The organism is Pseudomonas sp. RA_35y_Pfl2_P32 (genome assembly GCF_963970735.1).
Lineage (GTDB): Bacteria > Pseudomonadota > Gammaproteobacteria > Pseudomonadales > Pseudomonadaceae > Aquipseudomonas.
This window is the reverse complement of the sequence record NZ_CAXAQF010000006.1, coordinates 1-57,671: the sequence shown is the minus strand read 5'-3', so window position 1 is coordinate 57,671 and position 57,671 is coordinate 1. Positions and strand designations below refer to the sequence as shown.

Below are 57,671 nucleotides of genomic sequence, written 5' to 3'. Positions count from 1 at the left end.
TCGACACGGCCGAAACCGATGTGCGCGACAACGCCATCTGGCACACCGACGTGACCTTCCTGCCGACGCCGGCCCTGGGCGCGGTACTCAGTGCCAAGCTGCTGCCGGCCTTTGGTGGCGACACCCTGTGGGCCAGCGGCATCGCGGCCTATGAAGCCCTGTCCGAGCCCCTCAAGGTCCTGTTGCAGGGATTGAGCGCGACCCACGACTTCGTCAAATCATTCCCCCTGGAGCGCTTTGGCAACACCCCGCAAGCGCTGGAACAATGGCAAGCCACGCGCAAGAAAAACCCGCCGCTGTCGCACCCGGTGATCCGCACGCACCCGGTCAGCGGGCGCAAATCGCTGTTCGTCAATGAAGGCTTCACGACTCGGATCAATGAGCTCTCGGACAGTGAAAGCGACGCCATCCTCAAGCTGCTGTTCGCCCACGCCACCCGCCCGGAATTCACCCTCCGCTGGCGCTGGCAGACCAACGACGTAGCCTTCTGGGACAACCGCGTAACCCAGCATTTTGCAGTAGACGACTACCGCCCGGCCCGGCGCGTGATGCACCGGGCAACCGTGCTGGGGGATGTGCCGTTTTAACTGAGTCGTTGCCGGGGCGGCAACGATTGGCTTTTTGCTCAGGCCGGCCCAGCGTTTAAACCGATAACTCACGTAAAGCCGCCGCGGCCAAAAAACCGGAACGCGAGCTGTAGCGCTGATCGCGCCTCACGGTCTGGTCGATGCGCTCAAGCAACTGCTCCGGCAACGTTGCGTTAAACCGCACTGATTTGCCGAAATACGGGGTCACGTCAAATTCCACCACCGCCCAAATCCCCCCAGCGTAATCCGGGTTCTGGAAGTGTTGGTCAATCTCATGCACCTGGGGTAACGGATCGCCATCGGCGACCAACCCTTCGTAATGCAGCGCCAGTGCCTCTTTGACGTTATCCAACGCCTGCGCAACCGTCTCACCCGCGGAGAAACAACCGCCGACATCCGGGATAATCACGCCGTAATCGGAGTCGGGATCCTTGTGTAGCACGACTGGGAATTTCATGGAGATAGCCCCTTCCAATCCGCCCTCATCGGGACTTTTATCGATAGATTGCGGGTTCATTTCAGGCCCGCCTGTTTCAAAATACTGTTAATTGTTCCCTTGGGCAGATCCGCGTCAGGGTGCTTGATCGTCACTCTCCCTGGTTTGCGCGGATGTTTGTATTGATGGTGGCTGCCTTTAGTTGCCACCCAATACCAACCGTCCTCTTCGATCATCCTGATCATTTCTCGACTGCGCATCACCTTCGCCCTTTGTCATCAGCGTCGATGACAACTGTACGCGACAGGCATACGGATCAATACACACGATACACACTAAGATATAGAACAGCCGGGCGCAAACCAGCGATTGTTTTCCAGACCACCGGCTAACGCGCCTGCGCGAACACCTCAGCCAACCAATCGACAAATACCCGAACCCGTGGCGCCATGTGTCGGTTGTGCGGGCACTGGATCAGGCTGGCGACACGCAGGTCTAAACCGCATTTGGGCGAAGCACGCCTATGCTCGATAGGACGCACAGGAGCGCACGACCATGCACAGCACCATCATCATCGCCTTCGGCCTGGCACTGCTGGCTCTGATGCTGTTCATCGGCCAGCAACTGGGCTTCAGTCCAGAGACCCTGACCTACAGTTTCATCCTGCTGTGGCTGGCACTGACAGCGATCAACGGCACCATTGGCGTCATGGTTACCGGACAATCGGTAACCCATGAATTAATGGTGGGGTTCATGGTGTTTGCCGTGCCGGTGGCTGCCCTGGTGTTGTTCATGACCATGACCAACACCTGAGCAGCCCGGCCCTCGCTCAACGCACCAGATGCAGGAACTGCATGTGGCGCTCGTACTGGTCGAGGATGTCGTTGATGATCTGCTCCTTGGTGTAACCCATCAGGTCGTAGTCCTGACTGCCCTCGCTCAAGTGCACTTCGGCGCGGTAGTAGCGGCGGTTGCGCAACTCTTTGGGGCCCATGCCGCCACGGGCGAACGACGGCGTGAAATAGCCACGCATCTGCACCTGGTAGATGAACGGGTGCTGGTCGCCGTGACCGATTTCCAGGCTGACGCTGTCGTTGGCCGGGTCCGGCTGCGCGACCACGTTCACCCCCTTCTCGACGAACACCGCCGTCACTTCCTCGATCGCCGGGCGCACCGTGGTTTCGAGGAAGCGATACACCTCATCGCGGGATGGGAAGTGCACGGCCTGGCTCAAACGCTGACGCCAGCCGCCCTTGCCACGGCGCGAAGTCGAGACCGGTGCCAGGGAGTGCATCTGCGCGATCTTCTTCTGCGACTCGAGATAGAAAGCCTTGTGCAGCCCCCACATCATCAACAGCAGAATCATCGAGAACGGCAGCGAGGTCAGGACCACCGCTGACTTCAACGAGTCGATGCTGCCGGCGAACAACAGCGCACTGGTCACCAGCGCGGTCATCGCGCCCCAGAACACCCGCAGCCATTTCGGCCCGTCTTCATCGGCATTGCCGCCCTTGGCCGACAACGTCGAGAGCACCACGGTGCCGGAGTCGGCCGAGGTGACGAAGAACACGAAGCTGATGAACACCGTCACGGCGATCACCGTCTTGCTCCACGGGTAGGTTTCCAGCAGCAGGTACAAGGTCATCGACGGGTTGTCGATGGCCGACATGCCGAGCGCGCTCATGCCGTGGTTGAGCACCTGGTCGATGGCGCTGTTGCCGAAGATCGACATCCACGCCAGGGTGAAGCCAAGCGGAATCAACAAGACCCCGAAGACAAATTCACGGATGGTCCGGCCACGGGAAATCCGCGCAATGAACAGCCCGACAAAGGGCGACCATGCAATCCACCAGGCCCAATAGAACACCGTCCAGCCGCCCAGCCAGTCGCTGGGCTTGTCGTAGGCGTAGAGGTCAAAACTCTTCATCGGCAAGGCGCCGAGGTAGTCGCCAAGGTTCTGGATCAAGGTATTGAGCAGGTGCTGGGTGGGGCCGGCAAACAGCACGAACAGCAACAGCGCGCAGGCCAGCAGCATGTTGATGTCGGACATCACCCGCACGCCCTTATCGACACCCGCGACCGCGACGATAATCGCCGCGCCCATCATCAAGGTGATCAGCCCGACCTGGACCCACTGGGTGTGCGCCACGCCAAACAGGTAATCGAGGCCGGAGTTGAGGTGCAGCACCCCAAACCCCATGTCCGCACCCAGGCCGAACACCGTGGCGATAATGCCAAAACCGTCCACCGCGTAACCGATCGGGCCGTTGATGCGCTTGCCGATCAGCGGGTACAGCGCCGAACGCAGGGCCAGCGGCAAGTTGTGCCGGTAGGCGAAGTACGCCAGGGCCATGCCGACAAAGGCGAACACCCCCCAGCCGTGCAGGCCCCAGTGCAGGAACAGGATCTGCATCGCCTGGCGCGCCGCATCGGCGGTGCCGGCTTCACCCTGGGGCGGCAGCGACAGGTGCGTCAGGGGTTCGGAGACGCAGAAGAAAAACAGCGTGATGCTGATCCCGGCGGCGAACAGCATGCCGGCCCAGGACAGGTAACTGAATTCGGGTTCGTCGTGGTCGGCACCGAGCTTGATCTTGCCGTAGCCAGACAAGGCGGTGACCACCACGAAGACCAGATACAGGGTCATTGCCAGCATGTAGTACCAGCCGACCGTGTTGGCCGCCCAGTTTTGTGCCGCCAGCAGCCAGGCGCCGGACTGCTGCGGGAAGGCGATGACCACCAGGCCGAACAGCAGGATGAAGCTCGCCGCGAAATAAAACACCGGCGGATTCATGCGCATCTGACCGCTGGGAGGGGTAGCGGATGCACTCATCGACGGTGCACCTTCTGTGGGTAAAACGTGGCTGTCAATGTCGGACTCAGCAAAGGCAAGCCTCCTGTTGTGAGCGGGCAGCGAACTGCCGGTTTAACTTGAATGAACGTTCAAGTTAAACATGGATAGGGCGCTAAGGACTAATTCCAAGGCTCGGCGGTACAGTCGTACGCTAGCTCAAGGAAGGGTATGACGTGAGGTTGAACGGAATCGTTCAACCGATATTTAGCAAATGGCCAACCACGATCTACCGGGTCTCACAACCCCTGTGGAAGCGAGCCTGCTCGCGATAGCGGTGGCTCAGGCACCCGCGATGTTGAATCTACTGGCCCCATCGCGAGCAGGCTCCCACACGGCCTGATAGGCTCCAAAGGGTTACTTCTGCGTCCCATCATCATGCTGCAGATTGGCCTGGGTCAGGTTGCTCCCGGCCGACACGCTGCGGGTCAGCCAGACGTTGCCGCCAATGCTCGAGCCCTTGCCGATGGTGATCCGTCCGAGGATGGTCGCACCGGCGTAGATCACCACATCGTCCTCGACGATCGGGTGGCGCGGATGGCCCTTCTGCAACTGGCCATCTTCGTCCGCCGGAAAGCGCTTGGCGCCCAGGGTCACGGCCTGATAGATGCGCACGCGCTCGCCGATGATCGCGGTCTCGCCGATCACCACGCCCGTGCCGTGGTCGATGAAGAAGCTGCGACCGATCTGCGCGCCGGGGTGGATGTCGATGCCGGTGGCCGAGTGGGCAATTTCCGAGCTGATCCGCGCCAACAACGGCAGGCCGGCCCGGTACAGGTGGTGCGCCAGGCGATGGTGAATCACCGCCAGGATCCCCGGGTAGCAGAGCAATACCTCATCGACGCTGCGGGCCGCCGGGTCACCGTGATAGGCCGCCAGCACGTCGGAGTCCAGCAGGCTGCGCAGCCCCGGCAAGGCCAGGGCGAAATCCTGGATCAGGCTGATGGCCCGCGCCTCGACCTCGGTATCGAGCTGGGCGGTTTTCCGCGCGACGTACCGCAACTCCAGTCGCGCCTGGCCCAGCAGGGCGTTCAGGGCCACGTCCAGGGTGTGCCCGACGTAGAAGTCTTCGCTCTCCTCGCGCAGGTCCACCGGCCCCAGGCGCATCGGGAACAAGGCGCCACAGAGGGCTTCGAGGATCTCCGCCATCGCGGCGCGCGATGGCAGCTCACGCCCTCCCTGTTCACCGCTGCTACGACCATTTTGCGCACGCCACTGGTCGCGGGCTACGCGCAGTTGGCTGACGATGGTCTGTAATTGCCAATGGCTGGAACGCTCACTCACGGTCAAAACTCCTCGCACGCAGCGGCCCCATGCCAGGCCGCCTGAATGGCAGTCACTTTACGGCAGGGTCACAAACCGTTATTAAGAACGAATTGTGCGGGCCTCAGCACTTTTAGGAATAAGCGATTGGCGGTTGCCCGGGTAAAACCGCCTGCCTATAGTCCAGACACCTCCTACTACCCGTGCGGCCCCATGATCAAACAACAGCTTGCTCGCTTCCACCGACTGGATCTTCTCGTCAACGCCACCCCCCTGGAAAAGCTCGAGCGGCTGTCGACCTGGCTGGGACGCGAGGTCTACGTCAAGCGTGACGACCTGACGCCGCTGGCCATGGGTGGCAACAAGCTGCGCAAACTCGAATACCTGGCCGCCGACGCACTGGCCCAAGGCGCCGACACCCTGATCACCGCCGGTGCCATCCAGTCCAACCACGTACGCCAGACCGCGGCGATTGCCGCAAAGCTCGGCCTGGGCTGCGTCGCCCTGCTGGAAAACCCGATCGGTACGGATGACCGCAATTACCTGGGCAACGGCAACCGCCTGCTGCTGGACCTGTTCGATGCCAAGGTCGAGCAGGTGGACAACCTCGACAACGCCGACCAACAGTTGCAAGCCTTGGCCGAGCGCCTGTGCAGCAACGGCAAGCAGCCGTACCTGGTGCCGATTGGCGGTTCCAATGCCCTGGGGGCGCTAGGGTATGTGCGGGCGGGGCTGGAACTGGCTGAACAGATCAAGGACACCGGCCTGCACTTTGCGGCCGTGGTCCTGGCCTCCGGCAGTGCCGGCACCCACAGCGGCCTGGCATTGGCCTTGAGTGAAGTGCTGCCGGAGCTGCCGGTGATCGGGGTCACCGTCTCGCGCACCGATGAAGACCAGCGCCCCAAGGTCCAGGGCCTGGCTGAACGCACGGCCGAACTGCTGGGGGTCGAGCTGCCGGCGAGTTTCAAGGTGCACCTGTGGGACGAGTACTTCGCCCCCCGCTACGGCGAGCCGAGCGCCGGTACCCTGGCGGCGGTGAAGCTGCTGGCCAGCCAGGAAGGCCTGTTGCTCGACCCGGTCTACACTGGCAAGGCCATGGCCGGTCTGCTGGACGGAATCGGCCGGCAGCGTTTCGATGAGGGTCCTATCCTGTTCCTGCACACCGGCGGCGCCCCGGCGTTGTTTGCCTACACCGCATCGTTCGCCTGAAGCCCACCCGCGTGTAGGAGCGAGCTTGCTCGCGATAGCGCCCTACAGCCCTGCACGAGCCAAGCGCATAGCCTAAAAAGGAATAACAAAGTTACTTTATATTATTTTCAAGTCTAAAAATCCCGCCCTATAGTCTCGCCGCAGGCGCAATTGCCGCGAGACGCATACGCTGCTTTTAGGGCAGGATGTGGAATTCCCGATTTTGCCTGCTTCGTAAAAAACGTCTTCATAAAAACACAGGGGCTTGTCATGAATTTTTCCGCATTTCGTCGAAATCTGCTGGTGGGCTCGCTGGGCCTGGTACTCGGTGCCGGTCTGTTGGGGCAAGCGGTAGCCGGAGAGCAACTGCAAAAGATCAAGGACGCAGGCGTGATCAACGTCGGCCTGGAAGGCACCTACCCACCGTTCAGTTTCGTCGATGCCGACGGCAAGCTGGCCGGCTTTGAAGTCGAATTTTCCGAAGCCCTGGCCAAGGAGCTGGGGGTCAAGGTCAAACTGCAACCGACCAAGTGGGACGGCATCCTCGCCGCCCTGGAATCCAAGCGCCTGGACGCGGTAATCAACCAGGTGACCATCTCCGAGGAGCGCAAGAAGAAGTACGACTTCTCCGAGCCCTACACCGTCTCCGGGATTCAGGCCCTGGTACTGACCAAGAACAAGGACAGCATCAAGACCGCCGCCGACCTGGCCGGCAAGAAAGTCGGGGTGGGCCTGGGCACCAACTACGAGCAGTGGGTGAAGGCCAATGTGCCGACCGCTGACATCCGCACCTACGAAGATGACCCGACCAAGTTCCAGGACCTGCGCGTCGGCCGCATCGACGCCATTCTGATCGACCGCCTCGCCGCCCTGGAATACGCCAAGAAAGCCAAGGACACTGCCGCTGCCGGCGCAGCCTTCTCCCGCCAGGAAGCCGGTATCGCCCTGCGCAAAGGCGAGCCTGAACTGCTGGCCGCCGTGAACCAGGCCATCGATAAACTGCGCGCCGACGGCACCCTCGCCAAGCTCTCGCAGAAATACTTCAACGCTGACGTCACTCAGTAATGGGAGAGGCTTTCCAACTCGCGCTGGATTCCGCGCCCTTTCTGCTCAAGGGCGCGTACTACACGGTCATCCTCAGCCTCGGCGGGATGTTCTTTGGCCTGTTGCTGGGTTTCGGCCTGGCCTTGATGCGCCTGTCGCGCTTCAAGCTGGTGAGCTGGATCGCCCGCATCTACGTGTCGTTCTTTCGCGGCACGCCGTTGCTGGTGCAGCTGTTCGTGATCTATTACGGCTTGCCGCAATTGGGCGTCGAGCTTGATCCGCTGCCGGCAGCCTTGATCGGCTTCTCGCTGAACATGGCCGCCTATGCCTGTGAAATCCTGCGTGCCGCCATCAGCTCGATTGAACGGGGCCAATGGGAAGCCGCGGCCAGTATCGGCATGACCCGTGCGCAGACCCTGCGCCGGGCCATCCTGCCGCAAGCCGCGCGCACCGCGCTGCCGCCTCTGGGCAACAGCTTCATCTCGCTGGTCAAGGACACCGCGCTGGCTGCGACCATCCAGGTCCCGGAGCTGTTCCGCCAGGCACAGTTGATTACCGCCCGCACCTTCGAAATTTTCACCATGTATCTTGCCGCCGCGCTGATCTACTGGATTCTGGCCACGGTGCTGTCGCACCTGCAGAACAAGTTGGAAGAGCGGGTCAATCGGCACGACCAGGAGTCCTGACCCAATGATTGTCGTGGAAAAACTGACAAAGCAGTTCAAGGGTCAAGTCGTGCTCAATGGCATCGACCTGGAGGTCAAGGAAGGCGAGGTGGTCGCCATCATCGGCCCCAGTGGCTCGGGCAAGACCACCTTCCTGCGCTGCCTGAACTTTCTCGAAGAGCCGAGCAGTGGCCGAATCAAGGTCGGTGACATCGAGATCGATGGCAGCCGCCCGCTGAACCAGCAGCAGAGCCTGGTGCGCCAATTACGCCAGCACGTGGGCTTCGTGTTCCAGAACTTCAACCTGTTCCCTCACCGCACGGCGCTGGAAAACGTCACCGAAGGGCCTCTGGTGGTCAAGAAGATTCCCAGGGAAGAGGCCCTGGCACTGGGCCGCAAGCTCTTGGCCAAGGTCGGCCTGGCCGGCAAGGAAGATGCCTACCCGCGTCGTCTCTCCGGCGGCCAGCAACAGCGCGTGGCGATCGCCAGGGCGCTGGCCATGGAGCCGGAAGTCATCCTCTTCGACGAACCCACCTCGGCCCTGGACCCGGAGCTGGTGGGTGAAGTGCTGGCGACCATTCGTGGCCTGGCGGAAGAAAAACGCACCATGGTCATCGTCACCCACGAAATGGGCTTTGCCCGCGATGTGGCCAACCGCGTGGTGTTTTTTGACAAGGGGGTGATCGTTGAACAAGGCGAAGCCAAGGCCTTGTTTGCCAACCCCAGGGAAGAGCGTACCCGACAGTTTCTCAGCAAGTTCCTTAACGCCTGAAGTTGCGCACAACACGCAACTTTCCATTTACAACAGTCACTTTCCACGGAAGGAAGTGACCCGCTGGCCATTGTAAGGGCGAGCTTGCTCGCGAAGAACTCAAAGGCGCCGCAGCTGTAATTAATACACGCGTCATCGTTGACGCTTTTTCGCGAGCAAGCTCGCTCCTACAGTGGTCGGCGTCGCTTAACTGATCAGCATTAGCCCCCTTCCCTCCTGTATTTATCCCTGCGCTGACATGGAATAAATAGATACCTCCCGCCACCGCCTCCTACGGCGTACCTTGGCCCCAGCCCTGCGTCTTGCCGACCGTAAATCAGCCGGTTTTTATGGCTCTCGACCTTTGCTTCCCTGAGAAAATCCCCGGCTACCCGTACGCTGGAAACGCCTCTGGAGTAGGAGATTTCTGATTGACCAAGGATCACTACCTTCTCAACTTTCGTCTATTGACACCCTATCAAGCGCGCTCTTATCTAGACGCCCATTGATTGCACAAACGTAGTAACTGATCGGGTATCACTTGAACTCGACACTCTGAATCAATGTGAACTAACGCAACTTCGAAACGGACTTCGCTGCGGTATTTCAAGGAGAAACTCATGACCTGCCTGTCGAACAAAGTAGAACTGATGGCTCCACGCCTGGCGCAATCGTCGGGATCCGCCATTAACGGCGCCTCAGCCGCTCATTTGCTGATCGAGATCGTGCCCTATGCCAGCATGGACGAAGGCGACCTGATCGAGCTGTTCTGGGACACCTGCTACGTCGCCTCCAAGGTCCTGGAGGCCGCGGATATCGGCCAGCCCATCCACCTGCGGGTGCCCGAAAGCTTCATCCGCAACGGCAGGTCCGGCATCCATTATCGCGTCATGCAGGTCGGACAAGACCCGGCGCGCTCGGCGACCAAACGGGTCCAGGTCAAGCTCGATTGCCCCGGCGGGGAACCCCTCAGCCAATGGACCGATGAAAACCAGGGGCTGGCGCCCTTGGTCATTCCAGACATGATCCGCAAGCATGGGGTCAACCTGAACCAGATGAAGCGCGGCGTGCCGCTGACCATCGAGCCTTACCTGAACATGGCCACTGCCGATGCAATCACCCTGCGCTGGGGCGATGTGCGCCTGGACCTGCCCAAGGTCAAGCCGGGCGAGGTCGGCAAGCCGATCAACCTGTGGGTGCCGCCGACCGTGATTCTCGAGGCGGGTGAGGACAGTCGCCTGGAAGTGACCTACTGCATCCTCGATCGGGTGGGCAATAACTCCCGCTGGGCGCCTGTACGCCTGTTGCGAATCGGCGGGAGCCCATCTGGCGCCAAGCAGCCCCCCGGCCAAGCGGCAAGCGCACACGGACCTTCTATGTATATTCCTAAAAGTTAGTTTATTATTTTTTTATACACTATTAGGGTATATACACCGGACCACCGGACATTCTTGATTCTGATTTCGCCGCACGACGCGGCTTATCCATGAGAAGTGAGGTAGGTATGGTCCGGAACACAATCACCCCAGTGCAGATCGCCAGGGCATTGCGTGCAGCCAAGGAGTGGCAGTGATGTCCAGTCTGGCCGAAGCAAACATCCAGAGCGATCTGGACATCGCCCCGCCGCTGCTGCCCGCACAGGTGCTCGACACTGACGCACAAGCGCTCCAGGCTGCCCGCGAACTCGCGGCTGTCGCCCGCCAACACGCCGCGCACCGCGATCAGCAACGCAAATTGCCCTGGGCACAAATCGAGCAGTTCACCCGCAGCGGCCTGGGCAGTATCGCCATTGGCAAAGCCTTTGGTGGCCCTCAGGTTTCCTACGTCACCCTGGCTGAAGTCTTCGCGATCATTTCCGCGGCAGATCCGGCCCTGGGGCAGATCCCGCAGAACCAGTTCGGCATCCTCAACCTGCTGCAACACGTGGCCAGCGAGCCGCAGAAACAGCAGTTGTTCCAGAGCGTGCTCAACGGTTCGCGCATCGGCAATGCCGGCCCGGAACGCGGTAACAAGAACACCCTTGAACTCAAGGCCCGCATCACCGCCCAAGGCGATGGCTGGGTGCTCAATGGCCAGAAGTTCTACTCCACCGGTGCCCTGTTCGCGCACTGGATCGCCGTCAAGGCCCTGAACGACGACGGCAAGCAGGTGATGGCCTTTGTCCGACGTGGCACCCCGGGACTGCGGGTCGTGGACGACTGGTCGGGGTTTGGCCAGCGCACCACCGCCAGCGGCACCGTATTGCTGAACAACGTGCGGGTCGACGCCGACCTGGTGGTGGACAACTGGCGGCTCAACGAGCATCCGAACATCCAGGGTGCCGTGTCCCAACTGATCCAGGCCGCCATCGACGCCGGGATTGCCCGCGGAGCCCTCGACGACGCCATTGAATTTGTGCGCACCCGCGCCCGGCCCTGGATCGATGCCAAGGTCGACCGCGCCAGCGACGATCTGTATGTGATTGCCGACATCGGCAAATTGAAGATCGAACTGCACGCCGCCGAAGCGCTGCTGCACAAGGCCGGCAAGGTGCTGGACCAGGTCAGCGCGGCACCCGTGACCGCCGCCTCCGCCGCCCGCGCCTCGATTGCCGTCGCCGAGGCCAAGGTGCTGACCACCGAGATCTCCTTGCTCGCCAGCGAAAAGCTCTTCGAGCTGGCCGGCAGCCGCGCCACCCTCGCCGAATTCAACCTCGATCGTCACTGGCGCAATGCGCGCGTGCACACCCTGCACGACCCGGTGCGCTGGAAGTACCACGCCGTGGGCAACTACCACCTCAACGGCACCTTGCCGAACCGGCATTCCTGGATCTGACCGACCAGATATCTGGAGATTTACATGACGTTTTCCCAATCCGTCGCGGTCATTACCAGCGATGAACACGCCCTTATTGTCGCCAGCGACCTGGCCGAAGACTTGCGCCGCGACAGCGCCCTGCGCGACCGTGAACGCCGCCTGCCTTATCCGGAGTTGGACGTGTTTTCACGCTCGGGCCTGTGGGGCATCAGCGTCCCCCGGGAGTATGGCGGCGCCGAGGTGTCCAATGTCACCCTGGCCAAAGTCATCGCGCTGATCGCCCAGGCGGACGGCTCCCTGGGGCAGATCCCGCAGAACCATTTTTATGCCCTTGAAGTCCTGCGGGTAAACGGCAGCGAGGCGCAGAAAAAACGCCTGTACGCCGAAGTGCTCGCCGGCCAGCGTTTTGGCAACGCCCTGGCGGAGCTGGGGACCAAGACCGCCCACGACCGGGTCACCCGCCTGACCCAGGATGGCCAGGGCTACCGCATCAACGGCCGCAAGTTCTACGCCACCGGCGCCATCTACGCCCAGCGAATTCCCACCTCGGTGGTCGATGACCACGGCGTCCAGCAACTGGCCTTCGTGCCCCGCGACAGCCAAGGCCTGACGGTGATCGACGACTGGAGCGGCTTCGGCCAGCGCACCACGGGCAGCGGCTCAGTGGTGTTCGAGGACGTCTATGTGTCTGCCGACGACCTGGTGCCGTTTCAAAGCGCCTTCGAGCGTCCGACCCCGGTCGGCCCGCTGGCGCAGATTCTCCACGCCGCCATCGACACCGGCATCGCCCGCGCCGCCTACGAAGACGCGCTGCACTTCGTGCGGACCAAGACCCGGCCGTGGATCGACTCCGGCAACGACAACGCCACCCAGGACCCCCTGACCCTCAAAAGCTTCGGTCACCTGAGCATCCGCCTGCACGCCACCGAAGCCCTACTGGAGCGCGCCGCCGAGATCCTCGACCAGGCGCAGCACACCACCAACGCAGACACCGTGGCAGCCGCCTCGATTGCCGTGGCCGAGGCCCGCGCCATCAGCAGCGAAATCTCCCTGGCGGCCGGCAGCACCCTGTTCGAACTGGCCGGCAGCCAGGCGACGCTGGCTGAGCATGGCCTGGACCGGCACTGGCGCAACGCCCGCGTGCACACCTTGCATGACCCGGTGCGCTGGAAATACCACGCGGTGGGCAACTACTACCTCAACGATGAAAACCCGCCACTGCGAGGGACCATCTGATGAGCAGCCCCGAGCACGGCAAGAAAAAAATCCTCCTCAATGCCTTCAACATGAACTGCATCGGGCACATCAACCACGGCCTGTGGACCCATCCCCGGGACACCTCGACCCAGTACAAGAGCGTCGAGTACTGGACTGAGCTGGCGCAGTTGCTGGAACGCGGGCTGTTCGACGGCTTGTTCATCGCCGACATCGTCGGCGTCTATGACGTGTACCAGGGCTCGGTGGACGTACCGCTCAAGGAGTCGATCCAGCTGCCGGTCAACGACCCGTTGCTGCTGGTTTCGGCCATGGCCGCGGTGACCCGCAACCTCGGCTTCGGCCTCACCGCCAACCTCACCTATGAACCGCCGTACCTGTTCGCCCGGCGCATGTCGACCCTCGACCACCTGAGCCGTGGCCGGGTGGGCTGGAACATTGTCACCGGCTACCTCGACAGCGCTGCCAAGGCCATGGGCCTGAGCGAACAGGTCGAACATGACCGGCGTTACGACCAGGCCGACGAGTACCTGCAGGTGCTGTACAACCTCTGGGAGGGCAGTTGGGAGGCGGACGCGGTCCTCAACGACCCCAGGCAGCGCATCTACGCCCAGCCGGGCAAAGTGCACAAGGTCGAGCACCACGGCGAGTTCTATCAGGTCGAGGGTTATCACCTGTGCGAACCCTCGCCGCAACGCACCCCGGTGCTGTTCCAGGCCGGCAGTTCGAGTCGTGGCCTGCAATTCGCAGGGCAACACGCCGAGTGCGTGTTCATCAGTGGCCAGAACAAAACCTTGACCAAGGCCCAGGTCGACAACGTGCGCGCCAGCGCCGTCAGCGCCGGGCGCAACCCGGACGACATCAAGGTGTTCATGGGCTTGAACGTGATTGTCGGGGCCAGCGAGGACGCCGCCTGGGCCAAGCACGCCGAGTACCTGAGCTACGCCAGCGCTGAAGCCGGCGTGGCGCATTTTTCCGCCTCCACCGGTATCGATTTTTCCGAGTACGCACTGGACGAACCTATCCAGTACGTGAAAAGCAACGCCATCCAGTCCGCCACCCAGCACCTGAAAAACAATGACTGGACCCGGCGCAAACTGCTCGATCAGCACGCGTTGGGCGGTCGCTACATCACCCTGGTCGGCTCGCCCGAACAGGTGGCAGACGAGCTGGAATCCTGGATCGCCGAAACCGGCCTGGACGGCTTCAACCTGACCCGCATCGTCACCCCGGAAAGCTATGTGGATTTCATCGAGCTGGTGATTCCCGAGTTGCAGCGCCGCGGCTCGTACAAGACCGCCTATGACCAGGGCACCTTGCGCGAAAAGCTGTTCCAGGGCACTGCGCAATTACCCGAACAGCACACCGGCTCGACGTTTCGCCGCTGACCGCTTCGCGAGCAGCCCCCCCAAACACCCCACCTCTATGACTGGAAACCCATCATGAAAAACACCTTGTTCGCCTACCCAGTCAAAGCACTGGCCCTGGCCCTCGGCCTCTTCAGTTCCGTGACCTTCGCCGCCGATGCGCCGCTAAAAGTCGGCACCACCGCCGCCTTCGCCATTCCCCTGGAAGCCGCGGTCGAGGAGGCCGGCAAGCAAGGCCTGAACGTCGAGCTGGTGGAATTCAGCGACTGGATCGCACCCAACGTCAGCCTCGCCTCGGGCGACATCGACGTGAACTACTTCCAGCACATCCCCTTCCTGGAAAATGCCAAGGCCGCCGCCGGTTTCGACCTGGTGCCCTTTGCCCCGGGAATCATCAACAACGTCGGCCTGTACTCGAAGCAATACAAAAGCTTCGCCGAGCTGCCCGAAGGCGCCAGCGTGGCCATCGCCAACGACCCGATCAACAGCGGTCGCGGCCTGCAACTGCTGGCCAAGGCCGGCTTGATCACCCTCAAGGACGGGGTGGGCTACAAGGCCACCGAAGACGACATCGTCGCCAACCCGAAGAAGATCAAAATCCTCCAGGTCGAAGCCGTGCAACTGGTGCGCGCCTATGACGACGCCGACCTGGTGCAGGGCTACCCCGCCTACATTCGCCTGGCCAAGACGTTCGACGCCGGCTCCGCACTGCTGTTCGACGGTCTCGACCATAAGGAATACGTGATCCAGTTCGTGATCCAACCCTCCCGCAAGACCGACCCGCGCCTGATCAAATTCGTCGACATCTACCAGCATTCGCCCGCCGTTCGCGCCGCCCTGGATAAAGCCCACGGCAAGCTCTACCAAGCCGGCTGGGAAAGCTGAGCATGAGCGCCGCGAACCCACTGCGACTGGAAACTCCAGAGCCACCCAACGCGGTCCGGACTGAACTGCACCCCGACCTCAATCACGCCCACGTCCGCTTCATTGGCCTGGGCAAGACCTACAACGGCCAGCAAGGCCCGGTCGCCGCGCTGCACGGCATCGACCTGGCGATCCAGCGCGGTGAAGTGTTCGGCATCATCGGCCGCAGCGGCGCCGGCAAGTCGTCGCTGATCCGCACCCTCAATCGCCTCGAACAACCGACTTCGGGCCGGGTGCTGATCGATCAGGTGGACATCGGCGAGTTCGACGAAGAACACCTGGTCCACCTGCGTCGGCGCATCGGCATGATCTTCCAGCACTTCAACCTGATGTCGGCCAAGACCGTGTGGCAGAACGTCGAGCTGCCCCTCAGGGTCGCCGGCGTGGCGAAACCGGCACGCGAGCAAAAGGTCCGCGAACTGCTTGAACTGGTGGGCCTGCAGGATAAGCACAAGGCTTACCCGGCGCAGCTCTCGGGCGGGCAGAAACAGCGCGTCGGCATTGCCCGCGCGCTGGTCCACGACCCGGCGATCCTGCTGTGCGACGAAGCCACTTCGGCACTGGATCCGGAAACCACGCACTCGATCCTCGGCCTGCTGCGCGAGATCAACCGACGCCTGGGCCTGACCATCATTCTGATCACCCATGAAATGGCAGTGATCCGCGATATCTGTGACCGGGTGGTGGTGCTCGAGCACGGCAAGATCGTCGAGCAAGGCCCGGTCTGGCAAGTGTTCGGCCACCCACAGCACGAGATCAGCAAAACCCTGCTGGCGCCGCTGCAACACAGCCTGCCGGAGGACCTGCAAGGCCGCCTGCACGCCCAACCCGCCTCAGCGCAGGACGCCGTGGTATTGCGCTTGCAGTTCACCGGCAGCCGCCAGGACGAACCGGACCTGGCCGCCCTGTTCAGCGCCCTGGGCGGCCGGGTGCGCCTGCTGCAAGGCGGCGTCGAGCGGATCCAGGGGCATGCCTTGGGGCAATTGCTGCTGGCGGTGTCGGGGTCGCCCCTGGGCACCGAACAATTGCGGCAACGCGCCGCTGGATGGGCGCAACAGGTGGAGGTGCTGGGTTATGTGGTTTGAGCGTTTGCTGCAAGGCTTTATCGATACCTTCCTGATGGTCGGCGTGTCGTCGCTGATCGCCTTGCTGGCGGGTATTCCGTTGGCGGTGATCCTGGTCACCAGCGCCAAGGGCGGGATCTACGAAGCCCCGGCGCTGAACCGCGCGCTGGGAGCCTTCGTCAACCTGTTCAGGTCGATCCCGTTCCTGATCCTGATGGTCGCCCTGATTCCCTTTACCCGGCTGATCGTCGGCACCACCTACGGCGTCTGGGCCGCCGTAGTGCCGCTGACCATTGCCGCCACGCCGTTTTTTGCGCGGATTGCCGAAGTCAGCCTGCGCGAGGTCGATCACGGCCTGATCGAAGCGGCCCAGGCCATGGGTTGCCGCCGCTGGCACATCATCTGGCACGTGTTGTTGCCAGAGGCACTGCCGGGGATTGTCGGCGGATTCACCATCACCCTGGTGACCATGATCAACTCCTCGGCCATGGCCGGGGCCATTGGTGCCGGTGGCCTGGGGGATATCGCCTACCGTTACGGTTACCAGCGCTTTGACAGCCAGATCATGCTCACGGTGATCGTGCTGCTGGTGATTCTGGTGGCGGTGATTCAATTGGGCGGGGATCGGTTGGCGCGCGGCTTGAACAAGCGTTGATCGCTCGGCCGCAAAGGGTATATTCGGCTCATTCCCCTTGCCTGCGCAGCCGATCATGAAACACACCCCCGACGACCTCCAACAGATCACCGCCATCACCCTGGATCACTACAACGCGGTCGCCGAAGACTTTCGCGAAGGCACTCGCGATCATGACGTCAGCCAGAACATCGCGGCCCTGCTGCGGCACATCCAGGGTGAGGCGCCGCTGCAGATTCTCGACTTCGGCTGCGGCCCGGGGCGCGATTTGCAGACGTTCAGCCACCTGGGGCACACGGCCGTCGGCCTCGACGGCTCGGAGCAATTTGCCCGGATGGCCCGCGAGGACAGCGGCTGTGAGGTCTGGCAGCAGGACTTTCTCAAGCTCGAGCTGCCGGCCGAACGGTTTGACGGGATTTTCGCCAACGCGGTGCTGTTTCATGTGCCACGCCAGGAGCTGCCGCGGGTGCTGCAACACCTGCACGGGACCTTGAAGCCGGGTGGGGTGCTGTTCAGTTCCAATCCCCGTGGCGACAATCAGGAAGGCTGGAATGGCCCGCGATACGGGGCGTATCACGACCTGCAAGCGTGGCAACAATTGCTCACCGAAGCGGGATTTGTCGAGCTGGAGCACTACTACCGACCTGCCGGGCTGCCACGCGAGCAGCAGCCTTGGTTGGCGAGTGTCTGGCGTAAACCGCTGTAGACCGTCAGATCGCTATCGCGAGCAAGCCCACTCCCACATCAGTGACTCTGCAGTCTCTGTGGGAGCGGGCCAGGTAGCGCCCGCCTTTATGCCACCTCTTTAGTCGGCTCCTGGATCTTGTACCAGGCCACATACAGCGCCGGCAGGAACAGCAGCGTGAGCAAGGTGGCGACGATGATCCCGCCGATCATGGCGTAGGCCATCGGTCCCCAGAACACTTCCCGGGCAATCGGGATCATGCCCAGGCTCGCGGCGGCCGCCGTCAGCAGGATCGGGCGGCGGCGGTGCTCGGTGGCTTGCACCACGGCATCCCAGGGGGAGCAGCCGTCGCGCTCGAAGGACTCGATCTGGGTCACCAGGATCACCGAGTTGCGAATGATGATGCCGATCAGCGCCAGGATCCCCAGAATCGCCACAAAGCCCATCGGCGTGCCCGTCGGGATCAGCGCCAGCACCACCCCAATCAGGCCCAGTGGCGCGACGCTGGCCACCAGGAACAGCTTCTGCACACTGTGCAGCTGGATCATCAGGAATGTCGCCATCAGGAACAGCATCAGCGGCACGACCTTGGCAATCGGCCCCTGGGCCTTGCCGCTCTCCTCCACCGTACCGCCTGTGGCAACCTTGTAGCCCACCGGCAATGCCGCGGCGAACTTCTCGACGTCCGGCTTCAGCAGCCTGACCAGGTCCGTTGGCTGGATCTCGTCACGCACCGCCGCCTTGATGGTGATGGTCGGCTTGCGATCGCGGCGCCACACCAGCGGTTGTTCCAGTTCGTAGCGCACGGTGGCAAAAGCCAGCAGCGGGATCGAGGTCCCGCTCGGGGTCAGGATCTGCAGGTTCTGCAGGGTATTGGGTGAGCCGCGCTCGGCATCCACCGCCCGACCGACGACGTTGATCAGGTAGATATCATCGTCCACCTGGGTCACCGTCGAGCCACTGACAATGCTGTTCATCAGGCTCGCCACGTCCTCGGACGACAGCCCGAGTTGACGCGCCTTGTCCTGGGCAATGTCGATACGTAGCACTTTGCCCGGCTCGTTCCAGTCGAAAATGATCTCGCCGATGTGCGGGCTCTTGTCCAGCTCGCTGGCCAGGTCGATCGCGTGTTTACGTACCTGATCGATGTCCTTGCCGCTGACCCGGTACTGGATCGGCCTCCCCACCGGCGGGCCCATCTCCAGCGCCTGCACATAACTACCAACGCCCACGAAGTCCTGGCGCAGGCGTTCGCGCAGACGCTGGCTGAGGGCCGTGCGCGCTTCGAAATCCTTGCTGACGATCACCAACTGGGCGTAGTACGGGTTCTGCAGTTGCTGGTCCAGTGGCAGGTAGAAACGAATCGCGCCCTGGCCGATGTAGGTGCTCCAGCGCACGATGTCCGGGTCGCCCTTGAGGGTGGCTTCGAGACGGTCGACCACCTTGCGGGTTTCATCCAGCGAGGCGTTTTGTGGCAGGTTGAGGTCGACCAGGATCTCCGGGCGATCCGACGACGGGAAGAACTGGTTCTGCACAAAACGCATGGAAAACACCGCCAGCACGAAGCACAGCACCGTGATGCCGATGGCCCACCAGCGATTGCGCATGCACCACAGCAGGCCACCGTTGAAGGCCCGGCCAACACGCCCGGGCTCCTCGGAGTGCGGCTTCACGTTGCTGCTGAGGATATGCACGCCAATCACCGGGGCAAACAGCACCGCGACAATCCACGAAACGAGCATCGCCACCGCAATCACCGCGAACAGGGTGAAGGTGTATTCCCCGGCGGAGCTGCCGTTCAGGCCGATCGGCACAAAACCGGCGACGGTCACCAAGGTCCCGGTGAGCATCGGGAATGCGGTCGAGGTATAGGCGAACGTGGCCGCCTGCTCCTTGGTCTCGCCCATTTCCAGGCGCGTGACCATCATCTCCACCGTGATCATCGCGTCATCCACCAGCAGGCCCAGGGCGATGATCAGCGCACCCAGGGAAATCCGTTGCATGGTGATGCCGCTGTACTCCATGAACACAAAGACCATCGCCAGCACCAGCGGGATCGAGCAGGCCACCACCAGCCCTGCGCGCACCCCCAGGCTGATGAAGCTGACCACCAGGACGATGATCACGGCTTCGAACAACGCACTGGTAAAGCCGCCGACGGCCTCCTCCACCACTTCGGCCTGATCGGAGACCTTGTGCACGCCGATGCCCACCGGCAGGTCGGCGGTGAGTTCGTCCATGCGCTGGTGCAGCGCCTTGCCGAACTCCTGGATGTTGCCGCCCTTCTGCATGGCCACCGCCAGGCCAATGGCGGGCTGGCCGTTGAAGCGGAACATCGGCGCGGCCGGGTCGACGTAGCCGCGGGTAATTTGCGCGATGTCGGCCAGGCGATAGAAACGATCGTTGAGGCGCAGGTTGACCGTTGCCAAGTCTTTCTCCGAAGCGAACTGCCCCGAGGTCCGCACGGAAATCCGCTCCGGTCCCGCTTCGATCACCCCGGCCGGGGTCACTGCGTTCTGGGTTTGCAGGCTCTGCACCACCTGCCGCTGGTCGATACCCAGTGCTGCCAGTTTGCGGGTGGAGAAGTTCAGGTAGATGACTTCGTCTTGCTGGCCGACCATCTCGATCTTGCCCAGCCCCGGCACATCCCGAATCTCGGCACGGGCCTGCTCGACGTAGTCGCGCAACTCGCGCATCGACAGGCCATCGGTAGTGAAAGCGAACACCGAGCCGAACACATCACCGAACTCATCGTTGAACGATGGGCCCTGGATGCCCTGCGGAAAGCTGCCGCGGATATCGCCGATTTTCTTCCGTACCTGGTACCAGATTTCCGGGATGTCCTTGGCGCGGGTGGTGTCATGCAGGTACACGTAGACCGTGGATTCACCCGGGCGGGTGTAGCTTTTCACGTAGTCGAGGGAGTCGAGTTCTTCGAGTTTCTTCTCGATGCGATCGGTCACCTGCTTGAGGGTTTCTTCCTGGGTCGCCCCCGGCCAGCGGGTCTGGATGACCATGGTCTTGATGGTGAACGAGGGGTCTTCCTCGCGGCCCAGGTTGAGGTAGGAAAACACCCCCATCAACAAGGCGACAAACATCAGGTACCAGACAAAAGACTGATGCTTGAGGGCCCATTCGGATAAGTTGAAACTCCCTTTCATTGCGGGCTGTCCTCATCGATTCTGACTTTTTGCCCCGACGTGAGGCTGTTCACACCCGCACTGACCACGCGCTCGCCATTCTTCACCCCGCCCCCCAGGATCACGCTGTCGGCACCACGGCTGAGCAGGCTGATGTCCCGTGGGGAAACGGTCTGGTTCTGTGGGTCGATCACCCAGATCCGGGGTTTGCCGTCGACGTCCTGCACGGCGGTCAGTGGCAGCTCGATGCGCGGCTTGATGGCCGAACTGAGGGTGACACTGATGGCCGTGCCCAGGCGCAAGCCCGGTGGCGTCTCGGCCAGGGTCAGGCGCGCGCGGCGGGTGCGTGTCGCGCTTTGGGCCTGGGGTTCGATTTCGCGAATGATCGCCGTGGTATGGGTCAACGGATCCAGTTGCGCGGCGACCGCAAACACCACGTCGGCCGGCAACTGCTCGGCGAGGTCCGCGGGCAGGTCGATCACCGCTTCCTTGATATCCGGCCGGGCCAGCGTCACCACCTGCTGGCCGGCAGTGACGACCTGCCCGGCCTCGGCGTTCCAGGCCGTAACGACGGCGGCATGGTCGGTGCGCAACTCGGTGTAGGCCAATTGGTCCTGGGACTGCCTGACAGCTGCCCGGGCCTGGTCCAGTGAAGCCTGGGTGGTTTTCAGGTCGGTCTGGGCCGCGTCCAGTTGGGCTTGCGCCCCTACGCCACGGTTGAACAGTTCCTGCTGGCGGCGCGCATTGGCCTGGGCGTTGATCAATTGCGCCTCGATCTTCGCCAGGTCCCCTTGGCTGGCACGCAACTGGTTCTGTTGGTCGGTCGGGTCGAGGGTCGCGAGCAAGGTGCCCTTCGCCACTTCACTGCCGACATCGGCGTTGCGGCTGGCGATGCGCCCGGGTACCCGGAACCCGGTATTGCTTTCATAACGCGCCTGGATACTTCCGGCGAAACGCCCGAGGCTTTCCTGGTCATAGGCACGCACTTCAATGGACAGCACCGGGCGCACCGGCGCAGGCGGCGGCTCTTGCTTGGAGCAGGCGGCCAGCAACAGGCCGGCCGCCAGCAACATCACCAGGCGCTTCATGGCTGGACTCCTGGCAATTGCGGTGAGTTGGCCGAGGGGGTAACGACTTCCACCAACACATCGGGGTGCAACAACTGGCCGCCGGCGGTAACGACTTTCTCGCCGCCGCTCAGGCCGCCGCTGATGATCACCTTGCCGGACAGGTAGCGACCGACCGTGACGGTCTTGAGCTGGGCCTTGCCTTGGCTGTCGACCAACCATACGGCCGGATCGCTGAGGTTCTTGGTCAGTGCCGACCACGGCAATTCGACCACCGACTTGCCCGGAACCTTGGCCGTGGCGCTGACCACTGAGCCCAGGCGCATGCCTTCGGGCAACTCACTGAGGGTGACCTTGACCTGCACGGTACCGGTTTGCGCCGACACCGCCGGGGTGATTTCGCGCACCGTGCCGGTGGTCTTGATCTTGGGGTTGTCGAGCAGGCTGACCTCCACCGTTTTGTTTTCGGGTGGTTCGGTCAACAGGGATTCGTAGATGTTGAACACCGCATCCCGCTCGCCATCCCGGGCCAGGCTGAAAATCGGTACCGTGGCCTGCACCACCTGGCCGACTTCGGCCTGGCGCGCGGTGATGATTCCCGGTGCGTCGGCAATCAGCGCGGTGTAGCTCAGTTGATCACGGGCGTTGGCCAACTGCGCCTGCGCCGCGGCCAATGCGCTCTGGCTGCTGCGCAGCGCGGCCTGGGCCGAGTCATATTCGCTTTGGCTGGTGTAGGCCTTGGGCAGGAGTTTTTGCTGGCGCACAAAGGCTGCAGCAGTCTGCTTGACCCGCGCCTGCTCGGCGACCACCTGGGCCTGGGCCGAGTCGACGCTGGTCTGCAGGTCCTTGGGGTCGAGCCGGGCGAGCACTTGCTTGGCCGTCACCCGATCACCGACATCCACCGTACGCTGGATGATCTTGCCTGCGACACGGAAGGACAGCTCGGTCTGGACCCGCGCCTGCACGTCCCCGGTCAGGGTCACTGACGCGGCGTAATCTTCCCGCTTGACCTCTTGCACGAACACCCTGGGGCGCTCCTTCTCGACCGCGGGCTTGTCGCCGCAGGCAGTCAGCAGCCCAATCACACTCAGGCCAACGATGAATTTCAATCCAGGACCAGCCATGCAGGCTCCTTTGCGTGTTGCGGGCGAATGTGCGGCGTACGACTGAAGAGCTTAGATCAGGGTGGCAACGACGCATCGAGCGACACAAATCAATTTGCGCCGCTTGCATGGACAGCTTGAAACCGGCGGGATTCAATCCGCTGCGGGGCTTTGCCAGTGGCGTCCTGGGAGGCTAGATGGCCCGTAGCCAGGCCCACAGGTTCTCCACGTCACTGGGTTGTGGATAACAGCCCGGCATACCTCAAAAGAAAATCCCGAAAGGGCCTATTGATATTGCGCAAAAAACCTATGGCCCGGATTGGCGTAGGCGGCGTAGGACAGCTACGTTCCTTGGCGCTGTAGGAGGGTTCTATTTTTTAGGGCAACCCGCCACGGACAGACAGCGCACGGCCAGACTCCCCGGCCGCACTCCTACAAGGACGATGAAAATGGCAGACGTGAACGCACCGAAGCGGATGGATCCGCAGGATGTCGTAAAGTGGTTGGTGGCGTTGCGCCGGGCGTTGAATACCAGAGTGGATGAGGTCGTAGCTGATCGTTCCCACGCGCCTGGGAACGATCACGCCGACGCTATTGAAAGCCGTCGGCGTTCAAACCTTGAAGGGGTTTATCGCGTGATCAGAACGCCGGCAGGACCGCGCCGCTGTACTTCTTGGCGATGAATGCCTTCACCTCAGGGCTGGTCAGGGCCTTGGCCAGTTTCTGGATCGCGACGCTGTCCTTGTTGTCTGGACGGGCCACCAGGAAGTTCACGTAAGGCGAATCCGCGCCTTCGATCACCAGTGCGTCTTTAGCTGGGTTGAGGCCCGCTTCCAGCGCGTAGTTGGTGTTGATCATGTCCAGGTCGACCTGATCCAGCACACGCGGGAGCATGGCCGATTCCAGTTCCTTGAACTTGAAGTTGTGCGGGTTCTTGGCAATGTCTTTCGGCGTGGCCAGGGCGTTTTTCGGGTCTTTGAGTTCGATCAGTCCGGCTTTCTGCAGCAGGATCAACGCACGACCGCTGTTGCTGCCTTCGTTCGGGATGGCGATGGTTGCGCCGTCCTTGAGCTCAGCCAGGGTTTTGACTTTCTTCGAGTAACCGCCGAACGGCTCGACGTGCACACCGATCACGGTCACCAGGTTAGTGCCTTTGCCTTCGTTGAAGCTCTGCAGGTATGGCAGGGTCTGGAAGTAGTTGGCGTCCAGACGCTTCTGATCGACCTGTACGTTCGGTTGCACGTAGTCGGTGAAGACTTTGATTTCCAGGTCCACGCCTTCTTTGGCGAGGGTTGGCTTGATCAACTCGAGGATCTCGGCGTGCGGTACCGGAGTGGCCGCGACTACCAGTTTCTCGCCCGCCTGGGCCAGGCCAGCCGTCAGGGCAGCCGCGAGTGCGGTAAACAACAGAACCTTTTTCATGCAGTGTCCTTATTTGTCGTTGTCGACAACGGCTTAAAAGTGAGGTGCCAGTGAAGTGCTATCGCTGGCGTGAGGCGGACAATACCCGGATTTTTTATGCCGTAAAAATACTTTTTATCGAAGTGAATATTCCATAATCGAATAACAAATTCGCAACCGTCATGCACCGCGATTTACACGTGCGCCAACAGCCGCTTCAACCTGTCCAGGGGTTCACGGTTACCACTGTGTACCCACTGCGCCACCCAGCGCTCAATCAACTGCAACGGCTGCTCGGTGGCCGGCAGATTCAAATGTTCCGGCAAAATCTCCTCACCGCTGCTGACCAGCAACGCAAAGTGAATGACGTTCTCCAGCTCACGGGTATTGCCCGGCCAACTGTGTTGCTCCAGCACCTGCTGTGCCGCGTCGCTGATGAGGGGCACCGGCAGGCCCAGGCGCTGGCTGTAGATGCCGAGGAAATACTCGGCCAGCGATTGAATGTCGCCCACCCGCTCGCGCAGCGCCGGCAATTGCAACTGACCTTCGCGGAGGTAGTGGTAGAGCCGCTCGTGGAATTTGCCGGCCGCCACGGCCTGCGCCAGGTCGATACTGGTGGCGGCCACCAGGCGCACATCGACCGGGCTCGGGTGCTGGGCGCCGACACGGGTGACTTCGTGATTTTCCAGGGCCGCCAGCAACTTGATCTGGATCGGCAGCGGCAAATCGCCGATTTCATCCAGGTACAGGGTCCCGCCATTGGCCGAACCAAACCAGCCGGCGCGGCTGCTGGCCGAACCACTGAAGCCGCCACCGGCATAACCGAACAGCTCGGCGTCGGCATAGGTCGGACTGATGGCGCCGCAATTGACCGAGACGAACAAACCACCGCGGTCACTGGCCCGGTGAATGTGCCGTGCCAGCAACTCTTTGCCGCTTCCCGTTTCCCCGCGAATCAACACCGAAATCGAGCGCGGTGCCAGTTGCTCAAGTTCCTGGCGCAGGCTGCGCGAACGTGGGTCGACGAACACCAGCGCCTTGGCGCGAATGCTCAACGGGCTTTTTTCTGCGTCGGGAAAGGTCAGCAGTGGCTGACCGAAGGTTTCATGCACACTCATGGCAGGCTCCCGCCCAGAACCGCCGGCGGACGGGGGCGTTTAATTGAAAGGGACGATCAGGCGCGGCGCAGGGCGTGGTGTTCCATGCGGTTCTGCAGGCGATACATGTAAGCGAACCCCTGCTCCCAACGATGGTGGCCGGACTTCACATTGATGTGTCCGGCACCTGCCAGGATGCCGGCCTCGGCGCCCCAGTTGCGCGCCAGCTCGAGGGCGCGCGGGGCACTCACGGCCGCATCGTTGTCGGCACTGACGACCTGGCTGGGAAACGGCAGCAGGTGCGTGGGAATCGGTGCGAAATTGCGCAACGCCGGCACGCACGCCCGGCGCTCGACATCGGCAGGCGCCACCAGCAAGGCCCCACGCACCTGGCGCAGCGCCTGCAAGGGCGCAGTGGCCGCCCAATGGGCCACGGTGATGCAACCCAGGCTGTGGGCGATGAGGATCACCGGCGCGCTGTCGGCAGCAATGGCTTCGGCCAGGGCCGCCACCCAGTCTTCACGACGAGGGGTGAGCCAATCGGCCTGCTCGACCCGTGCGCTGTTCGGCAGACTGTTCTGCCAGTGGGTCTGCCAATGATCGTCTGGTGATCCCTGCCAGCCCGGCACAATCAGGTAGCGAATGGATTCGTTGCGCATGGGGAGCTCTCCTGTGCGTGTCTGTTCCTGAGCGAGTATAGGGATGAGATTTATATTCGCTAAGGAATAAGAAGATATTTATTAAGACCTTAATGGAATATGAAAGATTGATAGGGGTGGTGTGCAGACAAGCCGCTAGTGGGTACCACCAGCGGATCGTTCTGTTCCACCGGGGCGACGGCTTCGGGCTTGGGCACCGGCTTCACCACTGGTTTGGGGATCGGCTTGGGTTTTGGCGGTAGCTTGACCGCCCGTTCATCCACCACTGGCGGTGATGCCGGTTGGGGTGGTGGCGGTTCGACCACCGGCGGCGCCGGACGCATGGTTTCAGGGCGCTCTAAAACCGGGCCTTCGAAGCAAAGGCGACTCGGGGCAAATCCACATAGCCACTTACAAAAATGCGATTGCATTACCTGCACTCGCCGCTTTAGATCGATCACCGCTTTATCAGCGGTAACCTTCGTTCCAATTCAATCGACTCAGGATGAGCACTCATGAAATTCAACACCCGATCACTGATTTGCGCGGCCATGATGCTGGCACCGCTATCGCTTTTTGCCGCTACCCCCAAGGACACGGACGCGATTGAACTGGAAATCCGCAACAAGACCAGCTACCCCCTCAATATTTTCCAGGGCAAGTGGAAAGGCGTCGTTTTGCCGGGTGATCGCTTTCAAGCAAAAGACTACGAAGCGGCTACCGTTACGATTTCCACTTCTACCCCCGAGGCGGGCATCAAGTTCGTCTCACTGAGCAAGTCCAAAGGCTGTCATGCACAGACCTGCGTATTAATCACCGGTAATTGAGGCACCTCACCTCCTGCGATCATCCAAGGAGGCTCGCGGGAGGTGACAACGCTCCTAGAAGTCGTAGCGCCCCGTGACGCCCAGCGTCCGCGGCGTGCCAAGCAAGCCTTCATACCCGCCGTTGCCGCCCGTCCAGAGGGTGGTGTAATAAGTCTTGTCGAAGGCGTTTTTCAGCCACAACGAGACATCCCACTGCCCCTCATCGAAGTCGCCGCGAAAGCCGGTGGAGAGGTTGACCACGGCGTAGCTGGGGATCTGTCCGTAGTCGGGATCTTCCACGGTACCGACCGCCTTGGGGCGGAAGGCATAGCGGGCGGTGACGTACTCTTCGAGGCCGTTGCCCAGGTTCCACTTGTATTCGCCGTTGGCGTTGCCGATCCATTTCCAAGCCCCGACTACCTGGTAGCCGCTGAGGTCGCACGCCGACGGCGCACCCGGTGCCAGGCTGACTTCCGGCGGGCATGGGGCATCCTCGTAGGAGAGGTAGCTGACGTCGTTGTATGAGCCGTTGAGGGTCAGGCCACCGATCACACTCATCGGAGTCGGCACGGCCTGCGAGCTTTCTTCACGGCGCCGCGCGGTGACGGTCACGGTTTCCAGTTGCTCGCCGCTGGCCCTGGGCGCAGCGTTGCTCAGCGCGCAAGTGACGCAGATGACCAAGCTCGATGTCGGTGAAGTGCACTTTGGCTGTGGCTCGGCGCCGGCGGTGAAACTGGTGCCCGATGCACTGGCGCAACCTGGCGCAGAACATCGAGAGCAGGCGCAGCGCCGCCCGGCTCGCGCCTATGGGACCACCCATCAAGCCCGCACGGTACGCACCTCTTCCCCCGCCACCTGCTCCTTGCGGGTATACCGGTTGGCGCGGCCGAACGTCCCGAAATCATTGAACCGCACCCCCATCTCGCGCATCACCTTGTGCGCCACCGGCACGGTCATCTGGCGGATGTAGAACGGTTCCTTGACCACAAAATGGTGAATGCCGTGGCTGCTGCCGAAGTTGAAGCAGAACGCTTGCATCGGCCACATCCACCACGGATTGAGCACCTGGGTCTGTTGGATCACGTTACCGGCCTCAATGTCGCCGTAGTAGTGCATGTTCGAACTGACGAAGTGCAGGCAAAAGGTACGCAACACGTTGGGACCGATGATCACCACGGCGGCGATATCAATCACCTGCATCACCGCCAAGGTGCTCGCTGACCACTGCACCGAAGTGCCCATCAACCAGGCGATGCCGTTGATCCCGTGAAAACCGAGGAACACATACCAGGCGCCCCAATGCAGCAGTGCCAGCGGCGCATAGACCTTGAGGCTGCGCTGGACAATGCTCAGCTTGTGCGCCCAGGTCTTGGCCCGCAGCATGCGAATAAAGGCCGACATCAGGTTGTCGCCGACCATCAGCAACCGCGCGATGCCCCACGGCTCACCGTTGGTGATGGCCCGCTCTTCCATGTCGGTTTCGGTGCCGGACACCTTGTGGTGATTGAGGTGCAGGTGGCGGCGGATCCACGGGTTGATGGTGCTCGGGCGCGCCAGCCAGACCAGCCCCATCATCAAGTTGTGCGGCAGCCGCTGCTTGCGAAAATACATGCTGTGGATCAGATCGTGCTCCAGCTCATGGGTCAGCGAGGCAAAAAAAGCATTGAGCAGCAGGCACACCCACCAGGCCATGTGCCCGCTGATGTACAGCGCCGCCGATCCGAGCATCCCGGCCAGGGCAAAGGCCAGGATGCCGGCGCCAAGCGCATCCTGATGCAGCAGGATCGGGTAGCGCTGGCGCAGTTCGACGCCCTTGGCGAGCACCACTTCACGAATATGCGCCGATCGTTGTTGTGCATTCAGGTGTTCGGGACTTGCAGAAGTACCGTGCATGCTTCCATCCTCTGGCTATTGATGTTCGCATCCTGCCCGGTGCGGTCGCGTTGGGCGCTAGCTGTGAACGCCAACCTGTTGACCGGAAGCGCCAATCATCATGATTGAACCCACCTCACTCGCCAGCTGGACCCGCGCCCTGCGCAAACAACTCGAGGCCCTGGGCTTCGACAGCGATGTGCTGTGCCGGCAAGCCGGGCTCGACCCGCAACTGATGGACGATCCCAACGCCCGGTATCCACTCTCGGCCACCACGCGCCTGTGGGAACTGGCCGTCCAGGCCAGTGGCGACCCGGCGATCGGCTTGCGGGTCTCGCGGTTCGTCAGCCCGACCACCTTTCACGCACTGGGCTATGCGCTGGTGGCCAGTGGTAGCCTGCGCGAAGTGTTCGAGCGCATCGTGCGTTATCACCAGGTCGTCAGCGATGCCCTCGAACTGCACTTGAACCGCGCTGAGGATCGCTACTGCTTCACCCTCAAAGTCCCCACCGGCAGCCCGGCGCCGGCACCCGAAGCCCTCGATGCCTTCGCCGCGATCTATGTGCGCACCTGCCGCAACCGCCTGGGCCGCGAATACGCGCCGCTGGCGGTGTACTTGCGCCGTGCGGAACCGGCCGATCCCCACCCCTGGCACAAGGTGTTCCGCGCGCCGGTGCACTTCGCCGCCGAAGAGGATCGCCTGGAGTTTTCCCTGGAGGATTTCGACAGCCACCTGGACGACGCCAACCCGGAGCTGGCCGAGCACAACGAGACCGTGCTCAAGCGCACCCTGGCGCAACTCAAGCCGCTGACCTGGGAGCGCAAGGTACGAGACGCCATCGAAGAGCAATTGCCCGAAGGCGAGCCCAGCGCCGAACGCATCGCCCAGGCCCTGCACCTGAGCCTGCGCAGCCTGCAACGGCACCTGGCGGACGAGGGGTGTCGCTTCGACACCCTGCTCAACGAAAGCCGCGAGAATCTGGCCCTGCTGCACCTGCGCGACCCACAGTGCTCGCTGAGCGAAATCAGTTACCTGTTGGGATTCGCCGACACCAGCAGCTTCAGCCGCGCGTTCAAGCGCTGGACCGGGATGACGCCGGGGCAGTTTCGCGATGGGTTGCGCTGAAGACTGTCAGCGCCCGCGATCGCGGCGCAGCAACTTGCGTACCCGCGCCACCAGTGCGCTGTGGGTAAACGGCTTGAGCAGGTAGTCATCTTCATGCAGTTCCAGGCCACGCAAACGGTCTTCGATGCCGTCGGTGGTGGTCAGGAACAGCACCGGTGTCGCGCCGGCCTTACGGACCTGTTGCAGCAGTTGCCAGCCGTTCAGGCCCGGCAGCATCACGTCGAGAATGATCAGGTCGTATTGCACCGTCTCGATGAAACGCCGCCCGGCCATGCCGTTGTCGGCTACATCCACCGTGTAACTGGCTTCGCTCAAGCCTTGGGCCAGCGCCTTGGCGATTTCGGGTTCGTCTTCCACTAACAGCAATCGCATGGCACACCTCGGATAATCGTCGCTACAGGCTAGGCGTCTTGGCGACCAAAGCCCATCACTAACGCTTATTTCGGATCAACCGAGCAGGTCACAGCTGCGCCAGCGCGCGCAACCGCGGGGCATCGAGGATCTCTATTTCACCGTAACCCAGGCTGACAATACCCTGGCTTTCCAGGTCCCGCAGGATCTGGTTGGTGGTCTGGCGCGACAGCGACAACAGCAGCGCCAGTTGCTCCTGAGGCAATTGCAGGACTCGCCGCGCCGGCTCGATCTCGCCATAGCCATCGGCGATCATCAGCAGCCGGTGCGCCACCCGGGCCGGGGCCGCCAGCAGGGTCAACTGTTCGAGGTTAATGAAGGTCAGGCGCAGTTTGTGGCTCATCAACAATGCCAGTTGCCGCCAGTGCTGCGGCTGCTGATCCAGATAGGCCAGCAGCGCGGCCTGTGGCAGGTGCAACAAGGTGCAGGGCCCCACCGCGTAGGCATCATGGGTGCGTGGCTGGCCGTCGAACAGGCCGATCTCACCAAACCAGTGCGGCGCCTCGATCAGGCTCAGCAACGCCTCCTTGCCCTGCTCGCTCACCGCTCCCACCCGCACCGCACCTTCCAGCACGGCGTACAGGCCACAGGGCGCATCACCGCGGCCGAACAGGCGCTGCCCCGCCGACAAGTGCCGTACGCGCGCCAGGGACAGCAAGCTATCCTGAAGACAGGATGGCAGGTGGCTGAACCACTGCCCCTGCACCAGGCATGCACGCCAGGCCGCTATTTGCATGAAGACTCCACAGTGATTGTCGTCTGGCTGACAGAGCAACGACGGGCCTCAGGGCATGATCAACATCCCTACAGGAGGAATAACAATGAAAAGCCTGGTTGACCACCTCAGTCAATACGCCGCTTACCACCGTGACCCGCGCAATATCGCCAGCCACTTTATCGGCATTCCATTGATTGTGGTGGCCGTCGCGGTGCTGCTGTCACGGCCGTCCTGGTCGGTAGTCGGGCTCTGGCTGTCGCCGGCAGTGCTCGTGGCGCTGGCCTCGGCGTGGTTCTACCTGCGCCTGGAAGTGCGCCTGGGCGTGCTGATGACGGTGCTGCTCGGCCTGTCCGTGTGGCTGGGCCAGGTCCTGGCGGCGCAGAGCACCGGGGTGTGGCTGGGCAGCGGCATCGGACTGTTTGTGCTGGGTTGGGTGATCCAGTTTGTCGGGCATTACTACGAGGGACGCAAACCGGCGTTTGTCGATGATGTCAGCGGGCTGATCGTCGGTCCGCTGTTCGTGGTGGCCGAACTGGCGTTCCTGCTGGGCCTGCGCCATGACCTCAAGGAGCAGATCGAGCAGCGAGCAGGCCCGGTGCGTACCATGGCCCACGGCCGCGCCTGAAGTGGGACGGTGCCAAAGCGGATTGAAATGAACCCTGCTGTGTCGCAGCTATGTAGCAGCTGCCGAGCCCGCGAGGCTGCGTTCGTCTGCAAAGCAGACGCCGAACCCAACCGCACCCTCAAGAGTCGGGCGCCGGGCGCGGCGGCCGCTTCGCGCCCGAACGCAGCCTCGCAAGCTCGGCAGCTGCTACAGGCCGTTACAGGTTGGCGACTTTTTGCCAGACCTTGGGTTTGAAGAACAGAGTCTCGCCCTTGGCCAGGCCGGTCAGGCTGTCGTGGTCCTTGACCACTTCGGCCTCGATCAACTCGCTCTGCCCTTCCACCTTCAGGGTCACCCGCGTGGTGGCGCCCAGGGGGCGAATGTCGCGCACTTCAGCGGCGTGGTGGTCTTCCAGTTCATGGCGCGACAGCGACACTTCGTGGGGACGGAACAGCACGTGGTTGTCTTCGCCCAGGTGCAGGCGGTTCGAGTCGCCGAGGAAGTGGTAGACAAAATCGCTGGCCGGATTTTCGTAGACCTCACCCGGTGAGCCGATCTGCTCGATCACGCCCTTGTTCATCACCACGATGCGATCGGCGACTTCCATCGCCTCTTCCTGGTCGTGGGTGACGAAAACCGACGTCAGGTTGATGTCTTCGTGCAAGCGGGCCAGCCAGCGGCGCAGCTCCTTGCGGACCTTGGCATCCAGGGCCCCGAACGGCTCGTCGAGCAACAGCACTTTGGGTTCCACCGCCAGGGCGCGAGCCAGGGCGATCCGCTGCCGTTGCCCACCGGACAACTGCTCCGGATAGCGATCCGACAGCCAGTCCAGTTGCACCATGTTCAGCAATTCATGAACCTTGGCGGCGATCTGGCTTTCGCTCGGGCGCTGGTTCTTCGGCTTCATGCGCAGGCCGAACGCGACGTTGTCGAACACCGTCATGTGGCGGAACAGCGCGTAGTGCTGGAACACGAAACCGACGTTGCGATCGCGCACGTCATGGCCGGAAACGTCTTCGCCGTGGAACACGATGTTGCCCTGGTCCGGGGTTTCCAGCCCGGCGATGATCCGCAGCAAGGTGGTCTTGCCACAGCCGGATGGGCCGAGCAAGGCCACCAACTCGCCGCTCTGGATGTCCAGGCTGATGTTGTCCAGCGCCTTGAACGCGTTGAAATTCTTGCTGACGTTACGCACTTCGATCGACATGAATTATTCCTCCGCGGCGCTGGCGCGCAGGCGGTTAATACGGTTTTCGCTCCACTGCTTGAGCAGCAGGATGAAGAGCGCCAGGATCAGCAACAGGCTCGCAACGGCAAACGCGGCGACATGGTTGTACTCGTTGTAGAGGATCTCGACGTGCAGCGGCAAGGTGTTGGTCACCCCGCGAATGTGCCCGGAAACCACCGACACCGCACCGAACTCGCCCATCGCCCGCGCGGTACACAGCACCACACCGTAGATCAGGCCCCACTTGATGTTCGGCACGGTGACATGCCAGAACATCTGCCAGCCGTTGGCGCCCAGCAAGCGCGCGGCTTCCTCTTCCTGCGTGCCCTGCTCCTGCATCAGCGGGATCAGCTCACGCGCGACAAAGGGCACGGTGACGAAGATCGTCGCCAGCACGATGCCCGGCAAGGCGAAGACGATCTGGATGTCGTGGTCCTGCAGCCACGGCCCGAACAGGCCCTGGGCGCCGAACATCAGCACATAGACCAGGCCGGCGATCACCGGCGACACCGAGAACGGCAAGTCGATCAGGGTCACCAGCATGCTCTTGCCACGGAACGAGTACTTGCTCACGCACCAGGCGGCACTGACGCCGAACACCAGGTTCAGCGGGACCGAGATCAGCACGGCGATCACCGTGAGTTTCAACGCGGACAAGGCGTCAGGCTCGAAGATCGCCGCGAAGAACGCGCCCAGGCCAAGTTTCAGGCCCTGGGACACCACAATGAACAGGGGCAGCAACAGGAACAGGGCGAAGATCAGCCAGCCGAGGACGATCAGGATCCGTCGCGAGCTGGCACTGCCACGGCGGGCAGCGTTGGCCGAGGAAGCGGCGCTAATAGACGATTGGGACATGGTTCGCGCCTCCTTATGGGGTTTCGATGCGCCGCTGCAACAGGTTGATCAGCAGCAACAGGACAAAGGAAACCACCAGCATCAACACGCCAATGGAGGTGGCACCGGTGTAATCGTACTGGTCGAGCTTGACCATGATCAGCAGCGGCAGGATTTCGGTTTTCATCGGCATGTTACCGGCAATGAAAATCACCGAGCCGTATTCCCCGACACCCCGGGCAAACGCCAGGGCAAATCCGGTCAACCAGGCGGGCAACAAGGCCGGCAGCAGGATGTAGCGGAACACTTGCAAGGGCTTGGCCCCCAGGCATGCCGCCGCTTCTTCGATTTCACGCGGGATATCGGCCAGTACCGGCTGTACCGTACGTACCACGAATGGAAGGGTCACGAACGTCAGGGCAAGGGTGATGCCCAGGGGGGTATAGGCAATCTTGAACCCCATGCCCGCTGCAAACTGACCCACCAGGCCATTGGGTGCGTACAGCGCCGTGAGCGCGATACCAGCCACCGCAGTGGGCAAGGCGAAGGGCAGGTCGATCATCGCATCGATGATTTTGCGTCCCGGGAAGGTGTAGCGCACCAGCACCCAGGCCAGCAGCGTGCCGATGATGCCGTTGATGATCGCGGCACAGAGCGCCGTGCCAAAGCTCAGCTGCAACGCCGCCAGCACCCGTGGCGCGGTGATGATGGTCCAGAACTGCTCCCAGGTAAGTTGAGCGGCATGGACGAACATCGCCGCCAGGGGTATGAGCACAATCAGGCTGAGGTACACCAAGGTGTAGCCCAGCGTCAGCCCGAAGCCGGGTATGACGGGGGAGATACGACGCGACATAAAAGTCCTTGGTCAAGAACACAACAAAGCCCCGAAGGTAATTCCGGGGCTCGTTGATAGCAATTTAAGATTACTGCGCCTGGTAAATCTGGTCGAACACACCGCCGTCATTGAAGAACTTCGGCTGAGCGGTTTTCCAGCCACCAAAGTCCTTGTCGATGGTCACCAGGTCCAGGGTCGGGAACTGCTTGGAATACTTGGCGGCCACGTCCTTGTCACGTGGACGATAGAAGTTCTTCGCCGCAATTTCCTGGCCTGCCGGGCTGTACAGGTGCTTGAGGTAGGCTTCGGCGATCTGCTCGTTGCCCTTTTTCTCGGCGTTCTTGTCAATCACCGCGACCGGCGGCTCGGCGAGGATCGACAGTGAAGGCACGACGATTTCGAACTTGTCTGCGCCACCCTCTTCCTTGAGCGCCAGGAAGGCTTCGTTTTCCCAGGCCAGCAACACGTCACCCTGACCGTTGTTGACGAAGGTGATGGTCGAGCCGCGAGCACCGGTATCGAGCACTGGCACGTGCTTGAACAGGGTCTGCACGTATTCCTTGGCCTTGGCTTCGTCGCCGCCATTGGCTTTGAGCCCATAGGCCCAGGCCGCCAGGAAGTTCCAACGGGCACCACCTGAGGTTTTCGGGTTCGGGGTGATGACTTCGACACCGCTCTTGATCAGGTCGCCCCAGTCCTTGATGCCTTTGGGGTTGCCCTTGCGCACCAGGAACACGATGGTCGAGGTGTAGGGCGTGCTGGCCTCGGGCAGACGCTTCTGCCAGTCAGCAGGCAGGGTCTTGCCCAGCTTGGCGATTTCGTCGATGTCACCAGCCAGCGCCAGGGTCACCACGTCGGCCCGCAGACCATCGATCACCGCCCGCCCCTGCTTGCCGGAGCCACCATGGGACTGCTGGATCTTGACGTTGTCGCCGGCATGATCCTTCTTCCAGAAGTTGATGAACGCTGCGTTGTAGTCCTGATACAGCTCACGCGTCGGGTCGTACGAAACGTTCAGCAACTCGTAATCCTTGGCAACCGCGGAACCGGCAAAAAGGGCACTGGCCAGAGCGGCCAAAGCGAAACGGCGAATCGACGACATGGTGGAGCTCCTGAAATTTTTAGTGTTGGCTGTTCTTATGGATTTCTGGAAACGGGTGCCCGCGACGCCGCGCCTCAGCTCGGCTTGTTGCCCGGGTTCTGCAGGCGGAATTTTTCCTTGCGCTCGATCTGAACCACCTGGGCGTTGTGCACAGTGATCTCTACCGCACCAAAGCGCAGATCGCGCAGGGCGCTCTGGATCTCGCGCAAGATGGTGGCTTCGTCATGGCCGTCAACGCTACGTAGGGATGCGCTCATGGTGCTGCTCCTGAAATGAGAAGTGCCTCGCAGTGGCGGCACTGCTTGTGGCGTGAGAGCAATGGTAGATAGCCGTGGATATTCTTAAAAAGACTATTTAAGAATGTTTATATAACCGAAAAGTATTTTTCGCCCAGGCAAGGGCTTGCGCGCAGATCGCGGCTTGGGGGAACGCGGCGCAGGGCTGGAGGTGGGCCCACTTGCGCCTGCGGGACTGCAGCGCAGCCCCGGATTCAAGGACCAGCGCCTTAGCGGATCAGGGGGGCCCGCGCCCAATCCAGTTCGTCTGCCGGCATGGGTCGCCCATACCAGTAGCCCTGGCCAAGATCACAGCCCTGCTCGAACAAAAACGCCGCCTGCTCGACGTGTTCGATGCCCTCGGCGTGCACCTGCATGCCCATGCTTTGCGCCAGGGCGATAATCACCCGGACGATGGCGGCGTCGTCGTCATCCCAGGGCAGTCCGGCGACAAACCCCTGGTCGATCTTGAGCTTCTGCACCGGCAGGCGCTTGAGCCGCAGCAGGGACGAATAGCCGGTACCGAAGTCGTCGATGGCCAGGCGCACCCCCAGTTCGCGCAGCCGGTGCATCTGCTCCAGGGCCACTTCCGGGTCGCCCATTACCGCGCTCTCCGTCACCTCCAGCTCCAGGCAGGCCGGATCCAGCCCGGTGTCATGCAGCACCTGCGCGACTTGCTGGTACAGCTCGCGCCGGGCGAACAAGCGAGTCGACACGTTCACCGCAATGAATGACAACACCACGCCGGCTTGCTGCCAGGCGCACATCTGCCCACAGGCCTGGCGCATCACCCAGGCATCGATTTCCGCGATCAGCCCGGTGCGCTCGGCAATCGGGATGAACTCACCCGGCGACACCAATCCACGCTGCGGGTGCTGCCAACGCACCAGCGCCTCGACGCCGATCAGGCGGCTGCTCTGCAGGTCGTGCACTGGCTGGTAATAGACCCGCAGCTCCTGCTGCTCCAGCGCCCGGCGCAGCTCGAAGGCGGTCTCGACCCGATGTTGGGCATGGGCCGTCAGCTCTTCGGTGTACAAGGCGTAGTCGTTACGCCCGGCGCTCTTGGCCTTGAACAAGGCCGAATCAGCGTTGCGCAGCAACTGCTCGGCGCTCAGCGCGTCGCTGGGGAACAGGCTGATGCCGACACTGGCATTGATGAACAATTGATCGGCGTCGATCACGAAGGGCTCTTTCAGGCCGTCGATGATCCGCTGCGCCAGGGCCGCCGCCTGGACCAGTTGGCCACAGCTCTCCACCAGCACGGCAAATTCGTCGCCCCCCAGGCGCGCCAGGGTCACGCCGGGGCCGAACATCTCGCGCAAACGCGAAGCCACTGCCTTGAGCAGGCGATCGCCGACGTTGTGCCCCAGGCTGTCGTTGATCATCTTGAAATGATCGAGGTCGATCATCAGCAACGCACAGCCGCGCTTGTGGATTTGCGCCGACGCCAGCGCCTGCTCGACACGATCGCTGAACAGCAGGCGATTGGGCAGGTCGGTCAGCGGGTCGTGATGCGCCAGGTGCTTGAGTTCGTGCTCGGAATCCTTGATCGCGCTGATATCGGAAAACACCGCCACGTAGTGGCTGAGCTGACCGCAGTCGTCACGGATCACCCGGATGGTTTGCCACTGGGGGAAAATCTCGCCGCTTTTGCGCCGGTTCCAGATCTCACCGCTCCACTGACCACCACGCCCGAGATCCTGAAACATCTTCTTATAAAAATCCGGCGGGTGATGACCGGACTTGAACAGGCTGGGCGTACGCCCCAGCACCTCGTCGGGCTGGTAACCGGTGATTTCCATGAAGGCGCGATTGACGTGGACAATCTTGCGCTGGCGATCGGTCACCAACACGCCTTCATGGGTGCAATCGAACACCGCCTGCGCCTGGCGCAATTGCGCGCAGTCCTCAGTGCCCCGGCCCAACGCGGCTCCCCGACCGAGAAAACCCGGCCAGCGCCCACGCACCAGGACAATCAAGCCGGCACTGAGCAGCACCCAGACGTAACCGTTGATCAGTTGCCAGCGGGCTAGATGAGCGGAATCATCGAACAAATTGTTCAATAAACAACCAGTAATCCCCAACCACACGCAGGAAATCACCAGGTAAAGCAGCGCTGCACGCAATGCATCGCGATAAAAGGCAGGCATCCGGCCGTCCATGTCCCTACAAAAGTTCGGAATTATAGAATAAAGAAACATCCCGCCACTCTTATCTGAAAGGGTGACTGGTTTTATCTGTGTCCTGAGTGATAATGCGCGAGCTATTTTTTTCTTTATCGAGGGCCATATAGCCTATGTGGTACGAAGGTTTACTCGGCTTGTCGGCCTGGCAACTGGTGGCAGTCACCCTGTTAATGACCCACATCACCATCGTGGGTGTCACGGTTTACCTGCATCGCTACTCGGCTCATCGCTCCCTTGAGCTCAATGCCGGCCTTAAACATTTCTTTCGCTTCTGGCTGTGGCTGACCACGGCGCAGAACACCCGCGAGTGGACCGCTATCCACCGCAAGCACCACGCCAAGTGCGAAACCGTCGATGACCCCCACAGCCCGGTGATCAAGGGCCTGTCCACGGTCCTGCGCAAAGGTGCCGAGCTGTACCGCGCCGAAGCCGAGAACCCCGAGACACTGCGCATCTACGGCAAGAACTGCCCCGAAGACTGGATCGAGCGCAACCTGTACAGCCGTTACCCGTTGCTGGGCGTGGCGCTCATGGGCGTGATCGACCTGCTGCTGTTCGGCACTATCGGCATCACCATCTGGGCGATCCAGATGATGTGGATCCCGTTCTGGGCCGCCGGCGTGATCAACGGCCTGGGCCATGCAATCGGCTACCGCAACTTCGAATGCCGCGACGCGGCGACCAACCTGGTGCCATGGGGCATCCTGGTCGGCGGCGAAGAGCTGCACAATAACCACCACACCTACCCCAACTCGGCCAAGCTGTCGGTGAAAAAGTGGGAGTTCGACCTCGGCTGGGCCTGGATCCAGCTCTTCAGCTTCCTGCGCCTGGCCAAGGTGCAGCGCGTTGCGCCCATCGCCCACCGCGTCGAAGGCAAGGGCAGCCTGGACATGGACACCGCCATGGCAATTCTCAACAATCGTTTCCAGATCATGGCCCAGTACCGCAAGCTGGTGATCGGCCCGCTGGTCAAGCAAGAGCTGGAAAAGGTCGACCATTCGGTACGTCACCAATTCCATCGCGCCAAGCGCCTGCTCTCGCGGGAAACCAGCCTGCTGGATGAAAAACACCACGTGCGCATCCAGACCATGCTCGAGCACAGCCAGGCATTGAAGGTCATCTACGAAAAACGCCTGGCCCTGCAGCAGATCTGGGTCAAGACCAGCTCCAACGGCCACGACATGCTGGCAGCCATCAAGGACTGGGTCCACGAAGCCGAGGCCAGCGGGATTCAATCGCTGCGCGACTTCGCCCACCAGCTCAAGACCTACTCCCTGCGTCCGGCGTAAACCAAGCCAATACCCCTGTGGGAGCCAGCTCCCACAGGGGTTACGCCAGACTCAGGTCTTGCGCAGGCGCATCAGCTCCGGCAAACCGATCTTGAGCAAGCGCGCCGTACGGCTTATCGCCAGTTCCTCAACGCCCTCGTGCTCCGTCAGGCGGGCCAACTGGGCGGCCATGTTCATCACCAGGGCTTCCCTGGAGTAAACCCCGCCACCGAGCCGATAGACCGCGGCAATCAGCTCTCGCAGCTCCAGCGGCAGCCGCCAGCGAGTGCGCAGCGCCGAACCGTAGGCCGCTGCAAACGTCACCAGCGCTTCACCCACCTCCTGCTCGTCATCCAGTTCGCCCCCGGCCTGCTTCCACTCCTGCAAACAGCGCAGCAACGCCAGGTCGCCCAGGCAGTGGAGCATACCGGCGCAGTAGCAGCGCTCCTGATCCAGATCCAGCAAACGCGCGAGCGTGCGGCCGTACTCAGCGGTGTGCAACGACAGCTCCCAGTAGCGCTCGGCGTAGTCGGCCAGGCATGGATCACTCAACTTCGCACTGCGCTTGAGAGCAAGGCCCAGCACCAGGTTCATGCTTTGCCCGGTGCCAAGACGATGCAGGGCCTGGGACAGGGTCTGCCCCCCCTCGCCCAGGTGGTGCGCAGCGCTGTTGGCTGCGGCGATCAGCACGGCGGTGATCTGCGGGTCCGTGCGCACTTCTTCTTCCAGCAGCTTCAGGTCCAGGCCATTGGGATTCAGGCTGCGCTTGACCGCCAGTTGCACATCGGTCAGCAGGGGCGCGCCGTCTGCCAACTCACGTCGACGCTCAAGGAAATTAGCCAGGGTCATGCCGGGGGCCAGCGCCGGCACCTCGCACGAAACCGTCTGTCCGGCGCTCAGCAACAGGCCCTGCAGGCGCAGCGTCAGGCCCTGCATATTCAGCGGCTTGGTCAGGTAGGCCGTAGGCGCCAGCGGGATCGCCTCGCGCACGCTGGCGCTATCATTGCGGTGACTTATCAGGACAAACGGCAACGGCGGATGACGGCGGCGCTGGCGCACAGTGCGCAGCAAACCCAGGCCATCGACCCCAGACAGCTCCCAATCGGCAATCACCAGGTCATAGGGCTGCTCAGCCAGCCGTTGCAGGGCTTGCTGACCATCGGCACACAGGTCCAGCCGTGCGTCGCAGCGCACGCTCAACAACACCTGTTTGAGCAGGTCCCGCGACCTGGGATCGGCTTCGGCAATCAGCACGCGTGGCACGGCAGGTAAATCAACAGCGCTCATCAGGACACTCCGGGACTATCCTTGCACCTTAGACAATGCCGCCGATTCGATACAGGCCAAAAGCCAGCGATGTGTAGGCAAAGATAAAAAAACCCGCCGAGGCGGGTTTTTTTGTGGACCAGGTCACACTCGGGGATCAGAGCTCGGAGAAGCACTCTTCGATGATCGCCAGGCCTTTGTCCAGTTGCTCGTCCGGCGACGTCAGCGGTACCAGCACGCGCAGCACGTTGCCGTAGGTGCCGCAGGACAGCAGGATCAGGCCCTTGTCACGCGCCTTGGCCACGACCGCAGCAACAGCAGCGGCGTTAGGCTTGTGGGTGTCGCCGTCGTCGAACAGCTCGACCGCGATCATCGCACCCAGGGCACGCACTTCACCGATCACCGGGTACTTGGCCTGGATGGCTTTGAGGCCAGTCACCAGACGCTCGCCGACTGCCTTGCAGCGGTCCAGCAGGTGCTCTTCTTCGAACACTTCCATCACGGCCAGGGCCGCGGCGCAAGCGATCGGGCTACCGGCGTAGGTGCCACCCAGGCCGCCTGGTGCGATGGCATCCATGTATTCGGCCTTGCCACACACACCGGCCAGCGGGAAGCCGCCAGCAATGGATTTGGCGAAGGTGGTCAGGTCGGCAGCAACGCCCATCTGCTCCATGGCGAAGAAGGTGCCGGTACGGCCAGCGCCGGTTTGGACTTCGTCAGCGATCAGTAGGATGCCGTGCTTGTCGCACAGCTCGCGCAGGCGGGCCATGAATGCTTTAGGCGCAACGTAGAAACCGCCTTCGCCTTGCACTGGCTCGATGATGATGGCAGCGATGTCACGCGGCTCGGCGTCGTTCTTGAAAATGCGTTCGATGCTGGCGATCGAGTCGTCGATGCTCACACCGTGCAGTTCGTTCGGGTACAGGGCGCGGAACACACCGCCTGGCATCAGGCCCATGCCGGCCGAGTAAGGCACGACCTTACCGGTCAGGCCCAGGGTCATCATGGTGCGACCGTGGTACGCACCGGTGAAGGCAATCACGCCAGCACGGCCAGTGGCGGCACGGGCGATTTTCACGGCGTTTTCCACCGCTTCGGAACCGGTGGTGACCAGCAGGGTTTTCTTGGCGAAATCGCCAGGAACCTTGGCGTTTACTTTTTCGCACACTTCAACGTACGGCTCGTACGCCAGAACCTGGAAGCAAGTGTGAGTCAGCTTGTTCAGTTGCTCAGTCACTGCCGCGATGATTTTCGGGTGGACGTGACCGGTGTTCAGCACGGCGATACCGCCGGCGAAGTCGATGAACTCGCGACCTTCAACGTCGGTCACGGTGGCGTTCTTCGCGGACTCGGCGAAGATCGGGTGAATCTGGCCAACGCCGCGTGGTACAGCGGATTCGCGGCGTTTCATCAAAGAAGCGTTGGTCTTGCTCATAGTGCCCTCATTCACCGCTCATCGGGCGGCGTGGCTCAAGGAAAATGCGGCGGGGAGGCAACTGGGCAGCATGCGATGATCGACTGCCGCAGCTTTCCCGGCCACAGAGAAAATTGCGTGTGTTGCACGCAAAGGGACAGCGCTCTCGTGCCCTTTGCGTTTCAAGCAATGCCTTGCCGGGCTTAGCCCTTCGAGCTTAGATGCCCAGGCAGAGGTATTTGATTTCCAGGTAATCTTCGATGCCGTACTTGGAGCCTTCACGGCCCAGGCCCGAGGCCTTGATGCCGCCGAATGGCGCGACTTCGTTGGAGATCAGCCCAGTGTTGACGCCGACCATACCGTATTCCAGGGCTTCAGCCACACGGAACACACGACCCAGGTCGCGAGCATAGAAGTACGAGGCCAGGCCGAACTCGGTGTCGTTGGACATCGCGATCACTTCGGCTTCGTCTTTGAAGCGGAACAGCGGCGCCAATGGACCGAAGGTTTCTTCCTTGGCCACGGCAGCGTTCTTCGGCACGTTGGTCAGGATGGTCGGCTCGAAGAAGTTGCCTTCCATGACCTTGCCACCGGCCAGGACCGTGGCGCCTTTGGCGATCGCGTCAGCAATGTGCTCCTGGACCTTGGCCACGGCTTTTCCGTCGATCAGCGGACCAGTGGTGGTGCCCTCTTCCAGACCGTTGCCGATCTTGAGCTTGGCCACGGCCACTTTCAGCTTCTCGGCGAACGCGTCGTAGACCGAATCCTGAATGTACAGGCGGTTGGCGCAGACGCAGGTCTGGCCGTTGTTGCGGTACTTGGAAATGATCGCGCCTTCGACGGCCTTATCCAGGTCTGCGTCGTCGAACACGATGAACGGTGCGTTGCCGCCCAACTCCAGGGACACTTTCTTGATGTCCTTGGCGCATTCAGCCATCAACTGACGACCGATTTCGGTCGAGCCGGTGAAGGACAGCTTGCGTACGATCGGGTTGCTGGTCAGTTCGCTGCCAATGTCGCCGGCGCTGCCGGAAACCACGCTGAACACACCGGCAGGAATGCCGGCACGCTGGGCCAGTTCAGCCAGGGCGAAAGCGGAAAATGGCGTTTGCGAAGCAGGCTTGAGCACCATGGTGCAACCGGCAGCCAGTGCCGGGCCAGCTTTACGGGTGATCATCGCGGCCGGGAAGTTCCACGGGGTAATGGCCGCGGTCACGCCGATTGGCTGCTTGATCACGATCAAGCGCTTGTCTGGCTGGTGGCCTGGAATCACGTCACCGTAGATGCGCTTGGCTTCTTCGGCGAACCATTCGATGAAGGAGGCGGCGTAGACGATTTCGCCCTTGGCTTCGGCCAATGGCTTGCCCTGTTCGAGGGTCATCAGGCGAGCCAGGTCGTCCTGGTTTTCGATAATCAGTTCAAACCAGCGACGCAGTTTGTTCGCACGGTCCTTGGCGGTCAGTGCACGCCAGGCCGGCAGCGCTTTGTCTGCAGCTTCGATCGCACGACGAGTTTCGGCAGCGCCCATTTTCGGCACGGTGCCCAGAATTTCGCCCGTTGCCGGGTTGTTGACGTTGATCGTCTGACCATTGTCGGCATCAACCCAGGCGCCATCAATGAAGGCTTGCTGGCGGAACAACAGGGTGTCTTTAAGCTGCATGTCGGCTTTCCTTAACAGCACCGCGCGCGCGCGGAGCGAATTATGATTGTAGAAAGGCGCCTTGGAGGCTGCCGTCAGGGAAATCATTCACCGGGCTGAAGCACATAAATAACGCACTGATTGAAACTCGTGCGGTTCAGCACCCAGACAAGAGCGTTTGAAATCTCAAACGAATCCTAGGATCAAAGGGGGTAAAGGACAATAGGCTGTTCGAAAAAAAGAACGAAAACCACGCTTTTGCCGAAGTTTTCTGATCAGCGTCGCGACCGCTCTCCCGACCTGTGGAAAACATCAGGCTATTCAGCAGCATGGACGCACGCTGTGCTTATGAGTATTATGGCGCCCGCATTGCACCAGTAGCTCAGCTGGATAGAGTACTGCCCTCCGAAGGCAGGGGTCGTGGGTTCGAATCCCGCCTGGTGCACCATACAAAACGAAAGGCCCGGGTGAAAACCCGGGCCTTTTGTTGTTTCAGGCATCCACTTCGTCGCCAGGGCTCGGCGCTCCGTGCCTGGAGTTGTGCACCAGTTGCTCAACGAAGAACTCCACGTGCCCGCCCGGGTGGGCCGGCAGTGGCCAGGCATCGATCTTTTGTGCCATGTCGCGAAAGGCGTTGGCGAACCTGGAGCGCGGATACGCCTCGACCACCACCTGCCGCTTGCGTACGGCCCTGGGCACTGATTCGTCGTTCGGCACTGCGCCCAGGTAGTGCAAGTGCACGTCGAGAAGTCGATCGGTGACCTTTTCCAGCTCGGCAAACAGCTTGCGCCCTTTCCGCGCATTTGCCGACTTGTTGGCCAGCACGCGAAAACGGTGAATACCGTACTGTTGATGAAGCAATTGAATCAGGTTGCAGGTACCCCGAATCGCCGCCGGCTCATCACACGCCACCACTATGACTTCCTGGGCAGCACGCAGAAAGCTCATCACCGTTTCACCGATACCGGCCGCCGTATCGATAACCAATACATCCAACTCGTCGCCAATACTGCTGAAGGCATGGACCAGCGCATGAAATTGCGCCGGCTGCAGATGGGTCATGTCCGGCGAGCCGGAACTTGCCGCGGCAATCCGAATGCCTCCTGGTCCACGCACCAGCGCATCTGCCAGTTCGCAACGCCCGGCAATGACATCCGCCAGCCGATACCTGGGCGTCAGCCCCAGCAAGGCATCGATACTGGCCAGGCCGAGGTCGGCATCCAGCAACACCACCCGCCGACCAGCCCTGGCCAAGGCCAGGGACAGGTTGACTGCCACCGTGGTCTTGCCGACGCCACCCTTGCCGCCGCTCACGGCGATAACGCGCACACGATGCACACTATTCATCTATTTTTCTCTTGCACACGCCTTGTGCACCCGTCCGTCAAAAAACAGTGCCCGACACGCGCTGGTCAAAAACCAGGCCAACGCGGCCCTGCACCCAAGATTATTAATACTTAGTCTCTATATGTTGGTAACCACCTACAGAACAGCCGAAGTGCAGGCCGCGACAAATCGACGAGCAAAAACGGCGAAACTATCGCAGTGAAGTTAATACTACGACACGACACTACCTGACCGGGGAAATTTTCCGCTTACTTCGCCAATGAGTTCAACCGAAGTACAGCGTTACAGGCCCATTGGCAACCTGCTACTCCACTCAATAGCTGATACCCTCTGGTGTGCCAGTGGCTGTTCAGGCGCCACGAAGAAGAGAATGAATTCTCATTCATCGCGCTTGTAATTCTACAGGCTACCGGCAAATCAACGTTATTTACTTAGCACCAATTATAGTTACCACTAAAGCATTAGCCTATGTTGACTTCATCCGAAGTGATGGCCACCCGGGACACCCAACTATCAGACTAATACAATGGTAATAAGATGTGCGTTGCATTATAACGTCCGCCCAAAAAGCCTTTTCCAGAGCTAGAAAGCCGAGCTGGCGAAACCATGATATTTTTTTTGCCGGCAAAGTAGAAAAAGTTCATCAGTTGAATTAGAGTCCCTAGTGAGCTTTGGAGCCGCCCTCTAAAGCCCTATCTTTTATCGGGAATTGGAGAACCGACCGCTGCAGAAGTAACAGCGGCGGAAGAGAAGGATCGCAAATGCATAAGAAAACCGCGCGCCTAACTATACTGATCGATCTTCCGACTAAAAAGAAATTAGAGGATCTCTCTCAGACTGTCGATCTAACCGTGTCGCAGATTCTCAGAAAACTAATCAAGAACCACCTGAGCGAGTTAGACCAAACGATCAGCTTTCCGCCGGAAGAGATAACCCGCGATGACGCGTTTCCGCTCAATTAGAACGAAAGTACTACATAGAGTGTGACGCAGTTCACGTTCGTACCATTTATTACACGGTAGCCACTACCGGACGCGGGGAAATTGCATGGATGAAGTTGAGTTCGATTATCGAACACAATAACGCTCGCCCCCAGGATTCTGTCTTCATCTGACGTTGACAATGGATTTTCTTATGTCTTTGAAACAGCAGTTAACTGCCTGCTATAACTTTTTAAAAGAACAGACAGTAGAGCCCATTGCCAGCACGGACACGCCGGCAACGTGCACCTTGTTTTTCTCCCTCAGCAATGGCACCCAACGGGCACGGGTGTTCCACAGCAGCGCCGACAGCTTTGACGCCGCATGGAACCATGCATTATTGAACTTCCCGCCACTGTCGACCGCCCCCCAGCAGGATCAACCGTGCGAGCGGCTCTGGCTCAGGGTCGAGCGTGCGACCCAGCTGACAACGCTGTCGTGGGCCCAATTGCAGGAGCGCCTGCAACGCCACAAACGCAATTACTTTCGCTCCGGCATCGCCTTCGACCCGGCACTGAAGACCGCCCTGACCGAACAGGAAATCAACGCCAACGCGATCCTGTATGGCGGCGCCACCGTGCCGCTGGCCCGTTTCAACCTGGGCAATTTTTCGGTGTATGTGAAAAAACGCTTTGCCGATTCCGCAGCACTGGTCGCCGCCCAACAAGCCCTCGCCGACCCGCAGACCCCGGTCTACCTGTTCCAGACCCAAGGCGTTTTTTGTGCCGAAGACGGCGTCGCCCATGCCCTCAACAGCAGCGGGCCGGATGTCGGGCGACGCAAGACCTCGGTGCTGGACGCAGGCGAGGTCCGCGACAAAGTCGTCAGCGCCTCGGACTTTCTCGCGCGCCAGGTCAAGGACAGCGGCGAATTTGTCTACGGCCAGTTCCCCTGTTTTGACCGCACCATCCAGAACTACAACACCCTGCGCCACGCCAGCACGACCTACTCGATGATCGAAGCCTGGGCGCTGACCCGAGACGACGCCCTCCTGGCATCGATACAACGTGCCCTCGACCACCTCACCCTTACCCTGATCAGACCCTATACCTTGCCCGACGGCAGCGCCGCCGCGTTCCTGGTGGACGTCGGCGACGAGATCAAACTGGGCGGCAATGCGGTCTGCCTGCTGGCGCTGGTGAAATACAGCGAAGTCACCGGCAATCGCGACTATCTGCCGCTGCTGGCGGCGCTAGCCAATGGCATTGCCTGGATGCAGGATCCGCTGACCGGCGGCTTCAACCACGTCCTGCATGCCCACGACCTGAGCGTCAAAGCGCCGTTCCGGATTATCTACTACGACGGCGAAGCCGCCTTCGGGCTGATGCGCCTCTATGGCTTGAGTGGCGACGAACGTTGGCTGCAAGTGGTCGAGAAAGCCTTCGACTATTTCATCGCCAAGGAACACTGGCGCGAGCACGATCACTGGCTGAGCTACTGCGTCAATGAGCTGAGCCACTATCGGCCGGAGGAAAAATACTTCCGCTTCGGCCTGAACAACTTCATCGATTACCTGGGCTTTGTGCAGCAGCGCATCACCACCTTCCCCACCCTGCTGGAGTTGATGATGGCCGCGCAGCAGATGCTGCAGCGCATCGAGCAACTGCCGGCGCTGCGCCATCTGCTCAACGAAGTCGACCTGCCAGCCTTCTATCGTGCCTTGCACCACCGCGCCGGGCACTTGCTCAACGGCTACTTCTGGCCGGAAATAGCGATGTTCTTCGGGAATCCGGCGCGGATCGTCGGCTCGTTCTTCATCCGTCATCACGCCTTCCGCGTGCGCATCGACGATGTCGAGCACTACCTCTCGGGGCTGATTGCCTATCACCGCTACCTGCTCGATGGCGCACCGCAGGTCCGCGCTGCACGTCCGGACACGCAGCAAGGGGGTGCGGGCTGGCAGTGGGATGCTGCCAATGTGCTGCAAGCCACCGGTGGAACCTGGGCGGTCGCCCCCCCGGCGGATTGGTCAGCCAGCGGGCTGGCCCCGTCCATGGCCTACTTCAAGGCGCAACGGATGTTGAGCCGCCACCCGAGCAAGGTTGGCGCCAACGAAGCCCGGCTCGCACACTTGTGGGCCAAGGCCGATCCGCAGCGGCGCCCTTCAGCCCTGGTCTGCGTCGACCCCACACCTTACCTCGGTAGCGGCCTACCGGTGCTGCAGGTCCCGGACACCGCAGATGCCATGCTGCAGCTGGGGCGTTACGCCCGGCAAGCCTTCGCTGGCCAGGTGTTCGGGGTCACCGGCAGCGCCGGCAAAACCACAGTGGTGGCCATGCTCACCCATGCCTTGGCGCAACTGGGCAGCGTGGCGCAGACCGAGGGCAACGCCAACCTGCCCCACGGGATTGCCTGGAACCTGGCCTGCATGACTGATCCGGCGCGGTTCTGGGTCCTGGAAATGGCCGTCGGCAGGATGCCCATCAACTCCGAGCTGGTGCGCCCCCATGTCGCGGTCGTCACCAGCCTGGCCCCAGCACACCTGGAGTACCACGGCACCCTGGAGAACCTCGCGCGCAAGAAAAGCGCGATCTTCCGCTCCATGGCACCCGGCGGGCATGCGGTGCTGAACCATGACATGCCGTACTTCCAGGTGTTCGCCAATGCCGCCCAGCGCGCGCAATTGACGGTGCTCAGTTACGGCGAGCACGAACAAGCCGATCTGCGACTGCTGGACTGCTGCACGACCCCTTCCCACCTGCAGGTCAATGCCAGCCTGCGCGGCACGCCTGTGCACTTCAAGTTGCGCGCCCGCGGCCACCACATGGTGCTCAACGCCCTGTCCGTGCTGGCTTCACTGGTAGGTGCCGGCCTGCCCACGGCCCAAGCCCTGGCCGCGCTGGAGACATTCGCCGCGGTGGATGGCCGCGGCAATACGCTGACCATCCCGTGCGGCGACGGCGACTACCAACTGATCAACGACGCCTACAACGCCAACCCGGGCTCGATGGGAGCGTCGCTGAAAATGCTCGCCGAACTGCCCGGCCAGGCCGATCAGCGCGTCGCCGTACTGGGGGATATGCTCGAACTGGGCCCCGACACTCAGCGTTATCACCTGGAACTGGCCGAATCCCTGCTGGCCGCGGCCCCACGCCAGACCCTGCTCTGCGGACCCTTGATGCACGGTTTGTATGCGCAACTGCGCGATCAGTTGAACATCGAGTGGTTCGAAGACGTCAAGGCCCTGCAGCAGCAACTGCCCCAACACGCCGCACGCTGGTTCCACCCCGGTGATTGGGTACTGGTGAAGAGTTCGGGCGGGACCGGGCTGTCCCAGGTGGTCGATGCACTGATGGCCATCGAGCCCGCCGTCGCGGCGATCTGACACCCTCCGTGGCTAGCACTCGCTGACCCCAGCGAGTCGTGCCTTTAAGGTTGCGCGCACTGCGCCGCCGTCTTCAGCCCGATGTCGTTGCGCAACTGATGAAACGCCGGTGCAGTCGCCGGCGCTTCGATCAATTGCGCCTGCAGCCCGGCATCGCGCAGGGCTTGGTAGAACTGTTCCTGCAACACAAAGGGGGCAACCTGGTCGTTGCGATTGCCCAACACAAACAATCGCCGGTCGGGCACCTGGGCAATACCAGCGACATGCTGCAGTGGATCGTACGGATGCAGCAGGCCATTGGTGTCGCGCCCCTCGCGGGACGGCAGGCCTTTGCTGCGACGAATCATCTGCGCCCGTTCGAGCAAGGCGAAAGCGCCCGACGTCATGACCGCGCACTGCACATCGTTGCGCCCCAACGTCAGCAAGGCCGCCACCACCGTCGCCCCGCCGCTGTGCCCGAGCAACACAAAACGGCCGATGCCGTAGCGCTGGCGCAACTGGTCGAGTGCCGCGTCCAGCGCCTGGAACTCGGCGGGCTGGCGCCGCTGGCCATGGTTGCCACTGGAACCGTAGGTCCCCGGACGCGCAACAATCACCACCGGCACCCCGGCCCGCCGGCTCAGGGCAGCCGCCTGTCGGTCCTTGGCGCGCAGGGTATTGCCGGCGATGGTGGCGGGCGCGCGGTGCATTTCGATATTGCGATCACCGTGAAACATCACGATCACCACCGGCGCGTGCGCAAGCGGCACGGCACTGAAGTAGCGGATGCAGGCCTGGCCGTTGGCGTACTCGACCCACAGGGCCGAGTCCTGATCGGTGCAAGCGGCCGGGTCTGCCGGGGTATTCCACGGCAGCGGCAGGTCCTCTGCGCCCCTGGCCCACAGGGGCGCACTGGCCACCAGGGCCACGCACGCCAGCCACCTCGCAACGCTCACCGAGCGCATGCCTAGCGCTCGCGCAAGGCTTCGCGCGCCCGGTTCATCGGCTTGATCAGGTAATCGAGCACGGTTTTCTGGCCGGTCTTGATATCCGCTGCCGCGATCATCCCCGGCACAATGGAAAACGCCTTGCCCGCCTTGTTATGCAACTCATTGTCATTGGTGCGGATGAACACGCGGTAGTAGAACACCTCGGGTTTGACTTCATCCTGGATGGTGTCCGGGGAAATGGTCACCACCTTGCCATCCATGCTGCCGTAGATGGAGTAGTCATAGGCCGTGATCTTGACCTTGGCATCCTGGTCGGGATGGATGAAGGCAATGTCCCGCGGGGAAATACGCGCCTCGATCAACAGTTGGTCGTCCATCGGCACGATCTGCATCAAGCGGCCATTGGGCGGAATGATCCCGCCGATGGTGGTGACCTCGATGTCCTTGACGATCCCCCGCACCGGTGAGCGCAACGTCAGCCGCGTGACCGAGTCGGAACGGCCCTTGAGCACCGAGGACAGGGTCTGCACATCGGAGTTGGCCTTGGCCAGTTCTTCGCCGGCGCGCACCATGTATTCGGAGCGCGATTGCGTGAGCTTCAGCTCCAACTCGGACTTCTGCCGCTTCAGGCGCAGGACTTCGACGTTACTCGCGGCGCCGACCCGGGCCAGATTCTCGGTAATTTGCAGCTCGCTGCGCACCAGCCCCAGGGAGGCCCGCACCCCCGCCTGCGACTCTTCCAGCCCCTTGCGCCGGGTCTGATACAAGTCGGTTTCGGCACTCATCAGCGCCGGGTAGGCCTTGAGCTCCTGCGGGAAAACCAGCGCGGTGCCGTTCACTTCTGCCTGCAACCGCGCAACGCTGGCCAGGGAAGCACGGTACTTGGCGGCACTCTCGCCGAAGTTGGACTCGGTCTTGGTCGGGTCCAGCTTGGCGAGGATTTCCCCCTGCTTGACGATATCCCCCTCGGCCACGTTGAGTTCGGCGACGATGCCGCCCTCCAGCGACTGGATGACCTGCTCACGCGAGGTCGGGATCACCTTGCCGGTGCCGGTCGACACTTCATCGATTTCAAACAGGTAGGCCCACACCCCGAACGACAGCAGCATCAGCGCCACACACCAAACGACACGCGTCGAGCGCACGAGCGTGACGTCATCCAGGCTGTCGTCGGCGGCCGAGTCGCCACCCTGGGTATTCGCGGAGCCTGCCAGTGGCACCCGCGTCGAGTCCGAGGAACGATTGTTGTTTTCCATCTGAGCTATCCTTTCGCGCAGTCGGTGGCTGGGAGCAGCCGGCTCACTGCGCCGGGTTCCGGGGTTTGGAAAGGCGGGCAATGGCATTGTCCTTGGTGTCATCGATGACCACCGCGCCGTTGTCGACGACGATGATCCGATCCACCAGGCTCAAGACACTCATGCGGTGCGTGGCGATGATCAGTGTGCGCTGCGCGCCCCACTGGCCCAGGCTCTGGATCAGCTTGCGTTCGCTGGCGTCGTCGAGGGCCGCGGTGGGTTCGTCCAGCAGCACAATCTGCGGCTGGCGGATGATCAACCGCGACAGCAGCAGCGCCTGGCGCTGGCCACCGGACAGGCCAAGCCCACCTTCCAGAATCATGTGGTCCATGCCCAGTGCGAACTTGCTGATGAACTCCAGCGCACCGGTCAACGCCAGCGCTTCGAGCAGGTCCTGGTCGCTCGCGTGCGCCGCCCCCAGCATCAGGTTTTCCCGCAGGGTGCCGTGGAACAGCCGGGAGTTCTGGGTCAGCAAGCCGACATCGCGGCGCACATCGGCCGGATCGATATGGCTCAGGCCGACGCCATCGAGCGTCAGCGAACCCGAGCTGAGGTCGATCATCCCGGCCATGGCCTGCAGCAACGTCGACTTGCCCGCGCCGTTGCGCCCAAGCACCGCGATGCGCTCACCCGGGGCAATCTTCAAGTCCTTGACCGTCAGGGCCGGCATCGGCGCATCTTCGGCGTACTTGAACACCGCCTGCTTGAACTCATAGTCGCCGCGCACCAGCGGCAAGTGCACACGCTTGCTGCCTTCGGCCTGGTCGACCGGCATCTGCATGATCCGGTGCAAGCCCTGCAGGGCCACTTTGGCCTGTTGCCAGCGCGTCAGCACCAGGGTGATCTGCGACATCGGCGCCATCATGCGCGAAGCCAGGATCGACGCGGCCACCAGGCTACCGGTGGTCATGTCGCCCGCCATCACCATCGGCGCACCGAACACCACCACCACCGCAAAGACCCCGCCCTGCACGCTCTGCGTCCAGGTCACCAGCCCGCTGGTCAGCGTGCGCGAACGCAGGCTGGCCTCGGCGGCGGTCGCGTTGTAGTGGTTCCATTGCTGCTGGAAACGCTGTTCAGCCTGCAGCATCTTGATGTCGTCCAGGCCTTGCACGGTCTCCACCAGCATGGCGCTGCGCAGCGAACTTTCGCGCATCGACTGGTTGGCCAGCCTGGCCAGTTTTCGTTGCGACAACAGCCCCGGAATGATCAGGAACAGCACCGCGCCCAGCGGCACGGCCACCAGCGGCCCGGCAATAAACCAGTAGATCACCACGAACATCAGGAAAAACGGCAGGTCGGCCAAGGCGCTGGCGGTGCTTGAGGTGATCAGCTCACGCAGTTGCTCAAGTTCGCGCAACTGGGAAATGAACGAGCCGGTGGATTTTGGCCGGGCGCTGTTGCGCAGGCGAATGGCATGGCCGAAGACCAGGTCCGAGACGCGCATGTCGGCACGCTTACCGAGCAGATCGGTGATCCGCACACGCATCACCCGCAGGACAAAATCGAACAACAACGCCAGCATCACCCCGCCGAACAACACGTACAGGGTCGGCATCGACTCGGCCGGAATCACCCGGTCGTACACCTGCATGGAAAACAGCACCCCGGCCAGGCCGAGGATGTTCGCCGCCAGCGACGCCAACATGACATGGCCGTAGGGGCGCATGTCGCGCAGGACAATGTTTCTGAACCAGCTTTTCTCGTAGGGCTTGATGTAGTCGTCGACCCGCGAGTCCCGGGCCGCTTGCACGGGTCGCAGAATCAGCGCCTTGCGTGCCGACGCCAGCAGCTCGGCACGGCTGATACGGCTTTGCAGGCCTTGGTCACCGCTGTAGACAATGCCCAGCTCATCGTTGTCGCTGAGGGTCTGCAGCACACCGATTTGCCCATCGTCGAACTGCAGCACCAAGGGCAGGCGCCGCTGGACCAACAGCGCGGGGCTGAAATCGACGACCTTCAGGCTCAACCCGGCCTGGCGCGCCATCTGCCGCAGCACCTCGTCGACCCCGGCGTCCTTGCTCCACTGGGCGGCAATGCGCACATTCTGCGCCGAGCAATCCAGGCGATTGTGCCGGGCGACGGCGAGGATCGCTTCCAGCCAGTCTTCGTAATTGAGCGCGCTGGCCGCCTCCAGGGTCTGGGGTTCGGTGGCGCCCTGGGTATCCAGGTTCACGGCGTCGTTCATGGTCGAATCTCCACACCTTGGATGGTGCTGCTGTCCAGATTGAACGCCGTGCGCAAGGCGCTGCTGTTGTACAGGCAATCGATTTCCAGGCGGTGCAGATCAGCGGCGGTGTTGGCCCGATCCATGGCAGCCTGGTGGATTTCCTGCTCGGCGTTCAACAGATCGAGCAGTGGCCGCGTGCCCAACTCAAGGTATTGCTGGCGATACAAATCGCGGGTTTCAGAAATGCTGCGTTCACGAAAATCCAGGGTGGTCAGGCGCTGTTCGAGGCTGGAGGTTTGATCCCGCGCCTCGAGCAGACCCTGGCGTACCGCCAGCCGCGCGGCGTCGTTGGCCGCCTCGGCCGCCCGCAACGCTTGAGCCGCTGCCGATTTGCGGGCATTGATCGCGCCGCCCTGGTACAGCGGCATCTCGACGTTGAGGAAGATCCCGTAGCGCGTGCGGTCGCGTCCGCCCACGCTGCCGTCTTCATCGTTGCTGTCCAGGTACTGGGTGGCCGACGGATCCAGCGACACCGTCGGCATCGCTTCGGCGCGGGCCTGGGCGATCTGGGCCTGGGCATCGACCTGCTGGGCCTGGGCGATCAATAACGAGGGGGTCAGCACTTCGTCGGCATTGATGCCTTGGCAGGACTGGCGCAGCGTGCTCGGCACCTCAGTCGTGACACTGACCGGTGCGCGTGCGCCGAGCAAACTGCCCAGGCTGCTGCGCCAGCGGTTGTACAGCGCGGTGTATTGCAACTGCGTGGCAACGGCAGCCTCGACCCGCGAGCGCGCCTGGATCAGGTCGGAACGGGTGCTGGCGCCCATGTCGCTGCGCTTTTGCGCCAGGTCGGCAATGGCCGTCAGGCCCTTGACCTGCGCGCGGGAGATGTTGAGCAACGCTTGGTAGCGCTGCAGTTCGATCACCGCAAAGGCGGTATCGCGCGCCACCTGGTCGATGGCCAGCAACACCGAAGCCTGCTTGCCATTGACCCGGGCCACGGCGCTGTCCACCGCACTGTCTACCTTGCCGAAGTCATACAACATCTGCGAAGCCGACAAGGTGAAGGCCTGGCTTTGGCCGTTGCCGGTCAGGCCGCTGTCGTACCCGGAATTGAACCCGCCACGAATCTGCGGGTAATAACCGGCACGGGCCACGGTGACATTGTCGTGTTGCTGGTACAGCTGGCCGATCGACTCAGCGATCGCGGGATGCCAGGCGACGGCCAGTTGAATGGCGCGCGGCATTTCGAGGTTGTCGGGGACTGCATGACTGGGGGCAGCCGGCTGGCTGGCACCGAACGAATCACCCGGTAAATTCTGGCCCACATCTTTGGGGCTAATGGTGTTGATACTGTTGGGTTCGTAGTCGCGTGTCAGCGCTACGGCCCGCTCTATCGTCAATGGCTGTACGGCGACTGCCAACAACGCCACAAACAGGAACTCGAACCGATCCTTAGGTCTCAAGTAATGCTCCACATCAGCTTGTGATGAAAAAGATAGACGCTTATTTGCCCTGCTGCCGACTCAATTTCAGCGACCTGCACGGCTCACTCGAATTCGTGGTGTAACGCCAGGGCGGCGCAAGCGCGCGCCGCCTGGATCGTTACGGTTGATAGATGGAGGATCAAAGGAGAACGCCGGGCCCCAAGGCCCGACGCTCCCCGCCAGCAACGGGGTTAAACCACGTTGACCCCGCTTTGCACCCAGAGTTGATGGGTTTCATCTTCCTGGCTGGTGTACACCACGTACTCCTGCCCGTTCTCCAGTTGCGTGCTACCCACCGACCAGTTGCCCGTCAGATGGACGCTGTCCTGCTCGTCGCCCTGGATAAACAATCTATCCGTCTCGGGCGATGTCACAGCCACCAGGTCTTCCAGGCTTACGGTCAGGTCGACCGCACTGAAGTCGTTCAGGTCGATGCTCTCGATATCGCTGACTTTACCGACCAGCAAGCTCAAGTTAATCGTTGCATCGCCACCGTCCCAGACCAGGGTGTCGAAACCATCCCCGCCATCCACCGCTGCAAACTCGGTGTCATGGATCGCGATATGGTCAGCACCGTCGGCACCTTCGGTGATCGTGGCCGATGACGGTTCCTGCTCGAACGACGCTGCGGCGAAGCCTGGGGCTTCGGTAGCAGGATTGCCCGGGTTGGCATCGTCCCAGACCAGATCAAGATCCGGCGAGTCAAGGCGTACGTACAGCGTAGCGGTGTCCTCCTGGCCACCTGGGGTGGTGAGTTTGTAGGTGAAGCTGTCCACTTTGCCGAGATCAGCCACCGCCAGACCCGGGGTCGGCGTGTAGCTGTAGTCACCGTCTGCGTGCAGCGTCAGCGTGCCGTATTGCCCTTGCACCACTGCTCCGGTTTGACCCGGAATGACGTAGACCCCGTTGATCAACACACTCAGTACCGTCAACGTCGACGGAATACTGTCTGCCACGGAGTGATCGCTGAGCAGCAGGACATTGCCCGTTGCGGCGGTCGCGGCCCCCGTGACGAACTCCGTCAGGTGAGTGGTGGTCAGCGTTTGAGCCACGGTTATCGTGCCAAGTGTTATCAGGGCACCCGTCGTTGACGTCACTCGATACTGACCTTCACCTAGCGTGAAGGTGTGCGTCGGGTCAGTCGTACTCTCACCCGGCACTGCATTCCAGGCGCTACCGTCCCATTTCTCCAGGACAATGGTCGTCGCCGGAAGCACACCGAGACCCTCGAAGCTGCGACTGACAAAAAGCTCTGCCGTCGTACCGGCCTCGACCTCGAAGGGCTCCCCTGTACCCGTCTCGGTACCGAAGAGTGCCGGTGGCGAGTAGCTGATAGCCGTCAGGTCGTCAGTCACTACCAGGTTGTCACGATCAATCATCGTCGTTGCGATGTCATCGGTGGCAACCAGCGCCACAGTACCCGGTGCCGACGGATCTACCGCACTCCAGGTAACCCCCGAATCGGCGCTGTCGATGCGCACGTACAGGTTGGCCGAAGCCGACCCGCCCGCCGGTGTCGCCAGTTGATACGCGAAGGTATCGACCTTGCCGATGTTCGCCGCATCGCCATTTGGCGTGTAGCTGTAATCGCCATTGGCAAAGATCGTCAGTACACCGTACAGCCCGACTATTTCGGTGCCGAGCACAGGATCGACAGTGACCCCGTTGACTTCCTCGACCGTCGCATCCGCGGCAGTACCAGGAGCGTCCGGCAGACCCGATACACCCTCATCGGTAATCACATTGCCGGTGATGTCAGGCCCTTCTACGACAAAGTCGGTCAGACTCTCGTGCGTCACACTGACAACTGCTGTCGCGCTGGAGAGAACTGCGACCAGGTTAGGGTCCAGGCTCAGCGTTACGCGATATTCACCTGCTGCCAGCCCTTCGACTTTCGCCGTGGTGGTGGTGCCCATCAACCCAAGCAGATCGAGCAGACCGGAACCGTTGCTACCTTGCGTCACCGTGGTCCAACCGCCAGCACCATCACTGACTTCAAGCTTGGCGGTAACCCCACCACCGATCAGGGAAACCAAGTCACCCTGGCTGAACGTCAGGTTCAACGTGCCTTCGGTGTTTTCAGCAACCGTGAAGCTGCGCACCGCTGGAGGCGAACCAATTGCGATACCCGCTATATCCAGAAGCCTTGAGACCTGCATGTCCTGAAGATTGGTCTCGGTGGTAACTGGTGTGAGGGTCAGATTGGCCGTGGCCAGGTCGTCGTAGGCGGCTAGGTCGGCATCCGCGTCGGCATCCGCATCCGCATCCGCATCAGCGTCGGCGTCGGCGTCGGCGTCGGCGTCGGCGTCGGCGTCAGCATCGGCATCCGCATCCGCATCCGCATCCGCATCCGCATCCGCATCCGCGTCGGCATCCGCATCAGCGTCCGCATCGGCGTCGGCGTCGGCGTCGGCGTCAGCATCGGCATCGGCATCCGCATCCGCATCAGCATCCGCATCGGCATCGGCATCCGCATCCGCATCCGCATCAGCATCAGCATCAGCATCCGCGTCGGCATCGGCATCGGCGTCCGCATCGGCGTCGGCGTCGGCGTCGGCATCAGCGTCGGCGTCTGCGTCAGCGTAGGCGGGAGCATAAGCATCGGCGGCGGGGGGGGGGTGGGCAGGGGGGGGGGGGGGGG

48 protein-coding genes, 1 tRNA gene and 3 pseudogenes (1 of these 52 running past the window's edge) are annotated in these 57,671 nt (G+C 61.9%); 22 read left to right on the top strand and 30 right to left on the bottom strand.

Features of this window, described 5'->3' with window-relative positions:
* On the top strand, positions 1–587 hold the 3' portion of the coding sequence (gene tauD / locus AACY45_RS07485; RefSeq protein ID WP_339544855.1) for a taurine dioxygenase. The gene continues 250 nt to the left of window position 1, outside the view; 587 of the gene's 837 nt are visible here — the last part of the coding sequence; the start codon falls outside the window, past its left edge; its stop codon occupies positions 585–587.
* Between the two features lie 55 nt (positions 588–642).
* Here the strand turns inward: tauD and AACY45_RS07480 are convergent, their stop codons facing one another.
* Together AACY45_RS07480 and AACY45_RS07475 are read right to left on the bottom strand one after the other, a co-directional pair.
* Positions 643–1,044 (bottom strand): type II toxin-antitoxin system HicB family antitoxin, encoded by a 402-nt coding sequence (locus tag AACY45_RS07480; protein WP_095167490.1) that lies wholly within the window; start codon positions 1,042–1,044, stop codon positions 643–645.
* Between the two features lie 56 nt (positions 1,045–1,100).
* Positions 1,101–1,283, bottom strand: a complete 183-nt coding sequence (locus AACY45_RS07475) for a type II toxin-antitoxin system HicA family toxin (RefSeq protein WP_182343081.1) — start codon at positions 1,281–1,283, stop codon at positions 1,101–1,103.
* Between the two features lie 295 nt (positions 1,284–1,578).
* Between AACY45_RS07475 and AACY45_RS07470 the strand changes: the two genes are divergently transcribed.
* Positions 1,579–1,836: a hypothetical protein gene (locus tag AACY45_RS07470; RefSeq protein ID WP_339544854.1), complete on the top strand. Its 258-nt coding sequence runs from the start codon at positions 1,579–1,581 to the stop codon at positions 1,834–1,836.
* Positions 1,837–1,852: 16 nt separating this feature from the next.
* Here the strand turns inward: AACY45_RS07470 and betT are convergent, their stop codons facing one another.
* Both betT and epsC read right to left on the bottom strand, forming a co-directional pair.
* Positions 1,853–3,814, bottom strand: coding sequence for a choline transporter BetT (gene betT / locus AACY45_RS07465; RefSeq protein WP_162530218.1), 1,962 nt, complete (start codon positions 3,812–3,814; stop codon positions 1,853–1,855).
* Between the two features lie 414 nt (positions 3,815–4,228).
* Positions 4,229–5,155 carry a serine O-acetyltransferase EpsC gene (gene epsC, locus AACY45_RS07460; RefSeq protein ID WP_339544853.1) on the bottom strand — a complete coding sequence of 309 codons (927 nt, stop codon included), beginning with the start codon at positions 5,153–5,155 and terminating at the stop codon, positions 4,229–4,231.
* Positions 5,156–5,347: 192 nt separating this feature from the next.
* Between epsC and AACY45_RS07455 the strand changes: the two genes are divergently transcribed.
* From AACY45_RS07455 to AACY45_RS07400, 12 genes are all read left to right on the top strand, one after another.
* Entirely contained in the window at positions 5,348–6,343 is a 996-nt protein-coding gene (locus tag AACY45_RS07455; protein WP_339544852.1) for a D-cysteine desulfhydrase, read from the top strand.
* A gap of 249 nt (positions 6,344–6,592) precedes the next feature.
* A complete protein-coding gene (tcyJ, locus tag AACY45_RS07450) occupies positions 6,593–7,387 on the top strand; it encodes a cystine ABC transporter substrate-binding protein (protein ID WP_339544851.1) in 795 nt (264 codons plus the stop codon).
* Positions 7,387–8,052, top strand: a complete 666-nt coding sequence (gene tcyL / locus AACY45_RS07445) for a cystine ABC transporter permease (protein ID WP_339544850.1) — start codon at positions 7,387–7,389, stop codon at positions 8,050–8,052. Before tcyJ ends, tcyL begins: the two co-directional genes overlap by 1 nt.
* Positions 8,053–8,056: 4 nt before the next feature.
* Positions 8,057–8,803, top strand: coding sequence for an L-cystine ABC transporter ATP-binding protein TcyN (gene tcyN, locus AACY45_RS07440; RefSeq protein ID WP_339544849.1), 747 nt, complete (start codon positions 8,057–8,059; stop codon positions 8,801–8,803).
* Positions 8,804–9,402: 599 nt separating this feature from the next.
* A complete protein-coding gene (locus AACY45_RS07435) occupies positions 9,403–10,179 on the top strand; it encodes a hypothetical protein (RefSeq protein ID WP_339544848.1) in 777 nt (258 codons plus the stop codon).
* 175 nt (positions 10,180–10,354) lie between these two features.
* Positions 10,355–11,596 (top strand): SfnB family sulfur acquisition oxidoreductase, encoded by a 1,242-nt coding sequence (locus AACY45_RS07430; RefSeq protein WP_339544847.1) that lies wholly within the window; start codon positions 10,355–10,357, stop codon positions 11,594–11,596.
* 24 nt (positions 11,597–11,620) lie between these two features.
* Positions 11,621–12,814 (top strand): SfnB family sulfur acquisition oxidoreductase, encoded by a 1,194-nt coding sequence (locus AACY45_RS07425; protein ID WP_339544846.1) that lies wholly within the window; start codon positions 11,621–11,623, stop codon positions 12,812–12,814.
* Positions 12,814–14,181, top strand: coding sequence for an LLM class flavin-dependent oxidoreductase (locus tag AACY45_RS07420; protein ID WP_339544845.1), 1,368 nt, complete (start codon positions 12,814–12,816; stop codon positions 14,179–14,181). The genes AACY45_RS07425 and AACY45_RS07420 overlap by 1 nt, the downstream gene beginning before the upstream one ends.
* Positions 14,182–14,235: 54 nt before the next feature.
* Complete coding sequence (locus tag AACY45_RS07415; protein ID WP_339544844.1) at positions 14,236–15,045, top strand: MetQ/NlpA family ABC transporter substrate-binding protein; 810 nt, start codon at positions 14,236–14,238, stop codon at positions 15,043–15,045.
* A 2-nt stretch (positions 15,046–15,047) separates the two neighbouring features.
* Positions 15,048–16,169 (top strand): methionine ABC transporter ATP-binding protein, encoded by a 1,122-nt coding sequence (locus AACY45_RS07410; protein WP_339544843.1) that lies wholly within the window; start codon positions 15,048–15,050, stop codon positions 16,167–16,169.
* A complete protein-coding gene (locus AACY45_RS07405; protein WP_339544842.1) occupies positions 16,159–16,803 on the top strand; it encodes a methionine ABC transporter permease in 645 nt (214 codons plus the stop codon). Before AACY45_RS07410 ends, AACY45_RS07405 begins: the two co-directional genes overlap by 11 nt.
* Positions 16,804–16,858: 55 nt before the next feature.
* Positions 16,859–17,488, top strand: a complete 630-nt coding sequence (locus AACY45_RS07400) for a class I SAM-dependent methyltransferase (protein ID WP_339544841.1) — start codon at positions 16,859–16,861, stop codon at positions 17,486–17,488.
* Positions 17,489–17,574: 86 nt separating this feature from the next.
* On the opposite strand, the gene AACY45_RS07395 is transcribed toward AACY45_RS07400, so the two are convergent.
* From AACY45_RS07395 to AACY45_RS07365, 7 genes and pseudogenes are all read right to left on the bottom strand, one after another.
* Positions 17,575–20,628: an efflux RND transporter permease subunit gene (locus AACY45_RS07395; protein WP_339544840.1), complete on the bottom strand. Its 3,054-nt coding sequence runs from the start codon at positions 20,626–20,628 to the stop codon at positions 17,575–17,577.
* Positions 20,625–21,695, bottom strand: a complete 1,071-nt coding sequence (locus AACY45_RS07390; protein WP_339544839.1) for an efflux RND transporter periplasmic adaptor subunit — start codon at positions 21,693–21,695, stop codon at positions 20,625–20,627. The genes AACY45_RS07395 and AACY45_RS07390 overlap by 4 nt, the downstream gene beginning before the upstream one ends.
* Entirely contained in the window at positions 21,692–22,798 is a 1,107-nt protein-coding gene (locus AACY45_RS07385) for an efflux RND transporter periplasmic adaptor subunit (protein WP_339544838.1), read from the bottom strand. Before AACY45_RS07385 ends, AACY45_RS07390 begins: the two co-directional genes overlap by 4 nt.
* Before the next feature lie 618 nt (positions 22,799–23,416).
* On the bottom strand, positions 23,417–24,199 hold the full coding sequence (locus tag AACY45_RS07380) for a MetQ/NlpA family ABC transporter substrate-binding protein (protein ID WP_339544837.1): 783 nt from the start codon (positions 24,197–24,199) through the stop codon (positions 23,417–23,419).
* A 173-nt stretch (positions 24,200–24,372) separates the two neighbouring features.
* Complete coding sequence (locus AACY45_RS07375; protein WP_339544836.1) at positions 24,373–25,296, bottom strand: sigma 54-interacting transcriptional regulator; 924 nt, start codon at positions 25,294–25,296, stop codon at positions 24,373–24,375.
* A gap of 56 nt (positions 25,297–25,352) precedes the next feature.
* Entirely contained in the window at positions 25,353–25,934 is a 582-nt protein-coding gene (locus AACY45_RS07370) for an alpha/beta hydrolase (protein ID WP_339544835.1), read from the bottom strand.
* Between the two features lie 140 nt (positions 25,935–26,074).
* Positions 26,075–26,263, bottom strand: a pseudogene (locus AACY45_RS07365) (energy transducer TonB); the annotation flags it as partial.
* Between the two features lie 165 nt (positions 26,264–26,428).
* Here AACY45_RS07365 and AACY45_RS07360 point away from each other — a divergent pair.
* The gene (locus AACY45_RS07360; protein ID WP_339544833.1) at positions 26,429–26,740 is read left to right on the top strand and encodes a hypothetical protein; all 312 of its coding nucleotides are present in this window, start codon (positions 26,429–26,431) and stop codon (positions 26,738–26,740) included.
* Between the two features lie 54 nt (positions 26,741–26,794).
* Here the strand turns inward: AACY45_RS07360 and AACY45_RS07355 are convergent.
* Positions 26,795–27,265: pseudogene (locus tag AACY45_RS07355) on the bottom strand (TonB-dependent receptor); the annotation flags it as partial.
* 85 nt (positions 27,266–27,350) lie between these two features.
* Here AACY45_RS07355 and AACY45_RS07350 point away from each other — a divergent pair.
* Positions 27,351–27,476 (top strand): annotated as a pseudogene (locus AACY45_RS07350) (LysR family transcriptional regulator); the annotation flags it as partial.
* A 62-nt stretch (positions 27,477–27,538) separates the two neighbouring features.
* Here the strand turns inward: AACY45_RS07350 and AACY45_RS07345 are convergent.
* Positions 27,539–28,612: a fatty acid desaturase gene (locus AACY45_RS07345; protein ID WP_339544832.1), complete on the bottom strand. Its 1,074-nt coding sequence runs from the start codon at positions 28,610–28,612 to the stop codon at positions 27,539–27,541.
* A 100-nt stretch (positions 28,613–28,712) separates the two neighbouring features.
* On the opposite strand from AACY45_RS07345, the gene AACY45_RS07340 reads away from it, so the two are divergent.
* The gene (locus tag AACY45_RS07340; protein WP_339544831.1) at positions 28,713–29,717 is read left to right on the top strand and encodes an AraC family transcriptional regulator; all 1,005 of its coding nucleotides are present in this window, start codon (positions 28,713–28,715) and stop codon (positions 29,715–29,717) included.
* A 6-nt stretch (positions 29,718–29,723) separates the two neighbouring features.
* On the opposite strand, the gene AACY45_RS07335 is transcribed toward AACY45_RS07340, so the two are convergent.
* Positions 29,724–30,089 carry a response regulator gene (locus AACY45_RS07335; protein ID WP_339544830.1) on the bottom strand — a complete coding sequence of 122 codons (366 nt, stop codon included), beginning with the start codon at positions 30,087–30,089 and terminating at the stop codon, positions 29,724–29,726.
* 88 nt (positions 30,090–30,177) lie between these two features.
* Positions 30,178–30,864, bottom strand: a complete 687-nt coding sequence (locus AACY45_RS07330; RefSeq protein ID WP_339544829.1) for a Crp/Fnr family transcriptional regulator — start codon at positions 30,862–30,864, stop codon at positions 30,178–30,180.
* An 85-nt stretch (positions 30,865–30,949) separates the two neighbouring features.
* Here AACY45_RS07330 and AACY45_RS07325 point away from each other — a divergent pair, with 85 nt between their 5' ends.
* Positions 30,950–31,471 carry an Mpo1 family 2-hydroxy fatty acid dioxygenase gene (locus AACY45_RS07325; protein WP_339544828.1) on the top strand — a complete coding sequence of 174 codons (522 nt, stop codon included), beginning with the start codon at positions 30,950–30,952 and terminating at the stop codon, positions 31,469–31,471.
* Positions 31,472–31,667: 196 nt separating this feature from the next.
* Here the strand turns inward: AACY45_RS07325 and AACY45_RS07320 are convergent, their stop codons facing one another.
* From AACY45_RS07320 to dibA, 6 genes are all read right to left on the bottom strand, one after another.
* Complete coding sequence (locus AACY45_RS07320; RefSeq protein ID WP_339544827.1) at positions 31,668–32,657, bottom strand: sulfate/molybdate ABC transporter ATP-binding protein; 990 nt, start codon at positions 32,655–32,657, stop codon at positions 31,668–31,670.
* Positions 32,658–32,660: 3 nt separating this feature from the next.
* On the bottom strand, positions 32,661–33,533 hold the full coding sequence (gene cysW, locus AACY45_RS07315) for a sulfate ABC transporter permease subunit CysW (protein WP_159993088.1): 873 nt from the start codon (positions 33,531–33,533) through the stop codon (positions 32,661–32,663).
* A gap of 13 nt (positions 33,534–33,546) precedes the next feature.
* Positions 33,547–34,365 (bottom strand): sulfate ABC transporter permease subunit CysT, encoded by an 819-nt coding sequence (cysT, locus tag AACY45_RS07310; protein WP_339544826.1) that lies wholly within the window; start codon positions 34,363–34,365, stop codon positions 33,547–33,549.
* A gap of 70 nt (positions 34,366–34,435) precedes the next feature.
* Positions 34,436–35,449: a sulfate ABC transporter substrate-binding protein gene (locus AACY45_RS07305; protein ID WP_339544825.1), complete on the bottom strand. Its 1,014-nt coding sequence runs from the start codon at positions 35,447–35,449 to the stop codon at positions 34,436–34,438.
* 74 nt (positions 35,450–35,523) lie between these two features.
* On the bottom strand, positions 35,524–35,706 hold the full coding sequence (gene oscA, locus AACY45_RS07300) for a sulfur starvation response protein OscA (RefSeq protein WP_182343040.1): 183 nt from the start codon (positions 35,704–35,706) through the stop codon (positions 35,524–35,526).
* Between the two features lie 248 nt (positions 35,707–35,954).
* On the bottom strand, positions 35,955–37,874 hold the full coding sequence (gene dibA / locus AACY45_RS07295) for a phosphodiesterase DibA (RefSeq protein ID WP_339544824.1): 1,920 nt from the start codon (positions 37,872–37,874) through the stop codon (positions 35,955–35,957).
* A 146-nt stretch (positions 37,875–38,020) separates the two neighbouring features.
* Between dibA and desA the strand changes: the two genes are divergently transcribed.
* Positions 38,021–39,199 (top strand): delta-9 fatty acid desaturase DesA, encoded by a 1,179-nt coding sequence (desA, locus tag AACY45_RS07290; protein WP_339544823.1) that lies wholly within the window; start codon positions 38,021–38,023, stop codon positions 39,197–39,199.
* A gap of 51 nt (positions 39,200–39,250) precedes the next feature.
* Here the strand turns inward: desA and AACY45_RS07285 are convergent, their stop codons facing one another.
* The 3 genes from AACY45_RS07285 to gabD all read right to left on the bottom strand — a co-directional run bounded on the left by AACY45_RS07285 (position 39,251) and on the right by gabD (position 43,518).
* The gene (locus tag AACY45_RS07285; RefSeq protein ID WP_339544822.1) at positions 39,251–40,465 is read right to left on the bottom strand and encodes an HDOD domain-containing protein; all 1,215 of its coding nucleotides are present in this window, start codon (positions 40,463–40,465) and stop codon (positions 39,251–39,253) included.
* A gap of 136 nt (positions 40,466–40,601) precedes the next feature.
* A complete protein-coding gene (gabT, locus tag AACY45_RS07280) occupies positions 40,602–41,879 on the bottom strand; it encodes a 4-aminobutyrate--2-oxoglutarate transaminase (protein WP_159993082.1) in 1,278 nt (425 codons plus the stop codon).
* A 196-nt stretch (positions 41,880–42,075) separates the two neighbouring features.
* Entirely contained in the window at positions 42,076–43,518 is a 1,443-nt protein-coding gene (gabD, locus tag AACY45_RS07275) for an NADP-dependent succinate-semialdehyde dehydrogenase (protein WP_095170691.1), read from the bottom strand.
* A 350-nt stretch (positions 43,519–43,868) separates the two neighbouring features.
* On the opposite strand from gabD, the gene AACY45_RS07270 reads away from it, so the two are divergent.
* A tRNA-Arg gene (locus AACY45_RS07270) sits at positions 43,869–43,945 on the top strand.
* Between the two features lie 44 nt (positions 43,946–43,989).
* Here AACY45_RS07270 and AACY45_RS07265 read toward each other — a convergent pair.
* A complete protein-coding gene (locus AACY45_RS07265; RefSeq protein ID WP_339544821.1) occupies positions 43,990–44,844 on the bottom strand; it encodes a P-loop NTPase in 855 nt (284 codons plus the stop codon).
* A gap of 761 nt (positions 44,845–45,605) precedes the next feature.
* Here AACY45_RS07265 and AACY45_RS07260 point away from each other — a divergent pair.
* Positions 45,606–45,806, top strand: coding sequence for a hypothetical protein (locus AACY45_RS07260; RefSeq protein ID WP_339544820.1), 201 nt, complete (start codon positions 45,606–45,608; stop codon positions 45,804–45,806).
* Between the two features lie 172 nt (positions 45,807–45,978).
* A complete protein-coding gene (locus AACY45_RS07255) occupies positions 45,979–49,149 on the top strand; it encodes a Mur ligase family protein (RefSeq protein ID WP_339544819.1) in 3,171 nt (1,056 codons plus the stop codon).
* Positions 49,150–49,193: 44 nt separating this feature from the next.
* Here AACY45_RS07255 and AACY45_RS07250 read toward each other — a convergent pair whose 3' ends face one another.
* The 5 genes from AACY45_RS07250 to AACY45_RS07230 all read right to left on the bottom strand — a co-directional run.
* Complete coding sequence (locus tag AACY45_RS07250; RefSeq protein WP_445261171.1) at positions 49,194–50,057, bottom strand: alpha/beta hydrolase family protein; 864 nt, start codon at positions 50,055–50,057, stop codon at positions 49,194–49,196.
* A 38-nt stretch (positions 50,058–50,095) separates the two neighbouring features.
* A complete protein-coding gene (locus tag AACY45_RS07245; RefSeq protein ID WP_445261170.1) occupies positions 50,096–51,334 on the bottom strand; it encodes an HlyD family type I secretion periplasmic adaptor subunit in 1,239 nt (412 codons plus the stop codon).
* Between the two features lie 43 nt (positions 51,335–51,377).
* The gene (locus tag AACY45_RS07240; protein ID WP_339544817.1) at positions 51,378–53,561 is read right to left on the bottom strand and encodes a type I secretion system permease/ATPase; all 2,184 of its coding nucleotides are present in this window, start codon (positions 53,559–53,561) and stop codon (positions 51,378–51,380) included.
* Positions 53,558–54,976: a TolC family outer membrane protein gene (locus tag AACY45_RS07235; RefSeq protein WP_339544987.1), complete on the bottom strand. Its 1,419-nt coding sequence runs from the start codon at positions 54,974–54,976 to the stop codon at positions 53,558–53,560. The genes AACY45_RS07240 and AACY45_RS07235 overlap by 4 nt, the downstream gene beginning before the upstream one ends.
* A gap of 245 nt (positions 54,977–55,221) precedes the next feature.
* Positions 55,222–57,671: BapA/Bap/LapF family large adhesin (locus tag AACY45_RS07230; protein ID WP_339544816.1), on the bottom strand; the 2,450-nt coding region annotated here is incomplete at its 5' end.

Excerpts from the sequence above, each read along its gene's own strand:
- AACY45_RS07480 (WP_095167490.1), bottom strand. The coding sequence starts at position 1,044 with ATGAAATTCCCAGTCGTGCTACACAAGGATCCCGACTCCGATTACGGC.
- AACY45_RS07475 (WP_182343081.1), bottom strand. The coding sequence starts at position 1,283 with ATGCGCAGTCGAGAAATGATCAGGATGATCGAAGAGGACGGTTGGTAT.
- AACY45_RS07470 (WP_339544854.1), top strand. The coding sequence starts at position 1,579 with ATGCACAGCACCATCATCATCGCCTTCGGCCTGGCACTGCTGGCTCTG.
- betT (WP_162530218.1), bottom strand. The coding sequence starts at position 3,814 with ATGAATCCGCCGGTGTTTTATTTCGCGGCGAGCTTCATCCTGCTGTTC.
- AACY45_RS07455 (WP_339544852.1), top strand. The coding sequence starts at position 5,348 with ATGATCAAACAACAGCTTGCTCGCTTCCACCGACTGGATCTTCTCGTC.
- tcyJ (WP_339544851.1), top strand. The coding sequence starts at position 6,593 with ATGAATTTTTCCGCATTTCGTCGAAATCTGCTGGTGGGCTCGCTGGGC.
- tcyL (WP_339544850.1), top strand. The coding sequence starts at position 7,387 with ATGGGAGAGGCTTTCCAACTCGCGCTGGATTCCGCGCCCTTTCTGCTC.
- tcyN (WP_339544849.1), top strand. The coding sequence starts at position 8,057 with ATGATTGTCGTGGAAAAACTGACAAAGCAGTTCAAGGGTCAAGTCGTG.
- AACY45_RS07435 (WP_339544848.1), top strand. The coding sequence starts at position 9,403 with ATGACCTGCCTGTCGAACAAAGTAGAACTGATGGCTCCACGCCTGGCG.
- AACY45_RS07430 (WP_339544847.1), top strand. The coding sequence starts at position 10,355 with ATGTCCAGTCTGGCCGAAGCAAACATCCAGAGCGATCTGGACATCGCC.
- AACY45_RS07425 (WP_339544846.1), top strand. The coding sequence starts at position 11,621 with ATGACGTTTTCCCAATCCGTCGCGGTCATTACCAGCGATGAACACGCC.
- AACY45_RS07420 (WP_339544845.1), top strand. The coding sequence starts at position 12,814 with ATGAGCAGCCCCGAGCACGGCAAGAAAAAAATCCTCCTCAATGCCTTC.
- AACY45_RS07415 (WP_339544844.1), top strand. The coding sequence starts at position 14,236 with ATGAAAAACACCTTGTTCGCCTACCCAGTCAAAGCACTGGCCCTGGCC.
- AACY45_RS07410 (WP_339544843.1), top strand. The coding sequence starts at position 15,048 with ATGAGCGCCGCGAACCCACTGCGACTGGAAACTCCAGAGCCACCCAAC.
- AACY45_RS07405 (WP_339544842.1), top strand. The coding sequence starts at position 16,159 with ATGTGGTTTGAGCGTTTGCTGCAAGGCTTTATCGATACCTTCCTGATG.
- AACY45_RS07400 (WP_339544841.1), top strand. The coding sequence starts at position 16,859 with ATGAAACACACCCCCGACGACCTCCAACAGATCACCGCCATCACCCTG.
- AACY45_RS07395 (WP_339544840.1), bottom strand. The coding sequence starts at position 20,628 with ATGAAAGGGAGTTTCAACTTATCCGAATGGGCCCTCAAGCATCAGTCT.
- AACY45_RS07390 (WP_339544839.1), bottom strand. The coding sequence starts at position 21,695 with ATGAAGCGCCTGGTGATGTTGCTGGCGGCCGGCCTGTTGCTGGCCGCC.
- AACY45_RS07385 (WP_339544838.1), bottom strand. The coding sequence starts at position 22,798 with ATGGCTGGTCCTGGATTGAAATTCATCGTTGGCCTGAGTGTGATTGGG.
- AACY45_RS07380 (WP_339544837.1), bottom strand. The coding sequence starts at position 24,199 with ATGAAAAAGGTTCTGTTGTTTACCGCACTCGCGGCTGCCCTGACGGCT.
- AACY45_RS07375 (WP_339544836.1), bottom strand. The coding sequence starts at position 25,296 with ATGAGTGTGCATGAAACCTTCGGTCAGCCACTGCTGACCTTTCCCGAC.
- AACY45_RS07370 (WP_339544835.1), bottom strand. The coding sequence starts at position 25,934 with ATGCGCAACGAATCCATTCGCTACCTGATTGTGCCGGGCTGGCAGGGA.
- AACY45_RS07360 (WP_339544833.1), top strand. The coding sequence starts at position 26,429 with ATGAAATTCAACACCCGATCACTGATTTGCGCGGCCATGATGCTGGCA.
- AACY45_RS07345 (WP_339544832.1), bottom strand. The coding sequence starts at position 28,612 with ATGCACGGTACTTCTGCAAGTCCCGAACACCTGAATGCACAACAACGA.
- AACY45_RS07340 (WP_339544831.1), top strand. The coding sequence starts at position 28,713 with ATGATTGAACCCACCTCACTCGCCAGCTGGACCCGCGCCCTGCGCAAA.
- AACY45_RS07335 (WP_339544830.1), bottom strand. The coding sequence starts at position 30,089 with ATGCGATTGCTGTTAGTGGAAGACGAACCCGAAATCGCCAAGGCGCTG.
- AACY45_RS07330 (WP_339544829.1), bottom strand. The coding sequence starts at position 30,864 with ATGCAAATAGCGGCCTGGCGTGCATGCCTGGTGCAGGGGCAGTGGTTC.
- AACY45_RS07325 (WP_339544828.1), top strand. The coding sequence starts at position 30,950 with ATGAAAAGCCTGGTTGACCACCTCAGTCAATACGCCGCTTACCACCGT.
- AACY45_RS07320 (WP_339544827.1), bottom strand. The coding sequence starts at position 32,657 with ATGTCGATCGAAGTGCGTAACGTCAGCAAGAATTTCAACGCGTTCAAG.
- cysW (WP_159993088.1), bottom strand. The coding sequence starts at position 33,533 with ATGTCCCAATCGTCTATTAGCGCCGCTTCCTCGGCCAACGCTGCCCGC.
- cysT (WP_339544826.1), bottom strand. The coding sequence starts at position 34,365 with ATGTCGCGTCGTATCTCCCCCGTCATACCCGGCTTCGGGCTGACGCTG.
- AACY45_RS07305 (WP_339544825.1), bottom strand. The coding sequence starts at position 35,449 with ATGTCGTCGATTCGCCGTTTCGCTTTGGCCGCTCTGGCCAGTGCCCTT.
- oscA (WP_182343040.1), bottom strand. The coding sequence starts at position 35,706 with ATGAGCGCATCCCTACGTAGCGTTGACGGCCATGACGAAGCCACCATC.
- dibA (WP_339544824.1), bottom strand. The coding sequence starts at position 37,874 with ATGCCTGCCTTTTATCGCGATGCATTGCGTGCAGCGCTGCTTTACCTG.
- desA (WP_339544823.1), top strand. The coding sequence starts at position 38,021 with ATGTGGTACGAAGGTTTACTCGGCTTGTCGGCCTGGCAACTGGTGGCA.
- AACY45_RS07285 (WP_339544822.1), bottom strand. The coding sequence starts at position 40,465 with ATGAGCGCTGTTGATTTACCTGCCGTGCCACGCGTGCTGATTGCCGAA.
- gabT (WP_159993082.1), bottom strand. The coding sequence starts at position 41,879 with ATGAGCAAGACCAACGCTTCTTTGATGAAACGCCGCGAATCCGCTGTA.
- gabD (WP_095170691.1), bottom strand. The coding sequence starts at position 43,518 with ATGCAGCTTAAAGACACCCTGTTGTTCCGCCAGCAAGCCTTCATTGAT.
- AACY45_RS07265 (WP_339544821.1), bottom strand. The coding sequence starts at position 44,844 with ATGAATAGTGTGCATCGTGTGCGCGTTATCGCCGTGAGCGGCGGCAAG.
- AACY45_RS07260 (WP_339544820.1), top strand. The coding sequence starts at position 45,606 with ATGCATAAGAAAACCGCGCGCCTAACTATACTGATCGATCTTCCGACT.
- AACY45_RS07255 (WP_339544819.1), top strand. The coding sequence starts at position 45,979 with ATGTCTTTGAAACAGCAGTTAACTGCCTGCTATAACTTTTTAAAAGAA.
- AACY45_RS07245 (WP_445261170.1), bottom strand. The coding sequence starts at position 51,334 with ATGGAAAACAACAATCGTTCCTCGGACTCGACGCGGGTGCCACTGGCA.
- AACY45_RS07240 (WP_339544817.1), bottom strand. The coding sequence starts at position 53,561 with ATGAACGACGCCGTGAACCTGGATACCCAGGGCGCCACCGAACCCCAG.